Raw genomic sequence first — 57671 nt, 5'->3', positions numbered from 1 at the left:
CTGGGAGTGGGCGAAGAAGAAGCCGACGGCGTTGATCATCAGCCCGGCGATGATCGCCCCCAGGTGGGGAATCAGTGTCAGCAGGGTCCCGCCGAGCAGTAGCAGGGTGCCGGCGGCCATCGCCAGCGGTTGCGAGCGCCCGCGTACCAGTCGTCCGGAGAAGGTCGCGGCGACGGTGCCGGAGAGATAGGTCAGGAATAGCATCCCCAGCCACATCGGCGAGAGGTGGTAAGGCGGGGCGCTCAACAGGAAGGTGACATAGCTGTAAAGGTTGATGAACACCATGAAGTTGAGTCCACCGATGAAATAGGCGCCGAGGATGCTCGGGTTGCGCAGGTGGTGGGCGAGGTCGGCGGCCATGGCGCGCGGGCGTAGCGGCTTGGGCTGGAAACGGCGCGAGGGCGGTAGCAGCAGGAAGAAGGCGATCAATACCGCGAGACTGAGTAGCCCGGCGGCGAGGAAACTGGCCTGCCATCCCCACTCGGCAGCGCTCGCGCCGCTGAGCAGGCGTCCGGCGATACCACCGATCGAGTTGCCGCCGATATAGATCCCAACGGCCAGCAACAGTGCCTCGTGATCGAACTCGTCACCGAGATAGGCCAGCGCCAGGGCCGGCACGCCGCCGAGGAAGAAGCCCTGCAGTGCGCGCAGTGCGAGCAGGGTGCCGAAATCCGGGGCGAAGGCCAGGGCGAGCGCACACGCAGTGGTCAGTGCCAGGGTCGTGAACATGATCGCGCGCCGACCGATGGCGTCGGAGAGCGGACCGAAAAGCAGCAGCGACAGCCCCAGGGTGAAGGTGGTGACCGAGACGGTCAGGCTGGCCTCCAGCTCCGAGATTCCCAGGTCGCTGCGCAGCAACGGCAACAGCGGTTGTGGGGCATAAAGGTTGGCGAAGATGGCGATCGAGCCGAGGCAGAGGGCTAGGGTCGCGCGCCAGAAGGCCGGGGTGCGTGCAGTGATCGGTGGGTTCATTGGAATCCTGGATGGGTAAGGCATGAGTTCATTGTATGAATGCCTTAAGCTATAAATAAAATAAATTTAAGATATTTGTTTGATTCGAAATTGCTATGGACTTGAAGCAGCTGCGTTATTTTCTCGCCGTCGTCGAGGCCGGTGGTTTCACCGCCGCCGCCGCCCGGCTCGGGGTTGCCCAGCCGGCATTGAGCATCGCCATCCGTAAGCTCGAACGCATGCTCGACCTCGAGTTGCTGCACCGCGGCACGCGTCGGGTCACCCCAACCAGCGAGGGCGAGGTGCTCGCCGGGCACGCTCGCGCCCTGCTCGAACGCGCCGAGGCCGCCGAGTTGCAGATGCGCGAGCTGCGTGGACTGCTCAAGGGCGAGGTGCGGATCGGGTTGCCGAGTATCCTCGGCTCCTACTTCTTCCCGCCGCTGTTGATGGCCTTCAAGCACCGCCATCCAGGGCTGCGGCTGTCGGTGCAGGAGGCCGGCACCCGCAGCCTGTTGAACATGATTCGTGCCGGGGCGCTGGATCTGGGGGTGGTGACCAGTGACGCCGAACTCGACGACCTCGAGACCCATCCCTTCCTGCGCGAGGAGGTGGTGGTGCATGCCGGGCGCTCCCATCCCCTGGCGAGTGTCGAGCGCATCGACTTCGCGACCCTGTTCGAACACGACCTGGTGGTTGCGCGTAGCGGTTACTTCCTGCGTGAGTTCATCGACCATCACGCCGCAACCTTGGGGGTCGAGCCGCGTATCGCCTTCGAGACCAACCTGATCCCGTTGGCCGAGACCATCGTCCGTCAAGGGTTCGGGGTGACCTGTGTGCTGCGCATGGTCAGCGAACAGACCCGTGATCCCGAGTTGGTGGCGATCCCCTTCGTCACGCCGGTGTATCTCGATTTCTCGCTGGCGTGGCAGAGCGGGGGCTATCTCTCGCGTGCTGATCGCGCCTTTCTCGACTTCATGCGAGAGCAGACCCCGTGGCGGCGTGATGGGGGCGTTTTGGGGTGAGCGCTTGTCGGTCTTTTTTACACTTTTCGTCCATGGCTGGCGGGGCCTGACCTTGGTCTGACGCTATGGCCTTGTGTGCGCATGGTTTTTAGTTTTTGGCGCGATTTTCGCCTTCACTGAATCGGGTCGTATGGCCGATGGATCGCAGCGAAATAAGGAGATTGATCATGCTGAACCGAAAGATCATGGCACTTGGTGCGGGGCTCCTGGTGTCGCCAATCGTCAGCGCCGGCAACATCAACGTCGGCGGGGTGGTGTGGAATCCCAACTCCCCGCTCGACATGCGGATGGATAGTAGCTTCACCCAGTGGTTCCAGCGCTCGAACAGCGGCTTCGACATGGGCAATGTGGTGGGTATCAATGCCGGCAATGCCACCTCGGTGATGTTCGGTAACTATCTCTACGGCGGTGGCAAGATCAACAACTTCAACGATGCCAACGACATCGATGGCCAGCCCGAGCCCGAGACCGATCCGCCGAGTTTCTGTCCGAGCTGCGAGTTGACCTATGAGTTCGGCGGTATCCAGTTCGTCGAGAACACCGCCGGCGGGGGAGACTTCACCGATCCCTCGACCTACACGATCAACTGGGATAACTCCTACTTCCGCATCTGGGTCGATGAAGGCAAGGACTTCAATGCCAACGCCGACTTCAATTCTGACCCCGATCAAATGTACAAAGCTGCCAACGGCGACCTGTTCCTGGAAGGCAAGTTCGAGCAAGTCACGTTCAGTAACCAGGACTTCGCGGGGGGCACGCTGATCAGTACTGCCGGGGCCGGTATGTTCGTGACCGGTGGCATGGCGATGGAATACTTCGACACCAATGACTTCTACGATGCGGCGCTCGATATGTGGTTCGATCTCTCCTACAGCGCCAGCTCGCAGTTCCGGGTGCCGGCCGACGGTAGCGACGTCTTCTTCGCCCGCGCCTCGACCGGCGAGGTACAGGGCAACACCGTCCCCGAGCCCGGGGCGCTGGCGCTGCTCGGCGCCGGCCTGATCGGGCTGGCGGTGGTGCGTCGGCGGCGGACCGCCTGAGGCATCGATGGGGGGCGGCTGATGCCCGATTGAGGGCATCAGCCTCATGTCATGAGCGGACATCGTCGCTTGGTTGACCCGCTCGGCGGTGGCTGTTAATAAACCGCGATCCTGCTTCCTGCTCCGGATCGCTCCCATGTCGCAGTCGTTTCGCATGGCCTCTCTGTGGCCCCTTCTGATCGCGTTCGCCGCCGGCGCCTTGGCGGTGCCGAGCTTCGCGCCCTTCGGGGGCTTCCCGCTCGCGGTGCTCGCTCTGGCGCTGCTGTTGCTGGCGCTGGAGGGGGCGAGGCCGCGTGCCGGTTTCTGGCGCGGTTGGCTGTTCGGGGTCGGGTTGATGGGCTTCGGGGTGTTCTGGATCCGCATCAGCCTCAACGAGTTCGGCAACATGCCGGCGCCGGTGGCCCAGTTGCTGACCCTGGTCTTCGTCGCCGCGATGGCGCTCTACTACGGCGTGCTCGGCTGGGCGTTGCGACGGCTGGCCGCCGGGCCGGACTGGGTGGGCGCGCTGCTCTGCTTCCCGGCGCTCTATGTGCTGCTCGAATGGCTGCGCGGTTGGCTGTTCACCGGCTTCCCCTGGCTCGCGCTCGGCTACGGGCAGATCGACGGACCACTGGTCGGTTGGGTGCCGCTCGTCGGCGTCTATGGCGCCTCGTTGGTGGTGGCGCTCTCGGCCGGGCTGCTGTGGTGGTCGGTGCGGCGGGTGCGGGGCCGGGGGCGGGCGCTGGCGCTGGCAGTGCTGGTCGTGCTCTGGGGCGGTGGCTGGGCGCTGGCGCAGCTCGACTGGACCCAGCCCGAGGGCGCGCCGCTGCGCGCGAGCGTGGTCCAGGCCAATATCCCGCAGGCGATCAAGTGGAACCCGGAGACGGGACCGGCGACGGTGCGCGCCTATCTCGAACTCACCCGCGATTATGGTGAGGTTGACGTGGTGGTTTGGCCGGAGACCGCGCTGCCCGATTTTCTCGATGTACTACGCGCCCCGTTGATCGATCCGCTGGCCGAGCGCGCGCGCGCGGCCGGCACCGAGATCGTGCTCGGCATCCCGGTGCGCGAGCCCGACGGTGGTCGTTACTACAACGCGCTATTGGCCATCGGCAGCGTCGAGGATCGCTACTTCAAGCGGCACCTGGTGCCCTTTGGCGAGTTCCTGCCGTTCAAGGCCTGGCTGGGGCCGCTGATCGCCTGGTTCGAGGTGCCGATGTCGGACTTCAGCCGCGGCGAGGCGGCGCGACCGCTGCTCCAGGTCGGGGCGCATCCAGTCGGTGCCTCGATCTGTTACGAGGACGCCTTCGGCGCCGAGCTGATCGAGGCGCTGCCCGAGGCGCGCTATCTGATCAACGTCAGCAACGACGCCTGGTTTGGCGACTCGCTCGCGCCCCATCAACACCTGCAGATCGCTCGCGCCCGCGCGCTCGAGAGCGGGCGTGATCTGCTGCGCGCGACCAACACCGGGATCTCGGCGATCATCGACCACCGCGGCCGGGTGATCGAGCGCGTCCCGGCCTTCGTGCGTGGCGGCGCCAGCGCCGAGATCCAACCGCGCCTCGGCGCCACCCCCTTCGCGCGCCTCGGCAACGCCCCGGTCGTCGTCCTCGCCACGCTGATGCTCGTCCTCGGCATCGCGCTGGCGCGGCGTTGAGCCGCCAGGATTGAACCGCGAAGACACGAAGGGCGCAAAGGGGATCGAGCAGCCAGCGATCAGCTTCCTGTCGCCAGTGGGTGGGCGACCTCGAAGATCGTGCCAATTTCCATCAGTTGTCGGCTAGCGGTGAGCGTGTGTTTCCGGCGCCGGTGCTCGAGGGCAGGCAGCTATTGGCGGCTGAAGGCTCTTCTCTCCTTCGCGACCTTGGCGTCTTTGCGGTTTGATTCCTGTGGCCTGAACTTGCGATGAGCGTGGTCCCGGCGGTTATCATTGGCGCCATGTCCCGCTGCAGGTGATCGTCGTGCAGGCCCTAATCATGTTCTTCGCCGAGCTGTGCTGGCTGCGTCGCACGCCGCAGCAGCTCCCAGCCTCGGAAGCCCTGTTCGTTGTCGTGTTGCTGGCCGATCTGCTGGTCGGCGGATTGGTGGGGGTCTCGGCGGGGGTCGCCTGGTGGCCAAGCCTGCTGCAGGCCCTTGCCGAGATCGCGCTGACCCTGGCCGCGCTCTATGTCGGTCTGAGCGCGGTGCGTCATGCCCGGCGTTTCCTGCAGACGGCGACCGCGTTGCTCGGCGCCGGCGCGCTGCTTGGGTTGCTCGCGCTGGTGCCGCTGGGGCTGCAGCCGACCGGCAGTCGCGAGACCGAGCTGGCCGCGCTCGGTGCCCTGCTGTTCCTCGCCCTGGTGATATGGAGCCTGGTGGTGACCGGGCACATCCTGCGCCACGCCTTCGTCATCGGCCTCGGTCAGGGGGTGGCCATTGCGCTGGCCTTCGAGCTGTTTGCGGTGGCGTTGATCGGCGCGCTGTTCGGGGGCGGCTGAGCGCCGTCGCCGCTGAATCCTCGTGCGGGCCGGCGCGGCCCGCCTCCTCGTCGTTCGGGAGAACCGTCTCGCATGCATCTGCACATCCTCGGTATCTGCGGCACCTTTATGGGTGGGGTGGCGCTGCTCGCGCGCGCCCTCGGTCATCGGGTGACCGGCTCCGACGCCAACGTCTATCCGCCGATGAGCACCCAGCTCGGGGCGGCCGGGATCGAGTTGATGGAGGGCTATGATGCCGCGCAACTCGACCCTGCCCCCGACGTGGTCGTCGTCGGCAACGCGATGCGTCGCGGCATCCCCGCGGTGGAGGCGATGCTCGATCGTGGGCTGCGTTATTGCTCCGGACCCGAGTGGCTGCGCGAGCACCTGCTGCGCGAACGCTGGGTGCTGGCGGTGGCTGGCACCCACGGCAAGACCACCACCGCGAGCATGCTCGCTTGGGTGCTGGAGGAGGCCGGACTCGCTCCGGGGTTCCTGATCGGCGGGGTACCACGCGACTTCGGGGTCTCGGCACGGCTCGGTGAGTCGCCCTTCTTCGTCGTCGAGGCCGACGAGTACGACACCGCCTTCTTCGACAAGCGTTCGAAGTTCGTCCACTACGGCCCGCGCACCCTGATCCTCAACAATCTCGAATTCGATCACGCCGACATCTTCGACGACCTCGGCCAGATCCAGCGTCAGTTCCACCACCTGGTGCGCACCGTGCCCGGCACCGGCCTGATCCTCCACCCGGACGACGACGCCGCGCTCGAGACCGTGCTGGGGATGGGCTGCTGGACGCCGACCGCACGCTTCGGTGGTGATGGCGAGTGGCGTGCTGAGCTGCTTGCCGCCGACGGCTCGCGCTTTCGCGTGCTCCATCAGGGGGCCGTGCTCGGCGAGGTCGAGTGGGAGATGACCGGGCAGCACAACGTCCATAACGCCCTGGCGGTGATCGCCGCGGCGCGTCATGCCGGGGTGGTGCCGGCGCAGGCGCTGGCGGCGCTGAGCCGCTTCGGCGGGGTGAAGCGGCGTATGGAGCTGCGCGGCGAGGCCGGCGGGGTACGGGTGTTCGACGACTTCGCCCATCACCCGACGGCGATCGCTACCACCCTCGACGGGTTGCGCCAGCAGGTCGGCGCGGCGCGTATCCTCGCGGTGCTCGAACCGCGTTCCAACACCATGCGCCTGGGGGTGCACAATGCCGCCCTGGTCGATTCGCTGGCCGCCGCCGATCGGGTCTATGTGCACGCACCTGCCGATCTCGGCTGGGACGCCGGCGCGGTCTTTGCCGGGCTTGGCGAGCGCGGGGTGGTGCTCGACTCGGTTGAGGCGATCGTCGCGCGGGTGTGTGCCGAGGCGCGCCCTGGTGATCAGGTGCTGGTGATGAGCAATGGAGGCTTCGGGGGGATCCACCAGCGTCTGCTCGATGCCCTCGGGCAGCGCGCCTGAGGCGCGCGGCGCCACACCATTCAGACAACCACGGGAAGAGGTAGCGATGACCCATGTTCCGAGCCAATGGCCGCAGACCGTTGCGGTGGCGCTGACCGGCGCCTCGGGGGCGCAGTACGGGTTGCGGTTGATCGAGACCCTGGTCGGCGCCGGGATGCGCGTCTACGTGATGGTCTCGCAGGCGGCACAGGTGGTGCTGCAGATGGAGTTGGGGCTGGAGGTGCCCTCGCGACCGGCCGAGGCCGAGCGCTTCTTCAGCGATCGCTTCGATGCCGAGGTCGGTCAGCTGCGGGTGTTCGGTCGTCAGCAGTGGACGGCGCCGGTGGCTAGCGGCTCCAACCCGCCTGATGCGATGGTGGTCTGTCCTTGCACCACGGGGACCCTCGCCAATCTCGCCGCCGGGATCTCCAACTGTCTGATCGACCGTGCCGCCGATGTCGCGATGAAGGAGCGGCGTAAGCTGATCCTGGTGGTGCGCGAGACCCCCTATACCAGCATCCATCTCGAGAACATGCTCAGCCTGTCGCGCAACGGCGTGGTGATCATGCCCGCCAGCCCCGGTTTCTATCACCGTCCGCAGCGCGTCGAGGCGCTGGTCGATTTCATGGTGGCGCGGGTGCTCGATCATCTCGGCGTCGAGCACGATCTGCTCGAACGCTGGGGACAAGAGTTGGAGGAGTGAGGCGGCGCGGTTGGTGTCGGGGGTGACCCGCCGCATGCTACCCCGGCGGGTCGTCGAAGCGGGAGGGTCGCGCCCGCGCGCGGGCGCGATCCGGGGTCAGACCCCGAGCAGCAGCAGGGCCGGGTCCTCGAGCAGCTCCTTGATCGCGACCAGGAACTGAACCGCCTCGCGCCCATCGATGATGCGATGGTCGTAGGTGAGGGCCAGGTACATCATCGGCGCGACGACGATCTCGCCGTTCTCCACCACCGGGCGCTCCTGGATCTTGTGCATGCCGAGGATGCCGCTCTGCGGCGGGTTGAGGATCGGCGTCGACAGCATCGAGCCGAATACCCCGCCGTTGGTGATCGAGAAGGTGCCACCGGTCAACTCCTCGTAGCTCAACGAACCGTCCTTGGCCTTGGTAGCGAACTCGGCGATGCCGCCTTCGATGTCGGCCATGGTGAGCTGGTCGCAGTTGCGCAGGATCGGCACCACCAGACCGCGCGGTGAGCTGACCGCGATGCCGATGTCATAGTAGCCGTGGTAGAGGATGTCCTCGCCATCGACGGTGGCGTTGAGTACCGGGTAGCGCTTGAGTGCCTCGACCGTGGCCTTGACGAAGAACGACATCAGCCCGAGGCGCACCCCGTGCTGCTCCTCGAAACGGCCCTTGTAGCGCTTGCGCAGGGTCATCAACGCCGACAGGTTGACCTCATTGAAGGTGGTCAGCATGGCGGCGTTACGCTGTGCCTCGAGCAGGCGCTCGGCGATGCGCGCGCGCAGCCGGGTCATCGGTACGCGCTGCTCGGGACGCCCGGCCTCACCGGTGAGGCTCGGCGAGGCCGGCGGTTGGGGTTCGAGCAGGTGCTCGTCGCTGTGCTCCGGGGCCTGGCGCTCGCGCTCGTCGAGGAAGGCGATGACGTCGGCCTTCTGCACCCGACCGTCCTTGCCGCTGCCGTGGATCTGGCTGGGATCGAGCGCCATCTCCTTGACCAGTCGGCGCGCCGCCGGGGTGATCACCGGCTCCTGGGCGGGCGCGGGTTCCGGCGCGGCGCTCGGAGGTGCCTGGCGGGTCGAGGGCGGCGTAGGCTTGGTGGCCGCCGGAGCCGCCTTGGGGGCTGCTGGCGCGCTCGGCGCGGCGCCTTCGGTGATCAGTGCGAGCACGGTGTCGAAGGTGACCAGCTCACCCTCCTGGGCCTTGATCTCGCCGAGGACGCCGTCCGCCGGCGCCGGGACCTCGAGCACCACCTTGTCGGTCTCCAGGTCGACCAGGGTTTCTGCCCGTGAGACACGGTCACCGGGCTGCTTGTGCCAGGTCAGCACCGTGGCGTCGGCGACGGACTCGGGAAGGGCGGGTACGCGGACTTCACTCATTGTGGCGGGATCCTTCTATTCATGCTCGGGTTGAAACGACCGCTCAGCGCCTCGTCGATCAGACGCTCGTGCTGCTCGACGTGGGCGGCGCGATGGCCGACCGCGGGTGCGGCGGAGGCCGGGCGTCCCACGTAGTAGGGACGCTTGCCCTCCTGGATCAGACAGTGGAAGCGGTGCTTGATCTGGTCCCAGGCGCCCTGGTTCTGCGGCTCTTCCTGGCACCAGACGACCTCCTCGGTCCCGGCGTAGGTCTCGATCACCTCGGCGAACTGACGCTTGGGGAAGGGGTAGAGCTGTTCGATGCGGACGATAGCGACATTGCTCAGGCCGCGCGCGCGCCGTGCCTCGAGCAGGTCGTAGTAGACCTTGCCGCTACAGAACACCACCCGCTCGACCTCGGCCGGATCGATCGGGTCGATCTCGGGGATCAACGGCTGGAACTGACCGCTGGCCAGCTCCTCGAGTGAGGAGCCCGCAAGGCGGTGGCGCAGCAGGCTCTTGGGGGTCATCACGATCAGCGGCTTGCGATAGTCGCGGACGATCTGACGGCGCAGCAGGTGGAAGATCTGTGCCGGGGTGGTCGGGGTGCAGACCTGGATGTTGTGCTCGGCGCAGAGCTGGAGGAAGCGCTCGAGCCGGCCCGAGGAGTGCTCGGCGCCCTGACCCTCGAGTCCGTGCGGGAGCAGCATCACCAGTCCGCAGAGCAGGCCCCATTTGGTCTCGGCCGAGGTGATGAACTGGTCGATGACCACCTGGGCGCCGTTGGCGAAGTCGCCGAACTGCGCCTCCCACAGCGTCAGCGCGTGCGGCTCGGCGGTGGCGAAGCCGTACTCGTAGCCGAGCACTGCCTCCTCGGAGAGGATCGAGTCGATGGCGATGAAGGCGCCCTGGTTGGGGCTGATGTGTTGCAACGGGGTGTAGGACTCGCCGCTGCGTTGGTCGTGGATCTTGGCATGGCGATGGAAGAAGGTGCCACGCCCGGCGTCCTGGCCGGAGAGGCGCACCGGGGTACCGGCCTCGACCAGGCTGGCATAGGCGAGGTTCTCGGCAAAGCCCCAGTTGGCAAGCTGGTCGCCCTGGGCCATCTTGCGTCGCTCGTCCCACAGCTTGGCCACCCGCGGGTGCAGCTCGAAGCCTTCGGGGACGGCGAGCAGGCGCTCGGCGAGTGCGCGCAGCTGATCGATCGGCACGCCGGTGTCGACATCCTGTTCCCAATGTTTGTCGCGACAGAATCTCCAGTCGACCCGATAGGCATGGTCGAGCCCGCAGAGCACTGGGCGGGCGACCACCAGGCCCTGTTCGATGGAGCCACGGTAGTCGGCGACCATCGCCTCGGCCGTCTCGCGCTCGACCACGCCGTTGGCGATCAGTCGCTCGGCGTAGACCGCGCGCGGGGTGGGGTGTTGGCGGATCTTCTGATACATCATCGGCTGGGTAACCGCCGGCTCGTCGGCCTCGTTGTGGCCGAGGCGGCGGTAGCAGACCAGGTCGATGATGACGTCCTTGTGGAACTGGTTGCGGAAGTCGAGCGCCATGCGGGTGACGAAGATCACCGCCTCGGGGTCGTCACCGTTGACGTGGAACACCGGCGCCTGAACCATCTTGGCGACGTCGGTGCAATAGAGCGTTGAGCGGGTGTCGAGCGGGTGGCTGGTAGTGAAGCCGATCTGGTTGTTGATGACGATGTGCACGGTGCCGCCGGTGGCGTAGCTGCGCGTCTGCGACAGCTGCAGCGTCTCCATCACCACGCCCTGCCCGGCGAAGGCGGCATCACCGTGGATCAGCACCGGTAGCACCTGGTCACCGGTGCGGTCGCGGCGCCGGCGTTGACGCGCGCGTACTGAGCCCTCGATCACCGGGTCGATGATCTCCAGGTGCGAGGGGTTGAAGCCGAGTACCAGGTGGACCATGCCGCCGGGGGTGTCGATGTCGGTGGCGAAGCCCATGTGGTACTTGACGTCGCCGGCCATCTTGCGCCAGTCCATCGCCACCCGGCCCTCGAACTCGGCGAAGATGTCTTGCGGCGGTTTGCCGAAGATGTTGGTGAGCACGTTGAGCCGGCCGCGGTGGGCCATGCCGATGACCACCTCTTTTTGGCCTTTGCGTCCGGCGCGTTGGATCATCTCGTCGAGCAGCGGGATGAGCGCGTCGCCGCCCTCGAGCGAGAAGCGCTTCTGGCCGACGTAGCGCTGGTGCAGGTACTGCTCGATGCCCTCGGCGGCGGTGAGCAGGGTGAGCAGCCAGCGCCGCTCCTCGGTATTGAGTTCGGGGGTGGCGCGGTAGCCCTCGAGACGCTTCTGGATCCAGCGCTTCTCGAGGGTGCTGGTGATGTGCATGTACTCCGAACCGACGGTGCCGCAGTAGATCTGCTCGAGCATCTCGAGGATCTCGCGCAGCGGCATGCGGTCGGGGGCGTAGAGCGACCCGGTGTGGAACACCTGGTCCATGTCGCCCTGATCGAGGTTGTGATAGGCAGGATCGAGATCGGCGATGCGCCGCTGTTCACGCAGCGCGATCGGGTCGAGATCGGCGACCTGGTGCCCGCGATAGCGGTAGCCGTTGATCAGGCTGAGTACGGCGTACTGTTTCTCGGCGGCGGTCGGTTCCAGGTGCTCGGTGGAGCGGGCGCGGGCGCGCGACCGGCTCTCTTGTGCCAGACGCAGGAAGTTCTCGCGCACGGGGCCGTGTGGCACCTCGTTGGCGGCCTCCTTGCGCATGGCGTCGAAGCGTTCCCGCCAGGCCAGATCGATGCTCTCGGGGTCTTGCAGATAGCGTTCGTAGAGATCCTCGATGAAGGCGGCATTGCCTCCATAAAGCGCGCCGGAACTCCGGAACAGTTCTAGGATTGCGCTCATGCTGTGTCTTGATCTGCCTTTGATAGAATGGGCCTGAGTCGAAGCCGGTTCCCGATTGGCTTCGTTGTGACGAACCGCCGGACCTGACGCCGTGTCCGCCACGGCGTGCCGTCGGGTCGGTGACGTTCGGGGACGCGGGGTCGAGACGATTGCGGCCGTGGCCATACCGGGGCCCGCCATGGTTCGCTATCATGGGGTCCATTCTGCGTCTCCGGACCCGCTCAGGGGCGATGACCATCCCCTGGTTCGGACGTGCACCATGGAAGATGCTACCCACATCCCCCTAATACCATATCACCGGAGCCGGTGAACACGACTCTTTGACGGTGAGGGAGGGAGTCCTTGTCCGGAGCCAGGCCCGAGATGGCGTATCGAAAACCCGACGTCCAGACCCAGACACGCCACCGGCGACGTGTCCAGATTGCACGACTTGAGGCCGATCTGGCCTATTTTAACGCCCGTTTGGAGCTGTTGAGCGCCCCTCGGAGTGCCAACCAGTTGGCCCAGCGCAAGGCGTTCAAACTGCTCTCGGAGATGCTCGCACGCCGCATCCGACGGGTACGACAAAAGGCGAAGGAGGGTGGGTGAATGTGTACCCTGGTGCTGTTGCACCGTCCTGGGCATGACTGGCCGCTGTTGCTCGGGGCCAATCGTGACGAGCTGCGGACACGCCCGAGCCGGCCGCCCGGTCGACACTGGTCGGATCGCCCCGAGGTGTTCGCCGGGCTCGACCTGATCGGTGAGGGGAGCTGGCTCGGGGTCAACGATCATGGCCTGGTGGCTGCGGTCCTCGATCGGCATGCCAGCCTGGGCCCTCAAGCCGGCAAGCGCAGTCGTGGCGAGTTGGTGCTCGAGGCGCTCGATCACGCCGAGGCCGTGGCGGCCGCCGAGGCGCTCGCCGACCTCCATCCCGCCGCCTATCGTCCTTTCAACCTAGTCGTCGCCGATCCGCGCGCGGCCTATTGGCTGCGCCACGATGGTGGCGAGCGGCTGCGGGTCGAGCCGATCCCGGCGGGGCTGCACATGCTCTGTGCGGGTGCACTCGACGATCCCGCCGATCCCCGTATCGCCGCGCAGTTGCCCCGGTTCCAGGCCGCCGCGGTGCCGGACCCGAGTGGTGCCGACTGGGACGCGTGGCAGCGGTTGCTCGTCGAGCGCGATGCCCCGGATGGCCAGGTCCCGGAGGCGGCGCTGGTGCAGTGTCGTGATGATGGCTTCGTGACCCGTTCGAGCGCCCTGCTCGCCGTGCCCGCCTATCCCGGTTTCGGGGCCTCGCCGCACTGGTTGCACGCCGAGTTCGAACCGCACCCCGGTGCGTTCGAGGTGCTGTTGCCCGAGCCGCCCTTAACCCCGCGTCTCAATTGACGGGAGCATCGTGCGCGCCTCGCGAGGATGATGCGTCACTGGGCCGGATCGGCCGGCTGTGACACAATCATGCGCCGTCGGCGCATCGCCCAGGCGGGCGACGGCGTTATCCATTCACAGCTCTTGTCCCCAGGACCGAACATGTCGAATTGCATCCGTATCGCTACCCGTAAGTCCCCTCTGGCCATGTGGCAGGCCGAGCACACTGCCGCCCTGCTCAAGTCGATCCACCCTGGTCTCGAGGTCGAGATCGTGGGCATGACCACCAAGGGAGACCAACTGCTCGACTCACCGCTGTCGAAGGTCGGCGGCAAGGGGTTGTTCGTCAAGGAACTCGAGCAGGGGATGCTCGCGGGGACGGCTGATATCGCGGTGCACTCGATGAAGGACGTGCCGGTCGAGTTCCCCGAGGGGCTCTACTTGGCAGTGATCATGGAGCGCGAGAACCCCTATGACGCCTTCGTCTCGAACAAGTACGAGACCCTGGCCGATCTGCCCGAGGGTGCCGTGATCGGCACCTCCAGCCTGCGCCGCGAGTGCCAGCTCGCCGATCGTCGTCCCGACCTCAAGATCGAGCCGCTGCGCGGCAACGTCAACACCCGCCTGGCCAAGCTCGACAACGGTCAGTACGACGCCATCGTGCTCGCCGCAGCCGGGCTGATCCGGCTCGGTTTCGAGTCGCGTATCCGCAGCTGCATCGACCCGGTCGACAGCCTGCCGGCGATCGGCCAGGGTGCCATCGGCATCGAGTGCCGTCGCGACGATCCGCGCGTCAACGAGCTGATCGCGCCGCTGGCGCATCGTGATACCACCGACCGGGTGCTCGCCGAGCGGGCGATGAACGCCCGTCTCAACGGCGGCTGTCAGGTGCCGATCGGCGGCCACGCGGTGCTTGAGGGCGACCAGCTCACCCTCAAGGGGCTGGTCGGCACCACCGATGGCAAGCGCATCCTGCGCGCCGAGGCCACCGGCCCGCGCGCCGAGGCCGAGGCGATCGGTCTGCGCGTGGCCGAGGATCTGCTCGGCCAGGGCGCCGGTGAGATCCTGGCCGCGCTGCATGAGTCGCACTGAGATGGCCGGCTGCGATCTCGGTGGGCGGGGCGTCTTGGTGACGCGCCCGGCGGCGCAGGCCGACGCGCTCTGTGCACTGATCGCCGAGGCTGGTGGCCGGCCGATCCGGCTGCCGACCATCGAGATCGTGCCCCCCGTCGACGCCGCGCCCGCGCGCGCGTTGCTCACCGCTGACTGGGACCTGCTCTATTTCGTCAGTGTCAATGCCGTCGAACAGGCGCTGGCGCTGGTTCCGGCAGCCGAGTGGCCGCGCGGTGCGCGCATCGCCGCGGTGGGGCGAGCGACCGCCGAGGCCCTGGCCGCGGCCGGGCTGGTGGTCGATCTGATGCCCCGCGACAGCTACGACAGCGAGACCCTGCTGCGTCACCCGGCACTCGCCGAGATGAGCGGGCAGCGGGTGCTGATCGTACGTGGTGACGGTGGGCGCGCGGTGTTCGCCAATGCGCTGCGCGAGCGTGGTGCCGAGGTCGCCTTCGCCGAGGTCTATCGGCGGGTGTGTCCGGCGCATGAGGTCGCGCCGCTGCTGGGTGATTGGGAGGCCCGGGTGGGATTGGCGCTCGCCACCAGTAACCGGGTGCTCGACAACCTGGTGGGGCTGATCGGGCCGGCCGGGCGCGCACAGCTCCTCGCTACCCCGCTGGCGGTGATCGCCGAGCGTACCGCACGCCATGCCGAGGAAATCGGCTTCGCCCGGGTCGAGGTCGCCGATCGTGCTGATGACCCGGGGATGCTCGCGGCACTGTGTCGGCTCTGTGCCGAGCACTGAGTGTCGTTAGCGCCATCCGGCGGGGCCGCTCGGCCCCGCCACCCCTTGCTCGTTGCCGTCTCGTCGTCCCCCGCGCGCGGTCGCGGCGCGCCTCTCAGCCCCCGGCCGTTGCTGGTTCGACCCCGCCGTCGTCGGTGATCACCCCGTCCTGACGCATCCGTGCCACCATGGCCTCGATCAGCTCACCGATGGTGGTCTGTTCGGAGTCGGGGGCGAGCGGTGCCGAGCGGCCCGACCACGCCAGGGTGGTGTCCTCGGCGTCATAGAGGCTGGTCTCCAGCCGCAGCGTCCGTGCCCGTGCGTAGTAGTCGTTGGCCGTCACCGTCTGATGGACCCGGGTGTAATAGGGGTAGAGCTTGCCGTCTTTGCTGATACGGACATGGGTGAAGGGGTTGAGTCCGAGGTCGCCAGGGCTGTCGCAGCGTAGGTGTACCACCGCGACTGCAGCGGCGCTCGAACGTCCGATCGCCGCGCGCAGCGCCTTGCCCCCGGCGACATCGGCCTCGGCGAGCAGCCGGTGCCCCGGGGTCGCGGTGACGCCGTGTTGGCGCAGTGCACGCACGAAGTTGTCCTCGTAGGCATGGCGTACCAGCGCGCTATCGGCGACCCCGAAGACCACCACGCTCGGGTAATGAGGGGCGGTGGCAAGCTCCTGCCAGGTCGATGAGATGTGCGCTGGCGTACAGGCGCTCGTCAGCAGCACGGCGAGCAGGAGCGGGGGCAGGGAGACGGCGATGGCGCGCATCGATGGGGATCCTCGTGGACGGCGGGCAGGCAGGATCGAGAGTGTGCCTGTTCGCGTCGTCTCCCGACAAGCGGTCGTGTGCTCAGGCGTGACTGGTGTCGACAAAGGCGTCGGTGAACAGCGCCGCCGGGTCGAGGCCGCGGGCGAGCAGCGCGGGGCGGGCGTGCTCGATCATCGCCGGCGGGCCGCTGATGTAGACCTGGTGGCCGGCGAGGTCGGGGAAATCCTCGATCACCGCCTGATGGACCAGGCCGCGCCGCCCCGTCCAGTCCGGCTCGGGCTCGGAGAGCACCGCCTGGTGGCCGAACCAGGGGTGCTCGGCGGCCCAGCGCGGGGCGAGGTCGGGGAGGTAGAGATCGGCGCGGGTGCGGGCGCCGCGATAGAGCAGCAGCGGGCGCTGCAGGCCGCGGGCGATGGCGTCATCGATCATCGACTTGAGCGGGGCGAAGCCGGTGCCGCCGCCGATCAGGATTGCCGGCGCCGTGCTCGTGGGATCGAGCCCGAAGTCGCCGAGCGGGGCCTGGACGCGCAGCAGCGCGCGCTCGTCGAGGCGCTCGAAGACCTCGGTGGTGAAGCGCCCGCCCGGTACCCGACGGATGTGCAGTTCGAGATAGGGACTGAGCGCCGGGGCGCTGGCGAAGGAGAAGGCGCGGCGGCTGCCGTCGCGCAGCAGCACGTCGAGATACTGTCCGGCGCGAAAGCGCAGCGGGTCGTGATCGGGGAGCTTGAGGCTGAGCCCCATCACCTCGGGGGCGAGACGCTCGAGGCGCTCGACCCGGCAGGGCAGGGTGCGCACCTGTTGTGGCTCGTCGGGCCGGGGGCGCGTCGGCAGGTCGAGGCGCAGGTCGCTGCGGGGGACGGCGCGGCAGGTCAGACACTGCTCGGCGCCGAGCCCGGCGAGCGCCGGTGGCGTGCCGCCGGGGTAGTCGATCTCGCCGGCGGCGAGGGTCGCGGCGCAGCTGCCGCAACGCCCGTCGCGACAGCCGTGGGGCAGGGTGATGCCCTGGCGCAGCGCGGCGTCGAGCACGGTCTCACCCGGCTCGGTGCTGAAGCGTGGTCCGTCGGCGTCGATACTGATCTGAAATCCCATGGTCCCGACCGTCTTGCAATCCGTCCTGCTCGCCGCCGATAGTGTCACCATCGATAACCCATGCGGAGTACGACAGGGTGAAGTTGATCCTTGGATGTGGATATGTGGGCACCCGGCTGGCGCGCCAATACCAGGCCGCGGGCGAGTCGGTCACCGGGGTGGTGCGCAGCGAACAGGGGCTGGCGCGGTTGCGCGCGGCGGGGATCGAGGCGGCGCGGCTGCCGCTCGGCGAGCCCGATGTGGTCGACACGCTCGACTGGGCCGGGGCCGAGGTCTTCCATCTTGCGCCGCCGCCGGGCGAGGGGCGCGAGGACGGCGTCACCCGCGCCCTGGTCGAGCACTTCGCGCGCGTCGGCAATCCGCGCCGGCTGGTCTATGTCAGCACCACCGGGGTCTATGGTGACTGTGACGGGGCCTGGGTGGACGAGTCGCAGCCGTTGCGTCCCGTGGCCGATCGCGCCTGGCGGCGCCTCGACGCCGAGTGCGTGCTGCGCGAGTGGCGCGCGCGCAGCGGCGGCGAGCTGGTGATCCTGCGTGTGGCCGGGATCTATGGCCCCGACCGGTTGCCGCTGGCGCGACTGCGCAGTGGCCAGCCGCTGGTGCGGGCCGAGGAGGCGCCTTATTCCAATCGTGTCCATGTCGACGACCTGGTCACCACCTGCCGGGCGGCGATGGCGCGCGGTGGCGACGGCGAGGTCTATAACGTCAGCGACGGCCACCCGAGCACCATGACCGAGTACTTCCGCGCGGTGGCCGAGGCTGCCGGGCTGGCGCGCGCGCCCGAGCTGCCGCTGGCCGAGGCGATGGGACAGCTCTCGACGGGGATGCGCTCCTACATGGCCGAGTCGCGCCGACTCTCCAACCGCAAGCTGCGCGAATCGCTGGGGGTCGAGTTGCGCTATCCGGACCTCGACGCCGGGTTGCGCGCGGCGCTGGCCGAGGCGTCCTGAGGGCGGGCTGCTATGCTTGGCGGTGTCCGCTCGGGCGCCGGCCGAGGTGTCTGACACCAGGAAGCCGGTTGGGCCTTCCGTGCCATTAGCGCTGGCGCCCGCACCTGGATCCATCCGGAGGAGCCGTGATGAGACAGACCCGATTGTTTAAACGATGGTGGTTCGGTGCTGCTGTGCTGGCGCTGTGGAGTGTGCCGGCGCTCGCGCTCGAGCGCCAGGACTTCGACTTCGAGACCACCAGGAACCTCTACAACATCTGCATGGTCCCTGCTGGAGAGGCGCCCGCGATGACCACGGGGGTCGTCTGTCGGGGGTTCATCGCCGCGACCATGCAATATCACGATGCCGTCTCCGCCCACGAGGCCCTCGAACGGCTGGTCTGCTACCCACCCACGGCCACCCTGGCCGATGCCCAGGCGGCCTTTCTCGACTGGGCCGGAGATCATGCCAGCGAGCGTACGCTGATGGATGAGGCACCGGTCAAGGGCGTCGTCCGTGCCCTGGCGGCACGCTACCCTTGCCGCTGAGGGCGTGAGCCCGACATCGGGTTATCTCGGGCGCATCCGGGGGCGCGTTCGCCGGGGCGCCGATGCTGCAGGAGTTGATACGTGAAGCAGATCCTTTTTCCCGTGTTCGCGCTGGTGTTGGCGCTGATGGTCACCGGTTGTGGTAACACCACGGGTGCCCGGGTCTCGAGCGGTACGGCGATCGGTGCCGCCTCCGGCGCGATCATCGGCTCGTTCGGTGCCGATGCCGGCGCCGGCGCGCTGATCGGCGCCAGTGTCGGTGCGCTCGGTGGTCGTCTCGCCGACGAGCATGCCAAGGGCCATTTCGACTGAGCCCCGATGGGTTGATCCATCCCGCCCCGCCGGTACCGATGGCCGGCGGTGGCCGTCCAGGAGTCCCGCCGTATGATCATGTCGTTCCTCGCCGCCTGTTGGCAGGTGATGGTCGAACTCTCCCCGTCGCTGTTGCTCGGCCTGGTGATCGCCGGGCTGATGCATGTCTATCTGCCGCGTGGTTTCATCCATCGTGGTCTCAATCGCCCCGATATGGCGAGTGTGACCCGCGCCACCCTGGTCGGGGTGCCGTTGCCGCTGTGCTCCTGCGGGGTGATCCCGACGGCGCTCGGGCTGCGCAACGAGGGCGCCTCCAAGGGTGCCACCACCGCCTTCATGATCAGTACCCCACAGACCGGGGTCGACTCGATCCTGGTGAGTGCAGCCTTCCTCGGCTGGCCCTTCGCACTGTTCAAGCTGGGTGCGGCCTTCGTCACTGGGGTGATCGGCGGTGGGCTGGTCAACCGCTTCACCCGTCCCGATCCGGCGCCCGCACAACAGGCGGCGACGGATGATGACGGGACGCGGCCGCGCGGCTGGCGCCCGGTGCTGCGCTATGCGGTGTTCGATCTGCTCGGGGCGATCGATCTGTGGGTGCTCGCCGGCGTGGCGCTAGCAGCACTGCTGAGCGTCGTGCTGCCGGCCGACTACTTCGCCTCGCAGTCCTGGGCCCACGGGGTGTTGGGGATGCTGGTGGTGTTGGCGATCTCGCTACCGCTCTATGTCTGCACCACCGGCTCGGTGCCGATCGCCGCCTCGCTGATCGCTTCGGGTCTGCCGGCGGGCTCGGCGCTGGTGTTCTTGATGGCCGGTCCGGCGACCAATATCGCCACCTTCGGGGCCGTCTATCGCACCCTCGGTGGCCGCGTGCTGGCGATCTATCTCGCCGTGGTGGTGCTGATGAGCATGGCCTTCGGGCTGTTGTTCGACGCCCTGCTACAGAGCCCTGCGGCCCATGCCGCGCACCTCCACGGCGCTGAGGGTGACTGGCTCGGGGTGAGCGCGGCCGTGCTACTCAGTGCCTTGCTGTTGTTGCTCATCGTGCGACGGTTGCGCGCACGCCTTGCCCCGGCCCCAGTCGTGACGGCGGATCTGACCCTGCCGGTCTCGGGGATGAGCTGCAATCATTGTGTCGCCAGCGTGCGTCAGGCGCTCGAGCGCATCGACGCGGTCGAGGTCGCCGAGCCCGACCTCGGCGCCGGGGTGGTGCGGGTGCGCGGCGCGCACCTCGATGCCAGCGAGCTGGTTGCGGCGATCCGTCAGGCCGGCTTCGACAGTGATCCCGGGCGGTTAGGCTAGTTGCGCCTCTTGCCACCGTGGCCGTCCCGAGCGGCTGCGGTGGCCTCGGATCGGCTTATCCTTGACCAGATAATTTTAATGGTCTCTTTGTTGACGCCATGTTTCCGATCCACTAGCTTTCCCCCAGAGTCAATCGCGGCGACTGCCAGGATCTCGAACGCCCCCAGACGAGTATGCAAGTGTAAAGACACGCCGGAGTGTCTACGGGTTTTTTTCTTTGGGATCCAACCTCTGCTGAACGCCAACTCCGACCCTTTCGGACACTCGGTCGGAGTCGAGCACCGGATGTGCCCCAGCCCTCCTCCCGCTTCACTCCGCTTGCCAGTGATCTCCTGGTTTTACACTTTTTGTATACGACTCTGTCGCCGTGAACCCGCCGAGAAGGTTGTCTCCTTCGCCAGTCGCGGGCTTGGATATCGTCCACTGTCGGGGTGGCTTGTGTGTTGGCCGGCCGACAGTTTTCGTTCGATCAACACACACGAGCCCGAGAGATAGCGATGAGGATCTACGTAGGAAATCTCCCCTATAGCGTGACCGATGATGAGCTGAGGGACATCTTCAGCGGATTCGGCGAACTCGCCAGTGCCGAGGTGATCAAGGACAAGTTCTCCGGGCAGTCGAAGGGCTTCGGCTTCGTCGACATGCCCAACAACTCGGAGGCGGATACCGCGATCAAGGCGCTCAACGAGAGCGAGATGAAGGGGCGCAAGCTCACCGTCAACGAGGCCAGGCCGCGGGCGGAGCGCCCGCGTGGAGGGGGGCGCTACTGATCCCGCCGCAACCATGCCCGCGCCCGCCGGCCAGTGCGCTGGCGGGCGCAGGGGAGGGCGCTCAGGACGAGCGCCATCCTGATCCCGTCTCGGGCAGTTCGATGCCCAGCCGATCCCACATCCGGTCGACCCGCTCGCGCACCGCCGCGTCCATACGGATCGGCTCGCCCCACTCGCGGTCGGTCTCGCCTCGCCACTTGTTGGTCGCGTCGAAGCCGATCTTCGAGCCCAGTCCGGAGACCGGCGAGGCGAAGTCGAGATAATCGATCGGGGTGTTCTCGATCGTCACCGTGTCGCGCGCCGGGTCCATCCGAGTGGTCATCGCCCAGATCACGTCCTTCCAGTCGCGGGTGCAGACGTCCTCGTCGACGACGATGACGAACTTGGTGTACATGAACTGGCGCAGGAAGGACCACACCCCCATCATCACGCGCTTGGCGTGCCCCGGGTACTGCTTGCGGATGCTCACCACCGCGAGGCGATAGGAGCAGCCCTCGGGCGGCAGGTAGAAGTCGACGATCTCCGGGAACTGCTTCTGCAGAATGGGCACGAAGACCTCGTTGAGCGCCACCCCGAGGATCGCCGGCTCGTCGGGTGGGCGACCGGTATAGGTACTGTGATAGATCGGGCGCTCGCGATGGGTGATGCGCTCGATGGTGAAGACCGGGAAGTCGTCGACCTCGTTGTAGTAGCCGGTGTGGTCGCCGAAGGGGCCCTCTGGGGCCATGTCGTCGGGATGGATGTGGCCCTCGAGCACGAACTCGGCGCTCGCCGGCACCTGCAGGTCGGAGTCCTGGCAGCGCGCCAGCTCGGTGCGGCTGCCGCGCAGCAGCCCGGCGAAGGCGTACTCCGAGAGGGTGTCGGGCACCGGGGTGACGGCGCCGAGGATGGTCGCCGGATCGGCGCCGAGCGCGACGGCCACCGGGAAGGGCTCGCCGGGGTGGGCACGCTGCCAGTCGCGATAGTCGAGCGCGCCACCACGGTGCGCCAGCCAGCGCATGATCACCCGATTGCGACCGAGCACCTGCATGCGATAGATGCCGAGGTTCTGGCGTGGCTTCTCCGGGCCGCGGGTGACCACCAGCCCCCAAGTGATCAGACGACCGACATCGCCCGGCCAGCAGTGCTGGATCGGCAGTCGTCCGAGGTCGACCGCCTCACCGCTGAGCTGGTGCGCCTGGCAGGGCGGGTTGCGTCGCACCTTGGGGGCCATATCGAGCACCTTCTTGAAGATCGGCAGGCTCTCCCAGGCCTGCTTCATCCCCTTCGGTGGGTCCGGCTCCTTGAGGAAGGCGAGCAACCGGCCGACCTCGCGCAACGCCTCGACCGAGTCCTCGCCCATCCCCAGCGCCACCCGGCGGGGGGTGCCGAAGAGGTTGCCGAGCAGCGGGATCTCCGAGCCCCTGGGGCGCTCGAACAGCAGTGCCGGGCCGCCGCCGCGCAGGGTGCGGTCGCAGATCTCGGTCACTTCCAGGTGCGGGTCGACCGGCTCGCGCACCCGCACCAGCTCGCCGCGGTCCTCGAGCTGGGCGATGAAGTCGCGCAGGTCGCGGTACTTCATGCCGCGATCCCGGATTGGCGTAGCAGCGCCTCGGTGTCGGGCTCGCGCCCGCGGAAGCGCACGAACAGCGTCATTGCGTCCTCGGCACCGCCGCGCTCAAGGATGTGCTCGCGGAAGGCACGCCCGGTGGCGGCGTCGAACACCCCGCGTTCCTCGAACAGCGAGAAGGCGTCGGCAGAGAGCACCTCGGCCCACTTGTAGCTGTAGTAACCGGCGGCATAGCCCCCGGCGAAGATGTGCGAGAAGCCGTGGGCGAAGCGATGGAAGGCCGGCGGATGGATCACCGCGACCTGATCGCGCACCGCCTGCAGGATCTCCTGGATGCGTCCGCCGCGTGCCGGGTCGTATTCGAGATGGATGCGGAAGTCGAACAGCGCGAACTCGAGCTGACGCACCATCTGCATCGCCGACTGGAAGTGCTTGGCCGCGCGCATGCGTTGGTAGAGGGTCTCGGGCAGCGGCTCGTCGGTCTCCCAGTGACGCGCGAACAGGTCCAGCGACTCACGCTCCCAGCACCAGTTCTCGAGGAATTGGCTGGGCAGCTCGACGGCGTCCCAGGGTACCCCATTGATCCCCGCCACCGCCGGGTAGTCGACCTTGGTCAGCAGGTGGTGCAGGCCGTGGCCGAACTCGTGGAACAGGGTCTCGACCTCGTCGTGGGTGAGCAGTGCTGGGCGCTCGCCGACCGGCGGGGCGAAGTTGCACACCAGATAGGCCACCGGGATCTGGTCGCGGGTGGCGCTGTGCATGCGATCGCTGCAGGTGTCCATCCAGGCCCCGCCGCGTTTGTGTGGACGGGCGAAGGGGTCGAGATAGAACTGACCGCGCAGCGCGCCGTGCTCGGCGTCGCGGATCTCGAAGAAGCGCACGTCGGGGTGATAGGTGTCGAACGCCTCGACCTCCTGGAAGCGCACCCCGAAGAGCCGCTCGGCGACGCCGAACAGTCCGTCGAGCACGCGTGAGAGCGGGAAGTAGGGGCGCAGCTCCTCGTCGCTGATCTGATAGCGGTGTTGGCGTAGCTTCTCGGCGTAGTAGCCGATGTCCCAGGGTTCGAGTTGGTCGACGCCGTGGTGCTCGCGGGCGAAGGCGGTCAGCTCGTCGAGTTCGCGACGGGCCTGCGGCAGGGTACGGTTGGCCAGATCCTCGAGGAAACCGATCACCTCCTCCGGGGTGCGAGCCATCTTGGTCGCCAGCGAACGCTCGGCATAGTTGGCGAAGCCGAGCAACTGGGCCAGCTCGTGACGCAGCGCGAGGATCTGCTCCATCACCTCGGAGTTGTCCCACTGACCGGCGTGCGGCCCCTGATCCGAGGCGCGGGTGGCGTGTGCGCGGTAGCACTCGGCGCGCAGCTCACGGTCGTCGGCATAGGTCATCACCGGCAGGTAGCTCGGCATGTGCAGGGTCAGCAACCAGCCCGGCAGGCCGCGTTGCTCGGCGCTCTGGCGCATCAGCGCGCGTGCCGACTCGGGCAGACCGGCCAGCCGCGACTCGTCCTCCAGGTGCAGTTCCCAGGCGTTGGTGGCATCGAGCACGTTTTCGGCGAACTTGCTGGTGAGCGCGCTCAGCGACTGGCTGATCTCTTTGTAGCGAGCCTTCTTGTCGGCCGGTAGGTCGACACCGGAGAGATGGAAGTCGCGCAGCGCATTGTCGAGCACCCGGCGCTGGTCGGCGTCGAGATGCTCCTGGGCGGCGACGGCGCGATAGGCATGGAACAGCGCCTCGTTCTGTCCGACCTCGGTGCCGTAGTCGCTGAGCTTGGGTAGACAGGCGTTGTAGGCGGTGCGCAGCGCCTCGCTGTTGAGCACGCTGTTGAGATGACTGATCGGCGACCAGACCCGACCGAGCCGGTCCTCGCTCTCCTCCAGGGGCTCGATGAAGTTTTCCCAGGTCGGCACCGCGACCTCGCGGGTGAGCCGCTCGATCTGGGCGCGACACGCGGCGAGCTGGGCGTCGAGTGCAGGTTCGACGTGCTCCGGGCGGATCTGGGAGAAGGGGGGCAGGGTCTGAGTGTCAAGCAAGGGATTGGGCATCGGGGGACCTGTGAATCCTGTGCAACATAGGGTCGGATATGGCGACTGCCGTGCACCGCTTCCAGCGCGGTGACGGCGCGGCGCACGCGGCGCCGTGCGCGCTCAATCGGTGAGGAAGCCGCTGTTCTGGCGGGGCGCGATGTGGCCCTGTAGCGAGCGCAGCATGTCCTTGCGGGGGCGCGGGGTGAAGCCGCGTGGGACGCAGAAGTGATGTCGCCACAACTCCTGACGGAAGCGCTCGTGGGCGTGGTCGCCGATTGGCTGCCACTGCGGCTCGTCGAGCAGTACGAAGCGCCCGGCGGCACCATAGGCATAGGTCTTGTAGGTGCCGCGCGGGGTGCAGCGCAGCCCCTCGAAGGAGAGGTTGCGGGCGCCGCTCGGCGCCTGTGCGACCAGGGTGTAGCGCACCACGTCGTCGCTGCCGACCTGCAGGTGGCGACCGTCGATGAAGTAGCGGAACCCGGCATGTGGCTGGTCGAGTTCGAACTCGATCAGGTCGGCCTCCTCCGGCCAGGGGGGAGGCGGGGTGGCGCGCTCCTGCCAGCGCGTGCCCTCGCGCACGCTCGAGGGCGTCGGCGCCTCGGGGTCGGTGACGAAGGCGTTGTCGGCGCTCGCCGGCAGCGGTCCGGTGAGTGCCAGTGGCAGCAGGAGCGTGAGCAGGTGGTTGCGCGGACTGGCCATGGTCGTTTCAGTCGGCCTGTTGCGGCCAGGGCTGGATGGCGACGGCCGAGATGCTGTTCTTCGGTGAGCCCTCGATGATCTTGTCGCTGTAGCTCAGATAGACCAGGGCATGGCGCGGGGCGTCGTAGAAGCGCACCACCTGCAGGCTCTTGAACAGCAGCGAGGTGCGCTTCTTGAACACCTCCTCGCCGTCTTGCTTGCCGTCGCGCACCGCGTCGGGCAGCGTGATCGGGCCGACCTGGGTGCACTCGATCGAGGCGTCCGAGGTGTCCTCGGCGACCCCGACCGCGCCGGAGACCCCGCCGGTCTTGGCGCGGCTGATATAGCAGACGACGCCGGGGATATCCTCATCCTCGAAGGCCTCGACGACGATCTTGTCGTTGGGGCCGAGGATCTTGAACTTGGTCGAGACGCTGCCGATGACCTCGGCCGCGAGCGGGGCGCTCAGGGCGAGCAGGGCGATGGCGGTCAACAGCTTGCGCATGCGGTCGGTTCCTCGTGCGAACGGGTGGTGGGTCATCGGGTTGCGAACAGGCGGTCGTGTTCGCTGCGGCTGCGGGTGAGCGCATCCTCGATCGAGACACCGAGGAACCAGTTGCCGGTGACCGCCAGCGGGGTACCGTCGAGCGCGGCGTCGAGCGCGGCGACCCGTTCGGCGTGACCAGCGCGCAGCGCCGGCAGACGGTTGTGCACCCGCGCCTGGTCGAGCACCTGATCGGGGCGCAGGTCGAGGGTGGCGCAGGCGCGCGCGATCTGGGCCTCGGCGTCGAGTGCGCCGGGACGGCAGTGGAAGGCGAAGCCGCGCAGCTCGGGGTCGGGGAGGAAGTCGCGCGAGACCGAGGAGTAGAAGGCGTCCTCGATCGCGATCAGCCCGGCCATCGGCTTGATGTCGACCTCGGCGGCGCGGAACACCAGCACCAGGGTCTCGATCTCGGCCATGCCGATGCCGTCGATCGCCGTGCGTGCCTGCTCGAAGCCCTCGGGCATCAGCGCGGCGGCCACCGGTGGCGGCACCGCCAGGGTGAGCCGGGCGGCGCCGATGCGCTCGCCACCGGCGAGGTGCACCCGGAAGCCCGCGTCGGTGCGCTCGATGCGCTCGACCTCCTGGCCGGTGCGCACCTCGATCTCCGGTTGTGCGGCGATTGCCTGGGGGATGGTCGAGAGCCCGCGCGCGAAGGTGAAGGCCTTGATCACCTCCTTGCGCCGTGGTTTGCGCCGGAACAGCGCCTCGGCCGGGTAGTCGTCGGCGGGCTGGCAGATCACCGCCTGGAAGGCGTGACGCAACAGGTCGTCGTAGTTGCGCCGACCGAGGACGGCGCTGTAGTAGTCGGCGACGCTGCGCCCGGCCTTGGGCTCACGGAACATCCGCGGCAGCGAGCGGATCGCCTCGCCGAGGTGCAACGCCGAGCGGATCGAGCGGCGCTCGCCGTCTTGCCACAGCGAGTAGCCGACCTTGACCTTGGGCTGGACCTGCTCGGTCAGCCCCAAATCATCAAGGATGGTCAGCAGGTTGCCGTAGCTGTTGAAGCAGGTGTGTCCGCCCGACTCGACCCAGAAACCGCCCTGGTCCTCGAAGGTCTGGCTGTTGATGCAGCCGCCGATGCGATCGCGCGCCTCCAGCACCAGGGTGGAGTGGCCGCGACGCGCGGAGAAGTGCGCGGCGCCGAGTCCGCTGATGCCGGCGCCGATGACGAGATGCTCGAAGTCGATGGTCATGGAGGGGTCAGTCGCTGCGTTCCTGTCGTTGTTCTTCGGGCTCGATCTCGACCAGCGCGAGGTGATCGATGTCGGGCGTCGGGATCGGCGTCGGCGGCGGCTCGCAATCGGCCAGGGTCCAGTCGGCGCCTTGCACCAGGCTCAGGTGGCTGGTGTCGATGGCGGGCATCTTAACCGTGCGCGGCGGTTCGAGGAAGCCGTCCTGCGGGGCCAGTGCCAACGCCTCGCCATCGATCCGGGCGAGGGTCTCGGGGGAGCCTGCGGGATCCTCCACCGGGCCGTCTGGCGCCGGGCGTCGCGGTTGCGGGGCGGGGGCGGGGCGCCCGCTCGAGGTCACCTCCAGCACCGCGCCGGCCTGGGTGAAGACCTGACGGTACTGGGCTGCGGTCGCGGCATCGACGCCACGTTTGACCACCACGCGCTTGCCGCTGAACAGCCGTTCGCAACCGGGGCCGGCGAGCTTGAAGATGGCACAGAGCCGTTGGCGTACCTGGGCGGGGTCGGCGCCGGGGGCGATGGCGCCGGTATAGCTGAGATCGAACAGTTCGTCGGCCATGGGCTCATGCCTGCGCGCCCCGACGCGCGGGGCCGGGGCGCTGTGGGTTCAGAGCGGCTTGGCCAGGGTGAAGGCACCCCGGATGTCACCCGCGCGATAGCCGCGTGCATCGTCCTCAGGATAACGCTCGTCCAGGGCGGCCGCCACCTCGGGGGTGAGGTGGTCGCCGTGGCAGGCGAGGCAGACCTCGGCGGTGGGGATCGCCTTCATGAAGCGGAAACGGCGTCCGTCCTCGTCCTCGACCACCTCGGCATGGGCGAGGTCGGCCACCGGCTCGCCGGCGGCGCGCTGCTCCTCGAACTGGTCGAGGATCTCGCGCTCCCAGTCGTCCGGGGTGTTACGCGCGGCGTTGCGCACCCCGAGGCTGGTGCGCCCGACCGACCAACCGGTGCGGGTGCTGAGTTCGTCGGCGATTGCCGGGGCGCGCGTCTCGCAGACCTCGATCGCGCGTACCGGGCCGCCGGAGGCGATCGCGTCTTGGAGTTCGCCCTGCAGGGCGCCGGCAAACTGCTGGATGATCGTCTTGGCCTCGGCGGCCCGTGGATCGGGCAGGGTCTCGGCGTGTGCGCTGGCGGCGATGAGCAGGGCGGGTGCCAGCGACCAGTGGATGAGCGTCTTCATCGGGCGGTATCTCCTTGATGTCTTGGCAGCTGCGGGCTGGGCAGTGTGCCAGCTTTGCGTTGCGCAGGGTTTGACGGATCGCAGTCGAGGAGTTCCCGCGCACACTCAATGTGATTGGCGGCGCTGCTCACTGCAGGTGCGCCCGTAGCGCCGCCCCGGTCGGCAGCTCGGGGTGCGCGGCGATGGTCTCCGGCGTCCCGGCGGCAACCAGCCGCCCGCCCGCCGCGCCGCCCTCGGGGCCGAGGTCGAGCACCCAGTCGGCGGCGGCGATCAGGTCGAGGTTGTGCTCGATCACCACCACGCTGTGCCCGGCGTCGACCAGGCGTTGCAGTACCCCGAGCAGACGTTCGACATCGGCCATGTGCAGCCCCACCGTCGGCTCGTCGAGCAGATAGAGGGTGGGGCGATCGGTCAGGCCGTCGGCGCCAGGCCGCGCCCGCGCTAGCTCGGTGACCAGCTTGAGCCGCTGTGCCTCGCCGCCGGAGAGCGTCGGGCTCGGCTGCCCGAGGGTGAGATAGCCGAGCCCGACGTCTTGCAACAGGGTCAGCGGGTGATGGATCGCCGGGTGGGCGACGAAGTGCTCGACCGCTTCGTCGACGCTCAGCGCCAGGGTCTGGCCGATGTCGAGCCCGAGATAGCGCACCGCGCGCGTCTCGCGGTCGAAGCGGGTGCCGTCGCACTGCTCGCAGGGGATGCGCACATCGGGCAGGAAGCTCATCTCGATGCGCTGTACCCCCTGACCGTCGCAAGCGCCGCAGCGCCCGCCGGCGGTGTTGAAGGAGAAGCGCGCCGCGCTCCAGCCGCGGATGCGCGCCTCCTGGGTGGCGGCGAACAGTCGCCGCACCCGGTCCCAGATGCCGACATAGGTCGCCGGGCAGGAGCGCGGGGTGCGCCCGATCGGGGTCTGGTCGACCTCCAGCACCCGGGTGAGCGCCTGCCAGCCGTGGATGGCACGACAGCCGATCAGGTCGCGCTTGCGCGCGCGCGTCGGCCGATCGGCGCCGAGCAGGTTGCCGAGGGTGGCGCCGAGCACCTCGCGCACCAGGGTCGACTTGCCCGAGCCCGAGACCCCGGTGACCGCCACCAGCCGTCCCAGCGGCAGCTCGACGTCGAGGTCCTGGAGATTGTTGCGGTGCGCGCCCTCGACCCGCAGCCGTTGGCGCTCGCCGGGGGCGGGGCGCGCTGGCCGGTCGCGACCGTGGGCGCGGGCGAGGTAGCGCCCGGTGAGCGAATCGGGGTTGGCGATCAGTGCCGCGGCGTCGCCCTCGGCGATCACCTGGCCGCCGCGTACCCCGGCGCCGGGGCCGAGGTCGATGACATGACCGGCGCGACGGATGGTCTCCTCGTCGTGCTCGACCACCACGATGGTGTTGCCCTTGGCCTCCAGGCGCTCGAGGCTGGCGAGCAGCAGGGCGTTGTCGCGCGGGTGCAGGCCGATGGTCGGCTCGTCGAGCACGTAGCACACCCCCTGCAGGTTGGAGCCGAGCTGCGCGGCCAGACGGATGCGCTGGGCCTCGCCGCCGGAGAGGCTGGGCGCGGCGCGGTCGAGCCCGAGATAGCCGAGCCCGACCTCGGCGAGGAAGGCGAGCCGGTCGCGCACCTCATGGATGAGATCGCCGGCGATCGCCTGCTCGCGGGCATCGAGTACCAGCGCATCGAGCCAGGCCGCCGCCCGCTCGACGCTTAGCGCCGAGAGCCCGTCGATCGACTGGTCGTGGAAACGCACCGCGCGCGCTACCGGGTTGAGTCGCGCGCCGTCGCAGGCCGGACAGACCGCGGCCGCGCCGATCTCGCCCTCCTGCCACTGCGCCTCCTCGCCGCTGTGGCTGTCGTCGAGCCCGGCGATCAGCCGGCCGCTGCCGAGACAGCTCGGGCACCAGCCGTGACGCGAGTTGTAGCTAAACAGCCGGGGGTCGGGCTCGGCGAAGGCACGCCCGCAGTCGGGACAGGCCCGTGCGGTGGAGTGGACCTGCTCGGCGCCCCAGCCGCCGGCGGCGTCGAGTCGCGCCACCCGCACCACGCCCTTGCCGAGCTCGAGCGCCTGGTCGAGCGCGGCGCGCAGCTCGGCCTCGTGCGCCGGGTCGACCCGCAGCGCGCCGAGCGGCAGCTCGATGTCGTGCTCGCGGAAGCGGTCGAGCACTGGCCAGGGGGCGGTCGGCAGCGCCACACCGTCGACCCGCAGCCGCTGCCAGCCCTTGCCTGCGGCCCAGGCCGCCAGCTCCTTGTAGATGCCCTTGCGCGCGCTCACCAGCGGGGCCAGCAACTCCACCCGCTCGCCACGGTGCTCGCGGAGGATGCGGGCGAGGATTGCCGCCGCCGACATCGGCTCGATCGCCACCCCGCAGTCGGGACAGTGCTGCACCCCGAGCCGGACATAGAGCAGGCGCAGATAGTGATGGATCTCGGTGAGGGTGCCGACGGTGCTCTTGGCCCCGCCGCGACTGGTGCGCTGCTCGATCGCCACGGTCGGCGGGATGCCGTGGATGGCATCGACCTCGGCGCGCGCGGCCGGTTGCACGAACTGGCGGGCATAGGCGTTGAGCGACTCCAGATAACGTCGCTGGCCCTCGGCGAAGAGGATGTCGAAGGCCAGGGTGCTCTTGCCGCTGCCCGAGACCCCGGTGATGACCGTGAGCCGGTCGCGCGGGATCGACAGGGTGAGATCCTTGAGGTTGTGCTCGCGGGCGTGACGGATCTCGATCGCCGCAGGCGCGGTCACGGCCTGAGCGTCGGCGCCGCTCTCGGCGACCGCCTGGGGCGCGGCCCAGCTCTCGCGCAGTGCCTGCCCGGTGTGGCTCCCGGGGTGTTCGGCGACCTGCCGGGGCGTGCCGCAGCAGACCAGCTCGCCGCCGTCCTCGCCGCCCTCGGGACCGAGGTCGATGAGCCAGTCGGCGGCGCCGATCACATCGAGGTTGTGCTCGATCACCAGCAGCGAGTGGCCCTGCTCGATCAGCCGCTCGAAGGCCTCGAGCAGCACCGCGATGTCGGCGAAGTGCAGCCCGGTGGTCGGCTCGTCGAGCAGGAACAGCAGCCCCGGCGCGTCCTTGCGCCGGCGCGCACGCTTACCCAGGTGGGCGGCGAGCTTGAGCCGCTGCGCCTCGCCGCCGGAGAGCGTCGGCACCGGCTGGCCGAGTCGTAGATAGCCCAGCCCGACGGCCTGCAGCGGGGCCAGGGCGCGGGCGATCTCGGCATCGCCGGCGAAGAAGGCGAGCGCCTCGGTGGCGGTCATCTCCAGCACCTCGGCGATCGAGCGCGGGCGCGCTTCGGGATCGGCGCCGGGCAGGCGCACCTCCAACACCTCGTCGCGATAACGACGCCCGTCGCAGTCCGGGCAGCGCAGATAGACGTCGGCGAGGAACTGCATCTCGACGTGCTCGAAGCCGGTGCCGCCGCAGCCCGGGCAGCGTCCGTTGCCGCTGTTGAAGCTGAAGGTGCCGGCGGTGTAGCCGCGCGCGGCGGCCAGCGGGGCGCGGGCGAAGCGCTTGCGCAGCACGTCGAAGGCGCCGACATAGCTCGCCGGGTTGGAGCGCGAGCTGCGCCCGATGCTCGATTGATCGAGCAGGCTGACGTCGCCGATCGCGGCATCGCCCTCAAGGCCCTCGAACGCCCCCGGCGTGCCGTCGGGGTGTCCCTTGCGCTGGCACAGCGCGCGATAGAGCACCTCGTGGAGCAGGGTCGACTTGCCCGAGCCCGAGACCCCGGTGAGCACCACCAGCCGGTCGAGCGGGATGTCGACATCGACCCCCTTGAGATTGTGCACGCGCGCGCCGCGCAGGCGCAGCCAGCGGGTGGCCTCGTCGATCGGGCGCGCCGCGCGCTCCGGGGCGACGCGGCGGCGCCCGGCGAGATAGGCGCCGGTGAGCGACTCGGGGGCCGCGAGCAGTGCCTGCGGGCTGCCCGAGAACACCACCTCGCCGCCGTGCTCGCCGGGCCCCGGGCCGATGTCGATGATACGGTCGGCGGCGAGCATCACCAGGGGGTCGTGCTCGACCACCAGCAGCGAGTTGCCGCCCGCGCGCAGCCGCTGCAGCACCGCGACCAGCCGAGCCATGTCGCGCGGGTGCAGCCCGATGCTCGGCTCGTCGAGCACGAACAGGGTGTTGACCAGCGAGGTGCCGAGCGCGGTGGTGAGGTTGATGCGCTGTACCTCGCCGCCGGAGAGGGTGCGCGACTGTCGATCGAGGGTGAGATAGCCGAGCCCGACCGCGCACAGATAGCGCAGCCGCGCGCGGATCTCGCCGAGCAGTTGATCGAGCGCCTGATCGAGCCCGGCGTCGAGGGTGAGCGCGTCGCAGAAGTCGCGCAGTCGCGCCAGCGGCAGACACATCAGGTCGTGCAGCGCGAGCCCCGGCAGCGCCGCCCAGCGTTGCGTGTCCATGGTGACGCGATCGTGACGGAAGCGCGCCGCGACGGGCAGGGTGCGCGCGGCGAGTGCGGCGTCGCCGAGTCGCCAGTCGAGCGCCTCGTCTTCGAGTCTGGCCCCGTTGCACTGGCTGCAGGGCGCATAGGCGCGATAGCGCGAGAGCAGCACCCGCACGTGCATCTTATAACTGCGTCCCTCCAGCCAGGCGAAGAAGCGGCGCAGCCCGTACCACACGCCGTCCTCCCACTCGCCCTCGCCGTCGATCACCCAGTCGCGGTCGGCCGCGGTGAGCGCCGACCAGGGGATGTCGGTGGGGATGCCACGGGCGTGGGCGAAACGCAGCAGGTCGTCCTGGACCTCGGCATAGCTGTCGCTCTGGATCGGTTTGATCGCACCAGCGAGCAGGGTCTTGGCGGGATCGGGGACGACCTGGTCCCAGTCGATGCCGATGGTACGCCCGAAGCCCCGACAGCTCGGGCAGGCCCCCACCGGCGAGTTGAAGGAGAACAGACCCGGGCTCGGTTCGCGATAGCGGATGTCGCAGTCGGGGCAGTGCAGCTCGGCGGAGAAGCGCAGCGCCGGGCCGGGCGCGCGCGCTGCATCGAGCGGGTGGACCCGCACCCGGCCGTGGCCCTTCTCCAACGCTGTCTCCAGTGCCTCCAGGGCGCGCGCGCGCTGCTCGGGGGCGATCCGCAGCCGGTCCTGGATCACGGTGATGCTGGTGTCGGTCTCCTCCAACAGCCGCACATAGCCCTGCTGGGCGAGCATCGCCCGCACCTGCTCCACCCCCAGTGACTCGGGCACCTCGACCTCGAAGCAGATCAGCGCGCGGGCGTCGCGATGGCTGGCGAGCAGGGCCTCCCAGATGTCCTCGGGGCGGTCGCGCCACACCGCCCGGCCACAACCGTGACAGAACAGCCGCGCGGCGCGGGCGAACAACAGCTTCAAGTGGTCGTTGAGTTCGGTCATGGTGCCGACGGTCGAGCGCGAGGTGCGCACCGGGTTGGTCTGGTCGATGGCGATCGCCGGCGGGATGCCCTCGATGCGCTCGGCGGCGGGGCGGTCCATGCGGTCGAGGAACTGACGCGCATAGGGCGAGAAGGTCTCGACATAGCGGCGCTGACCCTCGGCATAGACGGTGTCGAAGGCCAGCGACGACTTGCCCGAGCCCGAGACCCCGGTCACCACCGTCAGCTCGCCGAGCGGCAGGTCGAGGTCGAGGTCCTTGAGATTGTTCTGGCGCACGCCGCGCAGGCGGATGGTGTCGTTCACGGGGTTGCGGTGTCCTGAATCGGCGACGCCCCGGATGTTTGCCGGGGCGCCGGGGTCGGGTCGGGGTGATGGTGCGACCGGTTCGGCGTGCTGCCTCGCCGGGATTGACCGGGGCCAACCGATGGTGTCACGCGATGCTATAGCATGGGGATGTGTACGGCATCTCGACAAGCTTGTGGCGCTGGCCTCGACGGGGTCGCCGTGGTTGGATGGCCGTCACAGAGACCGCGGTGGGGGGACGAGGGACCAAGGATGTTTCAACGATTTTACGAATTCAGCCGCTGCCTGCCCGAGCGCGCCGCCTGGGAACGGCTCAACGAGGGCATGCCGGAGAACTACGACCGCGGGCAGGCGCTGTGCTTCGACGCAGCCGGCGGCTGGGTCGGGTGCAAGCCGTACAACGGCAACCAGGGGGTCGTCTATCGCTCGGGGCCGCCGAACGGGACCGACCTCACCCCGTGCTGCAAGTTCTCTGATGCAGATCCGACCAAGACCCTGGCGCGGTTGAAGCGCGCGGTCGTCCAGCTCGCCGAGGCCGAGGAGGTCTCGGTCGAAGGGCGCGACTGGCTCGCGGCGACGCTTGCAACCTTCGAGCGCGAGTCCGAGACCATCCTCGCTGCCGTGCGCGAGGCGCGCGCGGCAGCCGGCGAGGACGCCGACCATCGCGGCTATCTCTACTGGGCCGATGCAGCGATGGCGCCGGTGTACGGCTGGCCGGCGGTGCGCGAGGTGTTGGTGCGTCAGGCGCTGCGGGCCTTTGCCGGCGGCGGGGTGCGCGAGTCGGGCTGCTGCGCCGTCTGCGGCGGCGCGGGGCGGACCGTCTACGGTAACTATTCGGTGCTCGCCTGCTACAACCTCAACAATCCCGGCAGCATCGCCGGTGGTTTCCGCGCCGACGCGGCGCATCGCAACTTCCCGGTCTGCGGCGACTGCGCGCTGCGTATCACCGACACCATCAATCTCGTCGAGGGTCGGCTGAGTGCCTCCATGGCCGGTCAGACCTATCTGATCCTCCCCTACAGCAACGACCCCGAGGTGCGCGAGGAGCTGGGCTGGCGCCTGGAGCAGCACCCGGAGCGCTACCGGCTCGACCGCACCGCGGATCTGGTCGCCGACGAGCTGGAGCTGGTCGACGATTTCGCCGCGCGTGGCGACCAGCTCGCCTTCGCGCTGGTGTTCTACAAGAAGCAGAACGCCGCCTGGCGGGTCCAGGCCGAGGTGCAGCAGCTCCTGCCGAGCCGGCTGCGGGCGTTGCACCGCGCGGTGAAGGAGATCGCCGCGGCGCCCGATCTGATCCAGGTGGACAAGAAGGAGGACAAGCCGCTGCGGATCACCGCCAATACCTTCCGCGACTTCTCCGACGCCGGTCTCAAGCCGAGCGACGAGACGGTGCGCGACTGGCTGTCCGCGCTCTTTGCCGCCCGCGCGATCGATCGGCGCCACTTCCTCCACGCCCTGGTGGCGCGGATGGTCGCCATCGGTCGCCGCGATCCGAAACTGCTGCACTACACCACCCGTCAGGCCTGGGGGCTGTACCGCTTCGCCCGGCGCACCGGCCTGATCGTCCCCCCATCCGTGAAGGAGCACCCCGTCATGTCAGAGGTCATCCCGGACAGTGCCTATGGGCGCTATGTGCGCGAGCACCAAGACTTCTTCCACCGCCCCGAGCTGGTGGTGGCCTTCCTCACCGGCTGCTATGTCGCGCAGGTCACCTCGGTGCAACACCAGGAGCGAGGCGGCGCGCCCTTTGCCAAGAAGTTCGTCGGTCGCGTGCTCACCCGCGAGCAGTTGCGCCGACTCTATCGCGAGGGCCATGCCAAGCTCGCCCAGTACGACAAGCTCGGCTATGTCATCACCGGACTCGATCCCGATCTCGCCAACGCCTGGATCTACTGTGGCGACACTTGGTCGATCAGCGACGAGGAGGCCACCTTCGCCTTCACCCTCGGCTACAGCCTCGCCTATCGCATCGGCCAGCTCGACCGCGCGGCGGCCGAGTCCGCCGCCTGAGCCATCGTTCATCGCATCGCGCAAGGACCACACCATGCAACCGATCACCAATCGCTACGAGATCCTGTTCGTCTACGAGGCCAGGGACTGCAACCCCAATGGCGACCCGCTCGACGAGAACCGTCCGCGCACCGACCCCGAGACCGGCGAGGCGACGGTCAGCGACGTGCGTATCAAGCGCACCGTGCGCGACTACTTCCTCGCCCAGGAGCCCGATGTCGAGCGTCGTCTCGCCGCCGGGCGCGAGGTGCTGATCCGCGACACCCTCAAGGCCGACGGACACCTTTGCGAGGGTAAGGATCGCGCCGAGCAGTTCCTGAAAGAGGTGGCGCGGGACAAGAAGGGCGAGGCCCGGCGGCAGGCGTTGGAGGAGGCGGTGCTCAGCGGCTGTATCGATGCACGGCTGTTCGGCGCCACCCTGCCGCTGGGCAAGAACGAACCCTCGTTGCAGCTCACCGGCGCGACCCAGTTCGCCGCCTTCAACCGCTCGCTGCACCGGGTCAGTCCGACCCTGGTGCAGCAGACCGCCGCCTACGCCGGTAATGCCAAGTCGAACCAGAAATCGTTTGCCGAGCGCTGGCTGCTGCCCTATGCGTTGATCGCGGCCTATGGCGTGGTCAATGAGGCGGCCGCGCGCCGCACGCGGATGAGCGCGACGGATCTCGATGCCCTGCTCGCGGCGCTGTGGCGCGGCACCGCAGACCTCAACACCCATTCCAAGCTCGGTCACGATCCGCTGTTGCTGGTCGTTGCCGAGTATCAGCCCGGATATCGGTTGGGCGCGCTGCCCCGGCGTATCGCGCTCGCCGACCAGGGCCGCGAGGACACCGCGCTGCGCTCGACCCGCGACTTCACCCTCGATGTCGGCGAGCTGCTCCAGGGCTGGTCGGCGATGTCGAGGCTCACCGGACTGCGGGTGATGGCCGATGCGCGACTGCGTTGTCGTGCCGGTGAGCAGGTCGATGACTTCATCGCGCTCGCCCGTGCCGCCGGGTTGGAGCCCCAGGCGCTGGAGCTCTAGCCATGCAGGTCCTGGCCTTCGACCTCAGCGGCGAGTCTGCGCTGTTCAAGAAGCCCTACTCGGCGATGAGTCCGGTGAGCTATCCGTTGCCGCCGCCCCCGGCGGTGCTCGGGTTGCTCGGCGCCGTGCTCGGCCTCGGCAAGGAGGATTACCACGCCGCGCTCGGCTGGGAGCGGGTACGGGTGGCAGTGGGGCTGCGCGCGCCGCTGCGGGTGATGCGCGCGGCGCTCAACCTGCTGCAGACCAAGGACGGTACCGACGCCTTCTTCCGTCCGCGCGCCGGGGCCAACACTCATACTCAGGTCAACTGCGAGTTCCTGCGCGATCCCTGTTTCCGCATCCATGTCGGCGGACTCGATGCAGACCAGGCGGCGCGGTTGGCCGAGTCGCTGCGCGACGGATACAGCGTCTACACCCCCTGTCTGGGGCTCGCCGCCTGCCTGGCCGAGACCCGCTGGGTCGCTGCCGGCGAGGCGCGGGCGTTGCCGGCGGGGACGTATCGGGTGGCGAGCGCGGTGCCCATCGGCGATGGGCTCAAGGTGCACTATGACGACGGTCGGCTCTATCGTCGGGTGCGGATGCCGACGCTGATGGACCCTGAGCGGGTGGTGCACCGCTATCGCGAGGTAGTGGTGGCCGATGACGGTGGACCGATCCGGGTCCAGGCCACGGAGGGGATGCTGCATGTCCGCGACACCGAGACCATCGCCTTTCTCTGAGACCCTGGCCCACCCGGGCGACCCGCTGCCCGCGCATCTGCAGCGGGTCGCCGAGCGCGCGGCGGCGAGCATCGCCCCCGGCGCGTGCCCCGAGATCCGTGCGCTCGCCTATCACGCTGGCCTGTTCCACGACATCGGCAAGGCGACCCCCTGGTTCCAGGACTATCTGCTCGGCCGGGGGCGCCGCTCGGCGCTCAGTCATCATGCCGAGTTGGGCGCCTTGCTCGCCTGGCACTACAGCGGTGCGCTCGACTGGCCGTTGTGGCAGCGGCTGGCGTTGTTCATCGCGGTGCGGCGCCATCATGGCGCACTCACCTTCGATCACTGGTCGCAGCTCCTGGCGCGGACCCGTGCCGCGTTCGCCGAGCCCGATTGCGTGTTGCGCACCCAGCTCGGCGCGCTCGATCTGGCGGGCATCCATGGCTGGCTGCTGGAGCGGCTCCAGCTCACCGCGCCGCTGTCGGTCCCCGACCCCGAGACGATCGAGGCGGGACTGCGCGGGCGGGCGGTGGCCGGTTCGCGACTGCGTCGTGCCTTCACCGCGCTCGACGAGGCGTTGACGCTGCTCGCCGGGTTCGGCGCGCTGCTGGCGCTGGACAAGACCGATACCGCCCTGGCCGGGGCGCCGCGGTGGCGTCAGTCGTTGCCGGTCGATGCGGTTCGCCGCTACAAGGCGCGCCACTTCGAGCCCGCGCCCGCGCCCGACTCGCTCGATGCCCGTCGTGCGCGGATCGCCGAGGCCGTCGCCGCCACCTGGGCGGCGCACCCCGAGGCGCCGCTGCTGACCCTGACCGCGCCGACCGGGGCGGGCAAGACCCTGAGCCTGCTCGATGCCGCGCTGCGGTTGCGGGCGTTGATCGAGCAGCGCGACGCGGTGGCGCCCCGCATCATCTACTGTCTGCCGTTCACCTCGGTGATCGATCAGAACCATGCGGTGCTGCGTGGTGTGCTCGCCGAGTCCGGGCTGGACGCACGCGAGGACCTGCTGCTCAAGCACCATCACCTCAGCGAACCGCGCTATCGCGACGCCGAGAACGAGTACGAGGCCGATGGCGCCGGCGCCCTGCTGGTCGAGACCTGGCAGAGCGAGCTGGTGGTGACGACCTTCCATCAACTGCTCCACACCCTGCTCAGTCCGCGCAACGCCAACCTCAAGCGTGCCGGTCAGCTGACCGGCGCGCTGATCCTGCTCGACGAGGTGCAGGCGCTGCCGCTGCGTTACTGGGCGGCGCTACGGCAGTTGTTCATGACCGCCGCGCGTGTCTATGGTGCGCGCATCGTGCTGCTCACCGCGACCCGGCCGCTGATCTTCCGCCCAGGTGACGCGGTCGAGCTGTTGCCCGACCACGAGGCCCACTTCCGCGCGCTCGCCCGCACCCGGCTCCATGCCCATCACCGCGAGCCGCTCACCCTCGATGCCTTCGGTGAGCGGTTGGCAGCGGTGCTGGCCGATGATCGGCGCGCCACCCTGGTGGTGCTCAATCGTCGCCGGGCGGTGCGAGCGCTGTTCGTGCAGCTGCGCGAGCGCCTCTCGGGACGGCCGCTGGTGGCGCTCTCGACCGATCTCACCCCGTTCGACCGCCGCGCGCGGATTCGTCTGATCCAACGCCTGCGCGCGCGTGGCGAGCCCGTAGTGGTGGTCGCCACCCAACTCGTCGAGGCCGGGGTGGACCTCAGCTTTCCGGTGGTGCATCGCGACCTGGCGCCGCTCGACTCGATCATCCAGGCCGCCGGTCGCTGTAACCGTCACGCCGAGGCCGATGGCGCCGGCGAGGTGCATCTGTGGCAGCTGTGCGCCACACGTGCCGATGCCAGCCCCGGCGAGCCGCTGTGGCGGCGTGTCTACGACGCGGCGCTGATCGATGTCACCCAGGAGTGTCTGGGCACGCGCGCCTACTGGGACGAGGCCGAGTTCCTCAGCCTCAGCCAGGATTATTTCAGCGGTTGTTGGGCGCGTCAGGACCAGACGCGGGTCGACGAGCTGCTCGCGCGCGGTGATCTGCTCGGGGTCGAGCAAGGCTTTCGGCTGATCGAGTCGGCGCCGGCACTGGTGGCGTTGTTCGTGGTGCGTCGCCCCGCCGATGCCCGGCTGTGGGCGCGCTATCGCGCCCTGCGCGATGATCCGACGCTCGGACCGGCCGAGCAGAAACGCGCTTTCCGCGCCTTCAAACGCGCCTTCCACGAGCGGGTGATCCAGGTCCATGTTCGCGATGGCGAGGGGGTCGACCGCGACGAGATCAACCGTATCGAGGCCGGTCCCGCGACCTATGATCGCGCCGCCGGCTTCGTCGCACTACCCATCGAGGAGTCATCATGCATCTTCTAGCCGAGATCCCCCAGGCTCGGATCGGTCTGCGCTGGGATCGCGAACTCAGCGGCGAGGCCGAGCCGCGTATCCGCCAGTTACGCGGTGCGTTGGGTAACGCCTTTCGCGAGGACGCGCTCTTCCACCAGCACGACCCGGCCACCGGTCGGCCGCTCTTTCGCTACCCTCGGGTGCAGTATCGCTGGCACGCGGGGCAGGGACTGGTGGTGGGCTGGGCCGAGGCGGTGCAACGGTTACTCGATCTGCCCTGGCTCGATCTGAGGCTGCGCCTCGGCGACGAGCCGGTACAGGTGACCGATGCCACGGTACGCGCCGGGACCGGGACCTTCGGCGTGGCGCAGCGGCTGCTGCGCTATCGGTTCGACACCCCGGTGCTGCTGTTCAACCAGGAGAACTATCGGCGCTATCGCCAGCTCGGCGCGCCGGCCCAGCGCCGTGAGTGCGAGCGGTTGCTGACTGCGAGCCTGCTGATGATGCTGCGCGGTCTGGGGGTCACCTTCCCGGAGCGGCTCTATGTGACCTTTATCGCCCACCGCCAGCGCACCTGTCACTACAAGGGCGAGCGGTTGCTCGGGTTGGTCGGTGAGTTCGCCACCAACGCCGTGCTGCCCGACGGCGTGGCCTGTGGGCACGCCGTCAGCCATGGCTATGGCTGTCTCGTCGCCAGCGAGTGACGTCTTGGGGCGGTGTGCCCCATCACTGCTTGGCTGAGCGTTGTTCGGGCCTGTGCCCGGGAGTCGATCGATGGAGTTGATCCTCACCACCTTCGGGACCTATCTGCACCGCCGGGGCGAGCTGTTCGTGGTGCGCATCAAGGAGCAGCAGCAGGAGGTCGCCGCACGCAAGGTGCGCTCGATCCTCATCACTACCGGGGCGAGCCTGTCGACCGATGCCATTCAGCTGGCAATCGAGAAGAACATCGATATCGTCTTCCTCGACCGCGTCGGTGATCCCTACGCACGGGTCTGGCACGGGCGCCCCGGCTCGACCACCGCGATCCGCCGTGCCCAGCTACGGCTCGCCGATACTGAGGCGGGCCTGCGCTTGGCGCTTGGCTGGGTCGTGCGCAAGCTCGACAACCAGATCCGCTTTCTCGGCGAGGCGCGTTCGCGGCGCAGCCGGTTGAGCGCCGAGCTGACCCGGCGCATCGATGCGCTGCGCGTTCATCGCGATGCGCTCGATGCGCTCGACGGGCTGCTCGACGCGCAGCGCGAGACCATCATGGGGCTCGAAGGACGGGCGGGGCGGACCTACTGGGAGGCGGTGAATCTGCTGCTGCCCGAGTCGCAGCGCTTCGACGCGCGTTCGCGCAACCCCGCGCGCGATCCCTTCAACTGCCTGCTCAACTACAGCTACGGGGTGCTCTACGGCACCGTCGAGCGCGCCTGCATCCTCGCCGGGCTCGACCCCTACGTCGGTTTCGTTCACACCGACCACTACCGCAAGAAGTCGCTGGTCTTCGACCTGATCGAGTGCTATCGCATCTGGGCCGACGAGACCGTGGTCGGGCTGTTCGCTGCGCGCAAGGTCAAGCCCGAGCTGTTCGACCCGCTGCACAACGGGCTGATCCTCAACAAGCAGGGCAAGGCGGTGCTGATGGAGCGCTTCGGTGCCCATCTCGATGAGCAGATCCGCTATCGCAACCGTCGTATCAAGCGACGCGACAGCGTACAGCTCGATTGCCACCGACTCGCCAACGATTGGATCGGGAGGGGGCCTGATGAAAACGACTGAGACCCTGGTGTGGATCATCTACGACATCGTCGCCGACAAGCCGCGCGGGCGCATCGCCAAGCTGTGCAAGGAGGCCGGTCTCTATCGGGTACAGAAATCGGTGTTCCTCGGCACCATCGAGCGTAACCGGCTCGACGAGCTGCGGTTGCAGGTCGAGGAGCAGATCGATCCCGAGGTGGACTCGGTCTACATCTTCCCGCTGTGCGAGAGCGATTTCAGAAAGGTGGTGGTGCTCGGTCAGGCCTTCGACAAGCGCTTGGTGACCGACCAGGTGCGGGCGCTGTTCCTATGAGCGAGTGGTCCGACGACACCGAGACGACGCCGATGGTGACGCCATCGGAGGTGCTCGAACACGTCTATTGTCCGCGCTTCACCTGGTTCATGAACGTGCAGCACATCGCCCAGCACGAAGACCAGCGCTACAAGGTGTTGCGTGGGCGCGAGGTACATCGGCGCCGCTCGGTGGAGAATCGCGATTATCTGCGTCGTCGCATTGGTGCCACTCGACGCGAAACTGAGGTCTATCTGGCATCGCCGAGGTTGCGGCTGCGCGGTATCGTCGACGAGGTGCTGTGGCTCGCCGACGGCACCATGGCACCACTGGACTACAAATACACCCCGCGTCGCGAACAGGTGTTCAAGACCCATGAGACACAGATCCTGCTGTATGCGATGCTGATCGCCGAGACATATGAATTGCCGGTCGAGCGCGGGTTCGTCGCCTATATTCGCGACGGCAGCCATCTGATCGAGGTGCCCGTGACCCCGGCCGGGATTACGCAGACCCAGCGTCTGGTCGACGAGATCTTTGATATCATCGAGACAGGCAGACTACCGGCGCGCACCCGCTCGCCCTTGCGTTGTGAAGACTGCTGTTACAAAAATATCTGCGCTTGATCGCGTGGGCGCTGCAAGTCTTTGAGTATTTTGATATTTTTTGAGTTTTTTCGATGCAGGGAGCGCTTTTTTCAGGTGTTTTTCAGCCGATTTCCACTCTGAAACGCACTTTTAGAGCACTTGTTTTTCAGGGTTATGTAACTGAATTTTATGTTTTTTTGGAGAATTTGCGGCCGCAATGCTCAATCCACTACAACAAGGATTGAAACGAAGACCCGGTCACCGGCCTCTCAGCGCTGCGCGAGGCCGCAATGCTCAATCCACTACAACAAGGATTGAAACCCTCGACAGCTAACTGGGCTCTAGGCCTCGGCTCGCTGCCGCAATGCTCAATCCACTACAACAAGGATTGAAACTCATGGTGCGGGATTGTCGACGGTGGCTGATTGTCATGCCGCAATGCTCAATCCACTACAACAAGGATTGAAACCCCACAACGGTATTGGGGCGAAACGAAAGACCGGCGGCCGCAATGCTCAATCCACTACAACAAGGATTGAAACATGTAACCACACGGCTAGACCCGCGTTTCCGCATCGGGCCGCAATGCTCAATCCACTACAACAAGGATTGAAACTCGGGGTCGTCACCCTGGCGACCCCACTGGTGTGTAGCCGCAATGCTCAATCCACTACAACAAGGATTGAAACATGTCCACGCGGTCACGTTCGACTACGGCCAGCGTGCCGCAATGCTCAATCCACTACAACAAGGATTGAAACCATGGTCACGCCCGACCGGTGGATAAGCGCCATCGTGCCGCAATGCTCAATCCACTACAACAAGGATTGAAACTGAACATGGCTGACGCCAATCGGCGGATCGAAGAACAGCCGCAATGCTCAATCCACTACAACAAGGATTGAAACGTTACCGGCGTGTGTGAAGCGGATTACGGTGGGTAGCCGCAATGCTCAATCCACTACAACAAGGATTGAAACCCCAACTGCTATACGGCGCTGGCGTGGTCCCACACCGGCCGCAATGCTCAATCCACTACAACAAGGATTGAAACGCCTACGGCTACACGCTTTGCCTTCAACAGCACAAGGCCGCAATGCTCAATCCACTACAACAAGGATTGAAACGACACCCGCTTCCAGCGTATCCTCAAGCACTGCGTGCCGCAATGCTCAATCCACTACAACAAGGATTGAAACTCCGTCCGAGGGCACCAACCCGGCCCGGCTGGATCTGCCGCAATGCTCAATCCACTACAACAAGGATTGAAACTCGGATACGCTATGAAGGGGGCCGAGATCCCTGGGCAGCCGCAATGCTCAATCCACTACAACAAGGATTGAAACGCGTTACCTCCGCGACAAATCAACCGTAGCGCGGTATCGCCGCAATGCTCAATCCACTACAACAAGGATTGAAACACCACAAGTATTGGTTTCCTTGTGTGTTACGCAATCGCCGCAATGCTCAATCCACTACAACAAGGATTGAAACAAGCGGGTGTCCAATACACACAATATCCTATCGAGTGCCGCAATGCTCAATCCACTACAACAAGGATTGAAACGCCTCAGTCAGGTGCAGCACGATCTTGCCGAGCTGCGCCGCAATGCTCAATCCACTACAACAAGGATTGAAACACCGGCGGCGGGCGCGCGCCACGCCCACACGGCGCGCCGCAATGCTCAATCCACTACAACAAGGATTGAAACGTGACGTCATAGAACCGCCACCGCAAGATGTGGCCCGCCGCAATGCTCAATCCACTACAACAAGGATTGAAACTACTAACGATCAATGGTCGACAGATCACTGATTGGGGGCCGCAATGCTCAATCCACTACAACAAGGATTGAAACAGCAACAATTCGTCGAGCAGCGAAAGGATCTCTGCGGCCGCAATGCTCAATCCACTACAACAAGGATTGAAACTCGGCCACGAAGGCAAGTGCCGCCATCTTCACGGGGCCGCAATGCTCAATCCACTACAACAAGGATTGAAACATATTCATCCTTCCCCTCATGGATCAGCTCAACAAGGCCGCAATGCTCAATCCACTACAACAAGGATTGAAACTCGAGGTCACAGCTGCCAGAGACGTCCTCTTGGATCGCCGCAATGCTCAATCCACTACAACAAGGATTGAAACACCAAGCCAGAAGAGATCCTTGACTTGTCTGATCCTGCCGCAATGCTCAATCCACTACAACAAGGATTGAAACCCGTAACCGGAGCACCAGAAGCGCCACGCCTTGGCGAGCCGCAATGCTCAATCCACTACAACAAGGATTGAAACCCTCTAATGCTAATATCACTGCGTCTAAGCAACAGATTGCCGCAATGCTCAATCCACTACAACAAGGATTGAAACTTGCCGGCAGCCTCCACGGCCAACACCGGCAGCACAGCCGCAATGCTCAATCCACTACAACAAGGATTGAAACACATCGCTGATGTCCACGGTCGCCGCCGCTTGCAGGCCGCAATGCTCAATCCACTACAACAAGGATTGAAACCGTGGTGGAGGACCACTACAGTGGTCCCCGGGAGCGCCGCAATGCTCAATCCACTACAACAAGGATTGAAACAGCAATAAGGCCAACCGACCCCGGACCAAAAGCGGCGCCGCAATGCTCAATCCACTACAACAAGGATTGAAACTTTGGATCATGCCCCGTAACAGCGCCAACAGTATCAAGCCGCAATGCTCAATCCACTACAACAAGGATTGAAACCCAGTGCATGATCCAGGCTCAAAACGTTGGCAGACGGCCGCAATGCTCAATCCACTACAACAAGGATTGAAACATGCACAGGCGCTCATCAACATGAGTCGTAAGCGGCGCCGCAATGCTCAATCCACTACAACAAGGATTGAAACGCACCCCGGCGCGCCCTTTGTGGAGCCGTGCTACGGCCGCAATGCTCAATCCACTACAACAAGGATTGAAACGCCGGTAGTCTGGCGGCCCCATAGGTTTATGCCGAAGCCGCAATGCTCAATCCACTACAACAAGGATTGAAACGAGTCTAGCCTACTAACCTGACCCATAAGTCCTGGCGCCGCAATGCTCAATCCACTACAACAAGGATTGAAACGGGTCCACCACCTGGCCTCCGGGTTCCAACGATAGGCCGCAATGCTCAATCCACTACAACAAGGATTGAAACCTCGATGGCTCGATCCCCCGCCAGGCACTGCCCCGCGCCGCAATGCTCAATCCACTACAACAAGGATTGAAGCCTGTATGCGCAGGCCAGCAAAGCGCTACGCAGGGCTATCGCATCAACACCTTCCAGGAAACAGAATATTAGGAAAGGGTGATGCGATAGCCCTCAGGGCTATCGCATCAAGCACTCTTAATATTCGACATTGCTTATATTTTATATAATTCAATGCGATAGAGAGTTCGGCGCTCGTTTGTCAAGACGAGGTTTCGCCGAAGGCTTGCTTCTTGGCGCCATGATCAAGACGAAGCCTCGCTCCAGTTGTGGATCTTGTCTTGCGCAGTCCGAGATCTTTCGTGAGAGTAACGACGGGGTTTCGATGCAATTTGGTGACAATATACTGATATCTAAAGATATTAGCGCATTTCAATATTAGAGATCCTTGATGCGATGGCCCTGCGATAGCCCTGGGGCTTGGGTCGTCAATAATGGACTGGGTGTTGAGTGTGGCTCTTTGATGATTAAAGAAAAGATGAGTGCGTCGATTGGTATTGAGAATTAAAGTGTGCTCTCTCTACCCGAGAGAAGATTACAAAGAATCTTTGGATCAATAAAATTTTTTTTGCTTCAAAATAAAATCGGCGCGTCATTAAGGCGCGCCGATTTTATTGTGCAGTGATTGGGTGAGAGGTCAGAACCGGTCGCAATCACCGGGCATCATCGGATAGCCACCATGCATTGGGCCGTAGTGGCGCATCGGGTGATGGTATCCGCCTCGCGGCATCGGGGTGTCGAGGGCGGCGCGCTGCTCCTCGGTGAGGATCTCGGCGACCGCCTCGCGCAGCTCGGTGCGGGTGAGGTCGAGCTGCTGGTGTTGGCGCTGGAACAGTTCGGTGAGTGTTTTGGCCTGTTCGGCACTCAGGTCGACACGTCTGTCGAGTCGGTCGACGCGCCGTTCGATACGTCGCTCGCTGAGTCGGTCGCGCTCGGTGCGTTGTGCGTCGGTGAGGATGTCGTTGATCTGCTTGCGAACCTCGAGGCGCTGCTGTTCACGGGTCTGGCGCGCCTCGTCGATGATGGTACGAAGCTGTTCGCGCTGGGCCTCATCGAGGTCGAAGCGGTCGGCCATGCGGGCCATGGGCATGGGTAGCTCGTCGCCGGGGGCATAGCCGTAGCCGGGACCGAAGGGCATGGCGAGTGCGACCGGGGCGGCGATGACGAGGCCGACGGCGATTGCGATGCCACGGATGCGGCGGGTGTCGAGTCGGGTGTTCATGATCTTCTGCGCTCCTGCTGGTTGGAATGGGCGCGCCGCTTGGCGGCGGTGGAGCCCGTTTGCTCCGACACCTTCAGGTTAGGTGGCGCGCGTGCAGGTTCGGTGCAGCGATTGCGGAAAGATTGTGGAGGCCGGACTCAGAAACGGGTGCGGATGTACTTCAGTGCGCGGCTGATCGACAGCTCGATGTTGGAGGGGCCGCTGCGGATGATGAACAGCTCGCGCTTCTTGTCGTCGTGGAGGAATACCGGCGCATCGGCGCGTTCGCACTCGACCGCGCCGATGCGCACACCGTCGAGGTCGAGGAGGAAGAAGCGCACGTAGCGGGCGTATTCGGGGCCGAGGTGCTGGTTGAGCAGGTTCTTGAAGTGCAGTTGGCACTTGTCCTCGTTGTCGAACTTGTCGGCCTCCATGCCGAGCAGGGTGCCGTCGTCGGCCACGCCCATCAGCAGGATGCCACCCTCGGTGTTGAGGAAGGCGGTCACTCCCTTGAGCCAGGCCAGTTCGATCTCCTTGCCAGGGGTCTTGGTGTGGAGGTTCATCCGCATGGTGGACTTGAACTCCAGGTGCGCGCCTTCGCCGCCACGGATGAGTTCGCGCAGGTCTTGTTGGGGGTGGCGGCGGTCGATGGTGAGGCGGGGCAGGTCGCGCAGCTGGCGACTGTACTTGCGTACCACCACCGAGGCCATGGTGAGGCTGGCGGCGAGGATGGCGAGCGCAGTGAGCGCAACGATGTGCCAGCGGCTCTGGAGGATGGTGAGGGTGGCCGAGACCGGCAGCGCGACGGCGACCCAGGCGCCCTCGGGGTGATCGGTCAGCGGGCGGAAGCCGCCCCACCACATGCGCCCGTCGCTGCGAAAGCGCACCAGCCCCTCGTCCGGGCGCCCGGCGGCCTTCCAGGCGGCCACGGCGTCGAAGGCCAGCGGTCCGCCGAGGCGTTCGTGGGCGGAGAAGAAGCTGGCGACATGGTTGCTGGCGTAGTCGTTGCGCGCCTCGGCCGAGGGGACGAAGACGCCACCGTCGTTGTTGAACAGGAAGCCGTAGCCACCGGGTGGCAGTTCGAGTTGAGCGATGGTGCCGACGATGCGCTCTAGGGTGATGTCGAGTGCGCTCACCCGCAGTTCGCCCTGTTGTTCGCGGGCGATGGCGACGGTGGTGCCGGGCACGCCGAGCGAGGCGAAGATGTAGGGGGCGCTCCACACCAGGGTGTCGGGGTTGGCGGCGGCGTTGCGATACCAGGGGCGGTTACGGGGGTCGTAGTCGCTGCTCTGTTCTCGCTGCTCGTGTGGCTGGAGCTGGGCGTCCCAGTGGGTGATGCGTAGCTGTTGTGGATCCTTGGGGTCGCGCACTCGGGTCAGCCAACCCTCACGGGTGCGCCCGAGGAAGTACTCGGCGCCGTCGGCACCGGCCTCGATGGCGCCGGCGACCTGGGGCATGTGGGCGAGGATAGGGGTGAGACGCTCGTTGAGCGCCCGTTCGTCGAGTGGGCCGAGCCCGGCGCTTTCCATGCCGTCGCGTACGATCAGCAGTTGTTGCTGCACCGGGAGGAGCAGGCCGCGGACCTCGTCGCGTACCAGCGCCGAGGCCGATTCGATACGGTTGCCGGCGAGGTCGTGCTTGATGTCGTCGATCAGCAGCACGTTGATCAGCACCAGTAGGCCGACGGTGCCGGCGACCAGCAGGATGAGATCGCGCAGCAGACGGTTGCGGATCGGCCCGGAGGAGAGGTGCAGCAGCGAGAACGGGTTCATGGTGGCGAATTATACCCTAGCCGCGCCGCCTCAATGCCCGGTGCCGCGAATCTTGTGGCTGATCAGTGGGGCGGGTTTGCCGATGTGGTAGCCCTGGGCGAAGTCGACGCCCATGGCGGTGATCCGCTGGTAGATGGCCTCGTCGCTGACGAACTCGGCGATGGTCTTGATGCCGAGGCGTCGGGCGAAGTCGACGATGGTCTCGACGATGACCTCGGCATGAGGGTCGGTGAGGATGTTCTTGATCAACGAGCCGTCGATCTTGAGGAAGTCGATGTCGAGGTGGATCAGGGTCTCGAAGTTGGAGTAGCCGCTGCCGAAGTCGTCGATCGCCACCCGGGCCCCGAGTCGCTTGACCTGGTCGATGAACGCCTTGATCCGCTCCGGGCTGGAGAAGCCTTCCTGTTCGGTGATCTCGAAGATCAGCCGATTCATGATGCCGTATTGCTGTTGCAGCGACTCCAGGGTGGTGAGGATGTCGCTCTCCTCAATGTCCTCGATCGAGAGGTTGAGCCCGAGGATCAGTTCGGTGGCGCTGAAGCAGGCGACCGATTTGCGGATCATGCTCGCCGACAGCTCCTTGTAGTTGCCGGAGCGCTTGGCGGCGGCGAGGAACTCGGCCGGAGCATAGATGGTGCCATCGGCATCGCTGATGCGCATCAGCGCCTCGTACTTGCCGATGCGCCCGGTGCGCACGTCCTGGATCGGCTGGAAATAGGGCATGATCCAGTCCTGAGTGATCGCCTTGCGGATGATGCGGGTGGTCTTGAGGTTCTGCTGGTACTCCTTGAGGATCGGCAGGTCCTCCTGGAAGGTGGCGATCTTGGTGCGCTTGAGCTTGGCGTATTTGAGTGCGGTGGTGGCGGCGACGATTGGGCTGGGATGGCGGCTGCTGGCGATGCCGGCGCTGATCGAGGCGGTGATGGTCTCGCCCTTGACGGTCTGCTCCTTGTTGCCGAAGCGTTCGACGAAGGCCTGGACGTGCATCTCGAAGGTCTGCAGGTCGTCACCCTGGGCGTCGAAGATGGCGAACTCGTCGCCGTTGAGACGATAGATGGCGTAGGGCTGGTGGGCGAAGAACTGGCGCAACAGGGTGGCGGTCGAGCGCAGGAAGTCGTCGCCGGCGTTCATACCGAGGAAGTTGTTGACCTCCTTGAAGCGGTCGATATCGAGGATCGCTAGGTTGAAGCTGGAGGCATGCTCGATGTCGTAGATCAGGCGCTGACGCGAGAGTAATCGGGTGAGGCTGTCGTAATTGGCGCGTTGGTTGAGCTGGGAGATCAGCTCGGCGATGTTGTCGTAGAAGTAGCGACTGAGCTTGCCGAGTTCGTCGTTGCCGTGGGGGCGGTTGCGGAGCTGGAGGGCGACCGGGTCCTGGCTGTGCATGCGCTGCATGTCATGCATCAGGGCGTAGATGGGGGCGATGATGTTGCGGTTGATCTGGTGTGCGGTCAGGCGCACCAGCACCAGGGCGACGACCAGATAGATGATGGTCTGGATGATGATGCTGTGGCGGGTGGCGGTGGCGATGTCCTCGTGCAGATGGGCGCGCGCCTCGTGCAGTTGATGACGTTTTTCCCCGATGAACTGCTGAATAGGGGTCAGGGTGTATTCCACCTCGAGCCGACCGATGGGTTCGTCGTTGTAGACGATCTCGAGGGTGCGCGGCATGCAGTCGGACTGTCCCGTGCGTTGCGAGCTGGCGACGGCCTCGTGGGTGAGGTGGTCGACCACCGCGATCGAGCAGATCGCCTGGTGTTGGATGAACTTGTCGGCCTTGTCCTGGAGCGAGCGCAGGTTGAGGTTGTAGAGCTCGTGGGAAACGGTCAACGCCATCATCTGCAGGTAGTGCTCGATGTCGTCCTCGAACTTGTCGAGTAGGGCGGTGTGCTCCTGCTCGATATAGTCCTGCAGGGTGTTGATGCTGCTGCGCTCGATCTCCGCTTCGAGCCGGAACGAGTTGTAGAGCTGCATGAAGAAGAGCAGGCACATCAACAGTAACGTGATCAGTGAGATCACGAATATCAGTTTGAATTTTATTGAATTCTTATGGAACATGCCGCTGACTTCTCGGGCCCGGGTCGCGCTCGCGCGCGTTGAACCGCGTCTCCCCGGCGTTGGCCGGGGCGGTTTGGTCGGGGACTGTCATCGCTCCAGACGCACCCCAACGATCGGTTGCTGTATATGGTAGCCGTGCGCTGCGTCTCTCGTGTGGTCGTTTGTTCGGTCGTCTGCCTGATGTCGAGAGGCGGTTGTCCCTCTCGATTCATGCCCGATACGGGATGCGGTCCCGGCCAATGCTGGTTGGTGGGAGTGGGTGTGGGGCGGCGACGGTGAGGATGTGATCTCGATTTAAGTCATGGTGGCGCGGTCGTTTTCAAAGCCTTTGCCAAGCGTGCGGGGACGCATCCGTCGGGTTTGTACCGTGGCGTTCGAGGGGTTGTGCCCGATGTCGGGCCATGCCGATGAGCATAGCTGGGATATGGGGTAGGGCCATCCCGGTGTGGTCGAGGCGCGGGTGTTGGTGCCGGGGGCGGGGAAACGGCGGTCGATGTCGATCACCGCTCGATGGCGGCTGATAGCGGGTGGGGTTGGCTGGTGCTGGGCCAGTCTCACCGGGTATCGCACCTGGCGCTACGGGTGTCTCGGTGGGGTGATGCCCCGGCGGGCCTTGGCTGGCGGCGCCGGGGGCGCATGCTGCCCACGCCGAGCGGCGCGGGCAGGGCGAGGCGCCTTAGTCGGTGGCGCACTCGACCCCGGCGCGTGCCAGCAACAGCTCGGTGAGTAGTGCCACCGGCCGGCCGGTGCCACCCTTTTCCTGCCCGCCGAGCCAGGCGGTACCGGCGATATCGAGGTGTGCCCAGCGATAGTCCTTGGTGAAGCGTGAGAGGAAGCAGGCGGCGGTGATGGCGCCACCCTCACGGCCACCGACGTTGGCCATGTCGGCGAAGTTGCTGTCGAGCTGCGACTGGTAGTCGTCCCACAGCGGCATCCGCCAAGCGCGATCACCGGTCCGCTCGCCGGCACCGAGGATCTCCTCGGCCAGCGCGTCGTCGGTGGTGAACAGCCCCGAGGCGTGGGCGCCGAGCGCGATCATGCAGGCCCCGGTGAGGGTGGCCATGTCGATCACCAGCTCGGGGTCGAAGCGCTTGCTGTAGGTGAGCGCGTCGCAGAGGATCAGTCGGCCCTCGGCGTCGGTGTTGAGGATCTCGATGGTCTGGCCCGACATGCTGGTGACGATGTCGCCAGGCTTGTTGGCGGCGCCGTCGGGCAGGTTCTCCGAGGCCGGCACCACACCGACGAGGTTGATCGGCAGCTCCAGCGTGCAGGCCGCCCGTAGCGCGCCGAACACACTCGCCCCGCCGCACATGTCGTACTTCATCTCGTCCATCTTGGCGGCGGGTTTGAGCGAGATGCCGCCGGCGTCGAAGGTCAGCCCCTTGCCGACCAGCACCACTGGTTTGGCGTCCTTGGCGCCGCCGCGGTAGTGCATCACGATCAGTTTCGCCGGCTGGCGACTGCCGTGCGAGACCGAGAGCAGCGCGCCCATGCCCAGCTCGGCCATCGCCGCCTCGTCGAGGATCTCGGTGGTGAGGCGGGGGTGCTCGGTGGCCAGCGTCTCGGCCTGCTCGGCGAGATAGCTCGGGGTGCAGATGTTGCCCGGCAGGTTGCCGAGTTCACGTGCCAGGGCGATGCCCTCGGCCATCGCCTCGCCGTGGGCGATGGCGCGCTCGGCTACGCCCTGCTGTGCCTTCTTCTCGACCCACAACACCAGTCGCTTGAGCGCGACCTTGGGCTGCTTCTTGGCGTCCTTGGTGTGGGTGTAGCGATAGTCACGTCCGGCGGCGGTGACGACGGTGTCGCGCAGCGTCTGGTAGCGGTTGGATTGGTTCGGCAAGGGCTCGACGAGGGTGCACAGCGCCTCACTGGCGTTGTACTGGGTGAGGGCGTCGATCGCAGCGGCGACGGCCTTGCGCTGGGCAGCGCGATCGAACTCCTTACGCTTGCCGCAGCCGACCAGCAGCACCCGCTCGGCGGCCACCCCGGGCAGGCCGTAGAGCAGCAGGGTACGGCCGCTCTCGCCGCTCATGTCGCCCTTCTTCAACAGCGCGCCGAGCTTGCCGTCGCAGGCCTTGTCGATGGCCTCGGCGGGGCCGCCGAGCTTGTGCTTCTCGAAGACGCCGAGGACGAGACAGGGGGTCTTTTGCTTGGCGAGGTCGCCGGTCTTGGTCTTGAATTCCATGCTGGACTCCTGCAAAGGCGGTACGGGTCGGCGCACCCGGCTGGGTGGCGGCCGCGGAGCCGCGAGAGGTGTTCGGGCGCGATGCGCCATCCCGGCGCGCCCGGGCCGATCGCGTGACGGTTGGTGCGCGTCCGGATGTTAGGATGTGATCATCGAGTCTACCGGAAGAAATGCGTGTGCTGAAACTCGGCTCCCTGGCCCCCTGTTCGTCTCGCATCGCCCGTTGGGGGCGGCGCTGAGCGATGCGGATCATCGATCGCTATCTCGGTGGGGCCGTCGTCGTCGGCACCCTGGTGACGCTCGGGGTGTTGCTGCCCCTGCTCGGTTTCTTCGTGCTCGCCGACGAGATGGAGGCCGCTGGGGTCGAGGGGTATGGGCTCGGCGGTGCCCTGACCTTCATGTTGCTGAGCCTGCCGGGGTATGCCTATCAGCTCTTCCCGATCGCGACCCTGATCGGCGCGCTGGTCGGCCTGGGCGCGCTGGCGAGTCGCTCGGAGCTGGTGGCGTTGCGCGCCGCCGGGGTGTCGGTGGGGCAGATCGTGCGTGCGGCGATGCTCGGTGGTGCGGTACTGGCGGTACTGGCGGTGGTGCTCGGTGAGGTGCTGGCGCCACTGGCCGAGCAGCGCGGCGTCGAACTCAGGCGCGAGGCGCTCTCCGGTGAGGTGGCGCAGCAGACCGCAGACGGTTTCTGGGCGGTCGACGACGGTGCCTATGTCAACATCCGCGAGATCCGCTCCGGCACCAATCTGCGTGATATCTCCATCTTCCAGGTCGATACTGCCGCAGGCACCCTGGTGGCGACCTATGCCGCCGAGGCGCGCTATGTCGACGATGGCTGGGTGTTGCAGGGGATCGCGCGCAGTCGGGTGCGGCCAGAGGGGGTGCAGGTCGAGCGGATCGCCCAGGCGCGTTGGGACTCGATGCTCGATCCGGGCTTGCTCAAGGTGGTGGTGGCCGAACCCCAGGCGCTACCGGTGTGGGGGCTCTACAAGTACATCCACTTCATGCGCGTCAATGGTCAGGACGCCGGCGCCTACGAGGTCGCCTTCTGGGGCAAGGTGTTGCACCCGGTGCTGACCCTGTCGATGATCTTCGTGGCGATCCCGATCCTGCTCGGTTCGGCGCGCAGTACGGGGATGGGGCGGCGCCTGTTCGCCGGGGTGTTGATCGGCATTCTCTACTATCTGATCAGCCGCACCCTGGCTTATCTGGCGCTGCTCTTCGGGTTGAGCCCGCTGCTCGCGGCACTGGCGCCGCCGCTGGTGTTCAGCGCCGGGGCACTCTTGTTGCTACGCCGGGTCGGCTGAGCGCGCCGGGCGCCGTCACGGCTCCCGGCGGCGTGCTTCACTGCTTGGCGACCATGACCAGTCGGGTCTGAGACTTGCGGTCGTGCCAGGCGAGCTTGTCACCGTCGAACAGGCACCACAGCAGCCCCAGTCCGGCCGGCAGCAGGCTGACGAAGGCCCAGACGAACCGCTTGAAGGCGGTCGCAGTGGTCAGCGGTTGGCCGTTGTCGTCGAGGGCACGGAGGCGCCATGCACGCATCCCCAGGGTCTGGCCGCCGTGGGTCCAGAAGTAGACGAAGAAGGCGGCGACCACGGCCAGCAGGATCAGGCGCAGCAGGTTCAGCGCCAGGGCGCTCTCATAGTAGTTGGCGCCCGTGATCAGACCATAGGGGATGGAGACGAGCCCGGTGACGATCATCATGATGCCGACCAGTAGCAGGCCGTCGTAGAAGATCGCGCCGAGACGTCGCAGCAGAGAAGGGGTCTGGGCGCGGGAGATATCGAAGTCCATGGTGTCCATTGGGTGTGTTGTTGGTTGTTTGAGTTGAGTTGCCAAACTTGAAGCGGATCGTCATTAAACCATTTTTGTTCCGTCTGTTGCGACGCGTGCCGATGCCACTGATCTCGATCGTGGTCGGGGTGACGGCGGGGCTCGTGGTGTGGGCGATGCTCGAACAGATCCAGAGCCGGCAGGTCAACAAGATCTTCGGCCAGGAACTCGAGGCGCAGCTTGACCTACGGGCCCGCGAGAGCCTGATCCGCTTCGATCGTTATCTCGCGAGCTATGGTGCCACCACCCGGTTGCTGGCCAACTATCAGCGCCTCTCGGAGTATCTGGAACCCTTGTTCTGGTCTCGCGAGGCGGCGGGTACTCCCTTGATATATAAGGAGTTCCGTCCCTATTGGCTGCCCGACTTCTTCGAGCGCGACGCGCTCAGTCCGCCGAGCCACGTGTTGCTTACCGACACCGAGGGACAGGTGCGCGAGATCTATCAGGCCGGCGCACGCCCGGTGCCCGAGCGCCTGGCCGTGAGGGTGCCCTCCAACCTCCTCGACATCCGCGACGTACGCACCGTGATCGATCGGCTCGGCGACCAGCTCTATCTGATCGCCAGCGACTCGATGGCCGACGCCGGCGGTTACGAGATGGGGCATCTGGTGGTGCTGGTACCGGTTGATGATGACTTCCTCGCCGCCTCGCAACGCGGGGTCGACGTCGGTCGTGCGGCGGTGGCGCTGGTCGACGGCGATGATCAGCGCATCGTCGCCAGCCTCGACACCGCGAGCCTGCCGCCGGGCACCACGCTCGATCGCTGGCACGCGCTCTACGTCGTCACCTCCCAGACCCTCCCCGAGTACGAGGGCAGCGACTCCAACCTGCTGTTCGCGACCTTCGTCTCGCAGGCGGCGGTGGAGAAGATGTCGCGCCATGTGAGCATCTTCGAGCGGCGCCAGCGCGGGCTCGCTGCGGCGGTGTTCATCATCGTCTTCACCGCGGTGATCTATCTCGTCTCCTCGCGGTTGAACAAGGTGCTCAAGCGGATGACGCGCTTCTCGCAGCGCGCCCTCGGCATCGCTGAGCCCGGGTTCAACCATCGTGGCGGCAACCAATTGGTGCTGCTCGAGGAGTGGATCCAGCACTTCAGCCAGCTGGTGCTGGCCGCGCGCGACGAGATGAACCGCCGTCACCAGGCCGAGATGCGCGAGAGCGAAGCGCTCAAGGCGGCGATGATGGAGGCCTCGCTCGACGCCATCGTCACCCTCGATCACGCCGGTCACGTCATCGAGTTCAACCCCGCCGCCGAGCGCCTGCTCGGCCACCGTCGTCAGGACGCCCTGGGGCTGGTGTTCGTGCGCGAGTGCCTGCCCGAGACCGCGCGTGAGGGCTTCAGCGCGTTGCTCGAGCGCTCGCGTCGTCCCGACGCCGGTCCCCAAGGGCGCGGCGAGCTGCGGGCGCGCCGTGCCGACGGCGAGGAGGTGCCAGTGGAGATCTCGATCGCCCCGATCGTGCTCGAGGCCGAGCGCTTCTACACCCTCTATATCCACGACATCACCGAGCGCAAGCAGGCCGAACAGGAGATCAAGGGGTTGGCGCGCTTCGCCAGCGAGAGCCCCAACCCCATCCTGCGCGTCACCGCCAGCGGGCTGCTGGTCTATGCCAACAACGCCTCGCGTCCGCTGCTCACCGCCTGGGCGGCGCAGCCCGGTGACCTGCTCCCCGAGCCGTGGCGCGCCGAGGTCGCCCAGGCGCTCGCCGGCGTCGAACAGCGCGAGTGCGAGCTGGAGGTCGCCGGCCAGCTGTTCTCGCTGCTGTTCGCGCCCATCGCCGACCTTGGCTATGTCAACATCTACGCCCGCGACATCACCGCGGTGCGCCGCGCTGAGCAGGAGTCGCGCCAGCACCAGGCCGAGCTGGTCCACGTCTGTCGTCTCAGCACCATGGGCGAGGTGGCCACCGGCATGGCCCACGAACTCAACCAGCCGCTCGCGGCGATCGTCAACTATGCCAGCGGCTGCACGCGGCGACTGCAGGGCGGGGCGGGCGAGACCGAGGCGCTGATCGGCGCCATGGGACAGATCACCGCCCAGGCGCAGCGCGCCAGCGAGATCATCCGCCGGCTGCGTGCCCTGGTCGGCAAGCAACCGCCGATCCGCGCCCAGGCCGACCTCAACCACCTGGTGCGTGAGGTCTGCTCCTTCGTCGAGTTCGAGACCCGGCGCCTGGATCTGGCGATCGCGCTGGCACTGGCGCCCGAGCCGATCCCGGTGCGGGTCGATCTGGTGCAGGTCGAACAGGTGCTGCTCAACCTGGTGCGCAACGCCCTCGATGCGCTCGAAGAGGTCGACGCGTTCACGCGACACCTGGGCATCCGCACTTGGCAGGAAGGCGACGAGGCGCGGGTGGCAATCCGCGATACCGGACCGGGTATCGTGCCGGAACGGATCGAAGCCCTGTTCGATGCCTTCGTCACCACCAAGGAGGGGGGTATGGGGATGGGGTTGGCGATCAGTCAGACCATCATCGAGAATCACGAGGGCCGTATCTGGGCCGAGTCGGCGCCCGGACGTGGTACGACCTTCTTCATCGCGCTGCCGCTCGCCGTCGCCGAGGCGGAGGAGACGGCACAGCAACCATCGCAAGTTGGGAATAGCAATGCATCATGACGCGACCGTGTTCGTCGTCGACGACGACCAGGCCATGCGCACCTCGCTGCAGTGGCTGATCGAGTCCACGGGGATGTCGGTACAGACCTTCGAATCGGCCGACGCCTTCCTCGCTAACCACTATCCGGGGCGCGCCGGCTGCCTGCTGCTCGACGTGCGCATGCCAGGGATGAGCGGGCTGGAGCTGCAGAGCTATCTCGCCCGCGAGGGCTACCGCCTGCCGGTGATCCTGATCACCGGTCACGGCGACGTGAGCATGGCGGTCAAGGCGATGAAGGCCGGCGCCTTCGACTTCATCGAGAAGCCCTTCCACGACGAGGACCTGCTCGACAGCATCCGCAACGCCCTCGACTACGACGAACGCCACCGCGCCTCCCAGGCCACCCGCGCCCAGATCGCCATGCGCCTGGCCGAACTCACCCCGCGCGAGCACGAGGTCATGGCCATGGTCACCGACGGCAAGTCCAACAAGGAGATCGCCGCCGCGCTCGGCGTCAGCGCCAAGACCGTCGAGGCCCACCGCGCCCGGGTGATGGAGAAGATGCGCGCCGGCTCACTCGCCGAACTCGTCCGCATGGCCCTGATCGCCGCCCCCGAATCGATGCTCTGAGTGCCTGTGTTGGGT

At 66.8% G+C, this 57671-nt stretch carries 44 protein-coding genes and 1 CRISPR repeat array (1 of these 45 cut by a window edge); of the genes, 26 read left to right on the top strand and 18 right to left on the bottom strand.

The annotated features are described in order from the left end of the window. On the bottom strand, window positions 1–972 hold the 5' portion of the coding sequence (locus HF203_RS01220; RefSeq protein ID WP_168665767.1) for an MFS transporter. It extends 297 nt beyond the left edge of the window; 972 of the gene's 1269 nt are visible here — the first part of the coding sequence; the start codon lies at window positions 970–972; its stop codon lies beyond the left edge, outside the window. Window positions 973–1067: 95 nt separating this feature from the next. Between HF203_RS01220 and HF203_RS01215 the strand changes: the two genes are divergently transcribed. The 6 genes from HF203_RS01215 to HF203_RS01190 all read left to right on the top strand — a co-directional run bounded on the left by HF203_RS01215 (window position 1068) and on the right by HF203_RS01190 (window position 7582). Next, the gene (locus tag HF203_RS01215) at window positions 1068–1973 is read left to right on the top strand and encodes a LysR family transcriptional regulator (RefSeq protein ID WP_168665766.1); all 906 of its coding nucleotides are present in this window, start codon (window positions 1068–1070) and stop codon (window positions 1971–1973) included. Between the two features lie 167 nt (window positions 1974–2140). Continuing rightward, entirely contained in the window at window positions 2141–3013 is an 873-nt protein-coding gene (locus tag HF203_RS01210; protein WP_210424567.1) for a PEP-CTERM sorting domain-containing protein, read from the top strand. A gap of 136 nt (window positions 3014–3149) precedes the next feature. After that, window positions 3150–4649, top strand: coding sequence for an apolipoprotein N-acyltransferase (lnt, locus tag HF203_RS01205; protein WP_168665764.1), 1500 nt, complete (start codon window positions 3150–3152; stop codon window positions 4647–4649). A gap of 304 nt (window positions 4650–4953) precedes the next feature. Beyond that, window positions 4954–5469, top strand: coding sequence for a hypothetical protein (locus tag HF203_RS01200; protein WP_343043855.1), 516 nt, complete (start codon window positions 4954–4956; stop codon window positions 5467–5469). A 72-nt stretch (window positions 5470–5541) separates the two neighbouring features. Beyond that, on the top strand, window positions 5542–6900 hold the full coding sequence (gene mpl, locus HF203_RS01195) for a UDP-N-acetylmuramate:L-alanyl-gamma-D-glutamyl-meso-diaminopimelate ligase (RefSeq protein WP_168665762.1): 1359 nt from the start codon (window positions 5542–5544) through the stop codon (window positions 6898–6900). Between the two features lie 46 nt (window positions 6901–6946). Continuing rightward, entirely contained in the window at window positions 6947–7582 is a 636-nt protein-coding gene (locus tag HF203_RS01190; protein ID WP_168665760.1) for a flavin prenyltransferase UbiX, read from the top strand. Window positions 7583–7678: 96 nt separating this feature from the next. Here HF203_RS01190 and odhB read toward each other — a convergent pair whose 3' ends face one another. Continuing rightward, window positions 7679–8938 (bottom strand): 2-oxoglutarate dehydrogenase complex dihydrolipoyllysine-residue succinyltransferase, encoded by a 1260-nt coding sequence (gene odhB, locus HF203_RS01185; protein WP_168665758.1) that lies wholly within the window; start codon window positions 8936–8938, stop codon window positions 7679–7681. Beyond that, window positions 8935–11793 carry a 2-oxoglutarate dehydrogenase E1 component gene (locus HF203_RS01180; RefSeq protein WP_168665756.1) on the bottom strand — a complete coding sequence of 953 codons (2859 nt, stop codon included), beginning with the start codon at window positions 11791–11793 and terminating at the stop codon, window positions 8935–8937. The genes odhB and HF203_RS01180 overlap by 4 nt, the downstream gene beginning before the upstream one ends. Window positions 11794–12156: 363 nt before the next feature. Between HF203_RS01180 and HF203_RS01175 the strand changes: the two genes are divergently transcribed. From HF203_RS01175 to HF203_RS01160, 4 genes are all read left to right on the top strand, one after another. Next, window positions 12157–12381, top strand: a complete 225-nt coding sequence (locus HF203_RS01175) for a hypothetical protein (RefSeq protein ID WP_168665754.1) — start codon at window positions 12157–12159, stop codon at window positions 12379–12381. Next, window positions 12382–13158 (top strand): NRDE family protein, encoded by a 777-nt coding sequence (locus HF203_RS01170; protein WP_168665752.1) that lies wholly within the window; start codon window positions 12382–12384, stop codon window positions 13156–13158. A gap of 141 nt (window positions 13159–13299) precedes the next feature. Further along, the gene (gene hemC / locus HF203_RS01165; RefSeq protein WP_168665750.1) at window positions 13300–14229 is read left to right on the top strand and encodes a hydroxymethylbilane synthase; all 930 of its coding nucleotides are present in this window, start codon (window positions 13300–13302) and stop codon (window positions 14227–14229) included. Continuing rightward, the gene (locus HF203_RS01160; RefSeq protein WP_425483186.1) at window positions 14216–14995 is read left to right on the top strand and encodes a uroporphyrinogen-III synthase; all 780 of its coding nucleotides are present in this window, start codon (window positions 14216–14218) and stop codon (window positions 14993–14995) included. The genes hemC and HF203_RS01160 overlap by 14 nt, the downstream gene beginning before the upstream one ends. A 94-nt stretch (window positions 14996–15089) precedes the next feature. Here HF203_RS01160 and HF203_RS01155 read toward each other — a convergent pair whose 3' ends face one another. Both HF203_RS01155 and HF203_RS01150 read right to left on the bottom strand, forming a co-directional pair. Then, on the bottom strand, window positions 15090–15740 hold the full coding sequence (locus HF203_RS01155) for a hypothetical protein (RefSeq protein ID WP_168665748.1): 651 nt from the start codon (window positions 15738–15740) through the stop codon (window positions 15090–15092). A gap of 82 nt (window positions 15741–15822) precedes the next feature. Continuing rightward, window positions 15823–16830, bottom strand: coding sequence for a 2Fe-2S iron-sulfur cluster-binding protein (locus tag HF203_RS01150; RefSeq protein WP_168665746.1), 1008 nt, complete (start codon window positions 16828–16830; stop codon window positions 15823–15825). A gap of 77 nt (window positions 16831–16907) precedes the next feature. Between HF203_RS01150 and HF203_RS01145 the strand changes: the two genes are divergently transcribed. The 5 genes from HF203_RS01145 (at window position 16908) to HF203_RS01125 (ending at window position 20688) form a co-directional block, all read left to right on the top strand. After that, window positions 16908–17780 (top strand): NAD-dependent epimerase/dehydratase family protein, encoded by an 873-nt coding sequence (locus tag HF203_RS01145; RefSeq protein WP_168665744.1) that lies wholly within the window; start codon window positions 16908–16910, stop codon window positions 17778–17780. A gap of 128 nt (window positions 17781–17908) precedes the next feature. After that, entirely contained in the window at window positions 17909–18307 is a 399-nt protein-coding gene (locus HF203_RS01140; protein ID WP_168665742.1) for a Rap1a/Tai family immunity protein, read from the top strand. A gap of 81 nt (window positions 18308–18388) precedes the next feature. Further along, window positions 18389–18619 (top strand): glycine zipper family protein, encoded by a 231-nt coding sequence (locus HF203_RS01135; protein ID WP_343043853.1) that lies wholly within the window; start codon window positions 18389–18391, stop codon window positions 18617–18619. A 72-nt stretch (window positions 18620–18691) separates the two neighbouring features. Then, window positions 18692–19918, top strand: a complete 1227-nt coding sequence (locus HF203_RS01130; protein WP_168665740.1) for a permease — start codon at window positions 18692–18694, stop codon at window positions 19916–19918. A gap of 497 nt (window positions 19919–20415) precedes the next feature. Continuing rightward, window positions 20416–20688, top strand: coding sequence for an RNA recognition motif domain-containing protein (locus tag HF203_RS01125; RefSeq protein WP_168665738.1), 273 nt, complete (start codon window positions 20416–20418; stop codon window positions 20686–20688). Between the two features lie 61 nt (window positions 20689–20749). Here the strand turns inward: HF203_RS01125 and ubiD are convergent, their stop codons facing one another. From ubiD to uvrA, 8 genes are all read right to left on the bottom strand, one after another. Further along, window positions 20750–22249, bottom strand: a complete 1500-nt coding sequence (ubiD, locus tag HF203_RS01120) for a 4-hydroxy-3-polyprenylbenzoate decarboxylase (protein ID WP_168665736.1) — start codon at window positions 22247–22249, stop codon at window positions 20750–20752. Continuing rightward, a complete protein-coding gene (gene prlC / locus HF203_RS01115) occupies window positions 22246–24279 on the bottom strand; it encodes an oligopeptidase A (protein ID WP_168665734.1) in 2034 nt (677 codons plus the stop codon). The genes ubiD and prlC overlap by 4 nt, the downstream gene beginning before the upstream one ends. Window positions 24280–24381: 102 nt before the next feature. Next, window positions 24382–24960 (bottom strand): CNP1-like family protein, encoded by a 579-nt coding sequence (locus HF203_RS01110; protein WP_168665732.1) that lies wholly within the window; start codon window positions 24958–24960, stop codon window positions 24382–24384. A 7-nt stretch (window positions 24961–24967) separates the two neighbouring features. Further along, window positions 24968–25444, bottom strand: coding sequence for a CreA family protein (locus tag HF203_RS01105; RefSeq protein ID WP_168665730.1), 477 nt, complete (start codon window positions 25442–25444; stop codon window positions 24968–24970). A 32-nt stretch (window positions 25445–25476) separates the two neighbouring features. After that, entirely contained in the window at window positions 25477–26676 is a 1200-nt protein-coding gene (locus HF203_RS01100; RefSeq protein ID WP_168665728.1) for a protoporphyrinogen/coproporphyrinogen oxidase, read from the bottom strand. A 7-nt stretch (window positions 26677–26683) separates the two neighbouring features. Then, window positions 26684–27232, bottom strand: coding sequence for a hypothetical protein (locus tag HF203_RS01095; RefSeq protein WP_168665726.1), 549 nt, complete (start codon window positions 27230–27232; stop codon window positions 26684–26686). A 48-nt stretch (window positions 27233–27280) separates the two neighbouring features. Next, window positions 27281–27853 (bottom strand): Tll0287-like domain-containing protein, encoded by a 573-nt coding sequence (locus tag HF203_RS01090; RefSeq protein WP_168665724.1) that lies wholly within the window; start codon window positions 27851–27853, stop codon window positions 27281–27283. 127 nt (window positions 27854–27980) lie between these two features. Then, entirely contained in the window at window positions 27981–33488 is a 5508-nt protein-coding gene (gene uvrA, locus HF203_RS01085) for an excinuclease ABC subunit UvrA (RefSeq protein ID WP_168665722.1), read from the bottom strand. Between the two features lie 252 nt (window positions 33489–33740). Between uvrA and HF203_RS01080 the strand changes: the two genes are divergently transcribed. The 8 genes from HF203_RS01080 to cas4 all read left to right on the top strand — a co-directional run bounded on the left by HF203_RS01080 (window position 33741) and on the right by cas4 (window position 42195). Continuing rightward, window positions 33741–35498 (top strand): TM1802 family CRISPR-associated protein, encoded by a 1758-nt coding sequence (locus HF203_RS01080; protein WP_168665721.1) that lies wholly within the window; start codon window positions 33741–33743, stop codon window positions 35496–35498. 34 nt (window positions 35499–35532) lie between these two features. Further along, a complete protein-coding gene (gene cas7b, locus HF203_RS01075) occupies window positions 35533–36519 on the top strand; it encodes a type I-B CRISPR-associated protein Cas7/Csh2 (RefSeq protein WP_168665719.1) in 987 nt (328 codons plus the stop codon). 2 nt (window positions 36520–36521) lie between these two features. Further along, window positions 36522–37238: a type I-B CRISPR-associated protein Cas5b gene (cas5b, locus tag HF203_RS01070; protein ID WP_168665717.1), complete on the top strand. Its 717-nt coding sequence runs from the start codon at window positions 36522–36524 to the stop codon at window positions 37236–37238. Next, window positions 37204–39564 carry a CRISPR-associated helicase Cas3' gene (gene cas3 / locus HF203_RS01065; RefSeq protein ID WP_168665715.1) on the top strand — a complete coding sequence of 787 codons (2361 nt, stop codon included), beginning with the start codon at window positions 37204–37206 and terminating at the stop codon, window positions 39562–39564. The genes cas5b and cas3 overlap by 35 nt, the downstream gene beginning before the upstream one ends. Further along, window positions 39552–40238 (top strand): CRISPR-associated endonuclease Cas6, encoded by a 687-nt coding sequence (locus HF203_RS01060; RefSeq protein ID WP_168665713.1) that lies wholly within the window; start codon window positions 39552–39554, stop codon window positions 40236–40238. The genes cas3 and HF203_RS01060 overlap by 13 nt, the downstream gene beginning before the upstream one ends. A gap of 70 nt (window positions 40239–40308) precedes the next feature. Beyond that, complete coding sequence (cas1, locus tag HF203_RS01055; RefSeq protein ID WP_168665711.1) at window positions 40309–41298, top strand: CRISPR-associated endonuclease Cas1; 990 nt, start codon at window positions 40309–40311, stop codon at window positions 41296–41298. After that, window positions 41285–41590: a CRISPR-associated endonuclease Cas2 gene (gene cas2, locus HF203_RS01050; RefSeq protein ID WP_168665709.1), complete on the top strand. Its 306-nt coding sequence runs from the start codon at window positions 41285–41287 to the stop codon at window positions 41588–41590. Before cas1 ends, cas2 begins: the two co-directional genes overlap by 14 nt. A 32-nt stretch (window positions 41591–41622) precedes the next feature. After that, window positions 41623–42195, top strand: a complete 573-nt coding sequence (gene cas4 / locus HF203_RS01045; RefSeq protein WP_246221595.1) for a CRISPR-associated protein Cas4 — start codon at window positions 41623–41625, stop codon at window positions 42193–42195. Window positions 42196–42367: 172 nt separating this feature from the next. Then, window positions 42368–45401: direct repeats of the CRISPR family, unit length 37 nt; unit sequence GCCGCAATGCTCAATCCACTACAACAAGGATTGAAAC. Window positions 45402–46016: 615 nt separating this feature from the next. Here cas4 and HF203_RS01040 read toward each other — a convergent pair. The 4 genes from HF203_RS01040 to HF203_RS01025 form a co-directional block, all read right to left on the bottom strand. Then, window positions 46017–46601: a Spy/CpxP family protein refolding chaperone gene (locus HF203_RS01040; RefSeq protein WP_168665705.1), complete on the bottom strand. Its 585-nt coding sequence runs from the start codon at window positions 46599–46601 to the stop codon at window positions 46017–46019. A gap of 137 nt (window positions 46602–46738) precedes the next feature. Beyond that, complete coding sequence (locus HF203_RS01035) at window positions 46739–48352, bottom strand: RNA-binding domain-containing protein (RefSeq protein WP_168665703.1); 1614 nt, start codon at window positions 48350–48352, stop codon at window positions 46739–46741. Between the two features lie 30 nt (window positions 48353–48382). After that, window positions 48383–50371 carry an EAL domain-containing protein gene (locus HF203_RS01030; protein WP_168665701.1) on the bottom strand — a complete coding sequence of 663 codons (1989 nt, stop codon included), beginning with the start codon at window positions 50369–50371 and terminating at the stop codon, window positions 48383–48385. A gap of 715 nt (window positions 50372–51086) precedes the next feature. Beyond that, window positions 51087–52595, bottom strand: a complete 1509-nt coding sequence (locus tag HF203_RS01025) for a leucyl aminopeptidase (protein WP_168665699.1) — start codon at window positions 52593–52595, stop codon at window positions 51087–51089. A 242-nt stretch (window positions 52596–52837) separates the two neighbouring features. Between HF203_RS01025 and lptG the strand changes: the two genes are divergently transcribed. Beyond that, window positions 52838–53902, top strand: a complete 1065-nt coding sequence (gene lptG, locus HF203_RS01020; RefSeq protein ID WP_168665697.1) for an LPS export ABC transporter permease LptG — start codon at window positions 52838–52840, stop codon at window positions 53900–53902. A 37-nt stretch (window positions 53903–53939) separates the two neighbouring features. Here the strand turns inward: lptG and HF203_RS01015 are convergent, their stop codons facing one another. Continuing rightward, window positions 53940–54392, bottom strand: coding sequence for an RDD family protein (locus tag HF203_RS01015; RefSeq protein ID WP_246221594.1), 453 nt, complete (start codon window positions 54390–54392; stop codon window positions 53940–53942). Between the two features lie 101 nt (window positions 54393–54493). Here HF203_RS01015 and HF203_RS01010 point away from each other — a divergent pair, with 101 nt between their 5' ends. Continuing rightward, window positions 54494–57046 carry a PAS domain-containing sensor histidine kinase gene (locus tag HF203_RS01010; protein ID WP_168665693.1) on the top strand — a complete coding sequence of 851 codons (2553 nt, stop codon included), beginning with the start codon at window positions 54494–54496 and terminating at the stop codon, window positions 57044–57046. After that, window positions 57036–57656 (top strand): response regulator transcription factor, encoded by a 621-nt coding sequence (locus tag HF203_RS01005; RefSeq protein WP_168665691.1) that lies wholly within the window; start codon window positions 57036–57038, stop codon window positions 57654–57656. The genes HF203_RS01010 and HF203_RS01005 overlap by 11 nt, the downstream gene beginning before the upstream one ends. Window positions 57657–57671 lie beyond the last annotated feature (15 nt).

This window comes from Marichromatium bheemlicum, assembly GCF_012276755.1.
GTDB classification, from domain to species: Bacteria; Pseudomonadota; Gammaproteobacteria; order Chromatiales; family Chromatiaceae; genus Marichromatium; species Marichromatium bheemlicum.
The sequence above is the reverse complement of the archived record's forward strand: the minus strand, read 5'-3'. Positions and strand labels throughout refer to the sequence as shown.

What these genes read in the sequence shown, in the direction of transcription:
- HF203_RS01180 (WP_168665756.1), bottom strand. Translation starts at nt 11,793, where the DNA reads ATGAGCGCAATCCTAGAACTGTTCCGGAGTTCCGGCGCGCTTTATGGA.
- HF203_RS01040 (WP_168665705.1), bottom strand. Translation starts at nt 46,601, where the DNA reads ATGAACACCCGACTCGACACCCGCCGCATCCGTGGCATCGCAATCGCC.
- mpl (WP_168665762.1), top strand. Translation starts at nt 5,542, where the DNA reads ATGCATCTGCACATCCTCGGTATCTGCGGCACCTTTATGGGTGGGGTG.
- cas7b (WP_168665719.1), top strand. Translation starts at nt 35,533, where the DNA reads ATGCAACCGATCACCAATCGCTACGAGATCCTGTTCGTCTACGAGGCC.
- prlC (WP_168665734.1), bottom strand. Translation starts at nt 24,279, where the DNA reads ATGCCCAATCCCTTGCTTGACACTCAGACCCTGCCCCCCTTCTCCCAG.
- HF203_RS01175 (WP_168665754.1), top strand. Translation starts at nt 12,157, where the DNA reads ATGGCGTATCGAAAACCCGACGTCCAGACCCAGACACGCCACCGGCGA.
- cas3 (WP_168665715.1), top strand. Translation starts at nt 37,204, where the DNA reads ATGTCCGCGACACCGAGACCATCGCCTTTCTCTGAGACCCTGGCCCAC.
- lptG (WP_168665697.1), top strand. Translation starts at nt 52,838, where the DNA reads ATGCGGATCATCGATCGCTATCTCGGTGGGGCCGTCGTCGTCGGCACC.
- HF203_RS01015 (WP_246221594.1), bottom strand. Translation starts at nt 54,392, where the DNA reads ATGGACTTCGATATCTCCCGCGCCCAGACCCCTTCTCTGCTGCGACGT.
- HF203_RS01005 (WP_168665691.1), top strand. Translation starts at nt 57,036, where the DNA reads ATGCATCATGACGCGACCGTGTTCGTCGTCGACGACGACCAGGCCATG.
- HF203_RS01125 (WP_168665738.1), top strand. Translation starts at nt 20,416, where the DNA reads ATGAGGATCTACGTAGGAAATCTCCCCTATAGCGTGACCGATGATGAG.
- HF203_RS01010 (WP_168665693.1), top strand. Translation starts at nt 54,494, where the DNA reads ATGCCACTGATCTCGATCGTGGTCGGGGTGACGGCGGGGCTCGTGGTG.
- ubiD (WP_168665736.1), bottom strand. Translation starts at nt 22,249, where the DNA reads ATGAAGTACCGCGACCTGCGCGACTTCATCGCCCAGCTCGAGGACCGC.
- HF203_RS01095 (WP_168665726.1), bottom strand. Translation starts at nt 27,232, where the DNA reads ATGGCCGACGAACTGTTCGATCTCAGCTATACCGGCGCCATCGCCCCC.
- HF203_RS01130 (WP_168665740.1), top strand. Translation starts at nt 18,692, where the DNA reads ATGATCATGTCGTTCCTCGCCGCCTGTTGGCAGGTGATGGTCGAACTC.
- HF203_RS01060 (WP_168665713.1), top strand. Translation starts at nt 39,552, where the DNA reads ATGCATCTTCTAGCCGAGATCCCCCAGGCTCGGATCGGTCTGCGCTGG.
- HF203_RS01035 (WP_168665703.1), bottom strand. Translation starts at nt 48,352, where the DNA reads ATGAACCCGTTCTCGCTGCTGCACCTCTCCTCCGGGCCGATCCGCAAC.
- HF203_RS01080 (WP_168665721.1), top strand. Translation starts at nt 33,741, where the DNA reads ATGTTTCAACGATTTTACGAATTCAGCCGCTGCCTGCCCGAGCGCGCC.
- cas4 (WP_246221595.1), top strand. Translation starts at nt 41,623, where the DNA reads ATGGTGACGCCATCGGAGGTGCTCGAACACGTCTATTGTCCGCGCTTC.
- HF203_RS01110 (WP_168665732.1), bottom strand. Translation starts at nt 24,960, where the DNA reads ATGGCCAGTCCGCGCAACCACCTGCTCACGCTCCTGCTGCCACTGGCA.
- HF203_RS01100 (WP_168665728.1), bottom strand. Translation starts at nt 26,676, where the DNA reads ATGACCATCGACTTCGAGCATCTCGTCATCGGCGCCGGCATCAGCGGA.
- HF203_RS01140 (WP_168665742.1), top strand. Translation starts at nt 17,909, where the DNA reads ATGAGACAGACCCGATTGTTTAAACGATGGTGGTTCGGTGCTGCTGTG.
- lnt (WP_168665764.1), top strand. Translation starts at nt 3,150, where the DNA reads ATGTCGCAGTCGTTTCGCATGGCCTCTCTGTGGCCCCTTCTGATCGCG.
- HF203_RS01105 (WP_168665730.1), bottom strand. Translation starts at nt 25,444, where the DNA reads ATGCGCAAGCTGTTGACCGCCATCGCCCTGCTCGCCCTGAGCGCCCCG.
- cas1 (WP_168665711.1), top strand. Translation starts at nt 40,309, where the DNA reads ATGGAGTTGATCCTCACCACCTTCGGGACCTATCTGCACCGCCGGGGC.
- HF203_RS01210 (WP_210424567.1), top strand. Translation starts at nt 2,141, where the DNA reads ATGCTGAACCGAAAGATCATGGCACTTGGTGCGGGGCTCCTGGTGTCG.
- HF203_RS01155 (WP_168665748.1), bottom strand. Translation starts at nt 15,740, where the DNA reads ATGCGCGCCATCGCCGTCTCCCTGCCCCCGCTCCTGCTCGCCGTGCTG.
- odhB (WP_168665758.1), bottom strand. Translation starts at nt 8,938, where the DNA reads ATGAGTGAAGTCCGCGTACCCGCCCTTCCCGAGTCCGTCGCCGACGCC.
- HF203_RS01170 (WP_168665752.1), top strand. Translation starts at nt 12,382, where the DNA reads ATGTGTACCCTGGTGCTGTTGCACCGTCCTGGGCATGACTGGCCGCTG.
- cas2 (WP_168665709.1), top strand. Translation starts at nt 41,285, where the DNA reads ATGAAAACGACTGAGACCCTGGTGTGGATCATCTACGACATCGTCGCC.
- HF203_RS01160 (WP_425483186.1), top strand. Translation starts at nt 14,216, where the DNA reads ATGAGTCGCACTGAGATGGCCGGCTGCGATCTCGGTGGGCGGGGCGTC.
- HF203_RS01090 (WP_168665724.1), bottom strand. Translation starts at nt 27,853, where the DNA reads ATGAAGACGCTCATCCACTGGTCGCTGGCACCCGCCCTGCTCATCGCC.
- HF203_RS01215 (WP_168665766.1), top strand. Translation starts at nt 1,068, where the DNA reads ATGGACTTGAAGCAGCTGCGTTATTTTCTCGCCGTCGTCGAGGCCGGT.
- HF203_RS01150 (WP_168665746.1), bottom strand. Translation starts at nt 16,830, where the DNA reads ATGGGATTTCAGATCAGTATCGACGCCGACGGACCACGCTTCAGCACC.
- hemC (WP_168665750.1), top strand. Translation starts at nt 13,300, where the DNA reads ATGTCGAATTGCATCCGTATCGCTACCCGTAAGTCCCCTCTGGCCATG.
- HF203_RS01025 (WP_168665699.1), bottom strand. Translation starts at nt 52,595, where the DNA reads ATGGAATTCAAGACCAAGACCGGCGACCTCGCCAAGCAAAAGACCCCC.
- HF203_RS01190 (WP_168665760.1), top strand. Translation starts at nt 6,947, where the DNA reads ATGACCCATGTTCCGAGCCAATGGCCGCAGACCGTTGCGGTGGCGCTG.
- cas5b (WP_168665717.1), top strand. Translation starts at nt 36,522, where the DNA reads ATGCAGGTCCTGGCCTTCGACCTCAGCGGCGAGTCTGCGCTGTTCAAG.